This is a genomic window from Kitasatospora sp. NPDC059827 (assembly GCF_042731675.1).
Taxonomy (GTDB): Bacteria; Actinomycetota; Actinomycetes; order Streptomycetales; family Streptomycetaceae; genus Kitasatospora.
This window is the reverse complement of the sequence record NZ_JBHWIV010000009.1, coordinates 1-51,240: the sequence shown is the minus strand read 5'-3', so window position 1 is coordinate 51,240 and position 51,240 is coordinate 1. Positions and strand designations below refer to the sequence as shown.

Annotated in this window: 49 protein-coding genes and 1 pseudogene; 19 read left to right on the top strand and 31 right to left on the bottom strand. The window is 72.3% G+C overall.

Going from position 1 to position 51,240, the window contains the following annotated elements; genetic code table 11:
• The first annotated feature begins 189 nt into the window (after positions 1-189).
• Complete coding sequence (locus tag ACFV8H_RS08230; RefSeq protein ID WP_380397503.1) at positions 190-678, top strand: hypothetical protein; 489 nt, start codon at positions 190-192, stop codon at positions 676-678.
• Positions 679-741: 63 nt separating this feature from the next.
• Here the strand turns inward: ACFV8H_RS08230 and ACFV8H_RS08225 are convergent, their stop codons facing one another.
• The gene (locus ACFV8H_RS08225) at positions 742-1,722 is read right to left on the bottom strand and encodes an oxidoreductase (protein WP_380397501.1); all 981 of its coding nucleotides are present in this window, start codon (positions 1,720-1,722) and stop codon (positions 742-744) included.
• Between the two features lie 146 nt (positions 1,723-1,868).
• Here ACFV8H_RS08225 and ACFV8H_RS08220 point away from each other — a divergent pair.
• From ACFV8H_RS08220 to ACFV8H_RS08210, 3 genes and pseudogenes are all read left to right on the top strand, one after another.
• A pseudogene (locus ACFV8H_RS08220) lies at positions 1,869-2,240 on the top strand (MerR family transcriptional regulator); the annotation flags it as partial.
• 171 nt (positions 2,241-2,411) lie between these two features.
• Positions 2,412-2,969, top strand: coding sequence for a GNAT family N-acetyltransferase (locus ACFV8H_RS08215; RefSeq protein ID WP_380397645.1), 558 nt, complete (start codon positions 2,412-2,414; stop codon positions 2,967-2,969).
• A 92-nt stretch (positions 2,970-3,061) separates the two neighbouring features.
• The gene (locus tag ACFV8H_RS08210) at positions 3,062-3,778 is read left to right on the top strand and encodes a DsbA family oxidoreductase (RefSeq protein ID WP_380397499.1); all 717 of its coding nucleotides are present in this window, start codon (positions 3,062-3,064) and stop codon (positions 3,776-3,778) included.
• 45 nt (positions 3,779-3,823) lie between these two features.
• On the opposite strand, the gene ACFV8H_RS08205 is transcribed toward ACFV8H_RS08210, so the two are convergent.
• The 6 genes from ACFV8H_RS08205 to ACFV8H_RS08180 form a co-directional block, all read right to left on the bottom strand.
• Positions 3,824-4,939 carry an alpha/beta hydrolase gene (locus tag ACFV8H_RS08205; protein WP_380397497.1) on the bottom strand — a complete coding sequence of 372 codons (1,116 nt, stop codon included), beginning with the start codon at positions 4,937-4,939 and terminating at the stop codon, positions 3,824-3,826.
• Between the two features lie 118 nt (positions 4,940-5,057).
• A complete protein-coding gene (locus tag ACFV8H_RS08200) occupies positions 5,058-6,131 on the bottom strand; it encodes a serine hydrolase domain-containing protein (protein ID WP_380397495.1) in 1,074 nt (357 codons plus the stop codon).
• A gap of 252 nt (positions 6,132-6,383) precedes the next feature.
• On the bottom strand, positions 6,384-6,833 hold the full coding sequence (locus ACFV8H_RS08195; RefSeq protein ID WP_380397493.1) for a hypothetical protein: 450 nt from the start codon (positions 6,831-6,833) through the stop codon (positions 6,384-6,386).
• Positions 6,834-6,896: 63 nt separating this feature from the next.
• Positions 6,897-7,022 carry a hypothetical protein gene (locus ACFV8H_RS08190; RefSeq protein WP_380397491.1) on the bottom strand — a complete coding sequence of 42 codons (126 nt, stop codon included), beginning with the start codon at positions 7,020-7,022 and terminating at the stop codon, positions 6,897-6,899.
• A complete protein-coding gene (locus ACFV8H_RS08185) occupies positions 7,019-7,276 on the bottom strand; it encodes a hypothetical protein (protein WP_380397489.1) in 258 nt (85 codons plus the stop codon). The genes ACFV8H_RS08190 and ACFV8H_RS08185 overlap by 4 nt, the downstream gene beginning before the upstream one ends.
• Complete coding sequence (locus ACFV8H_RS08180) at positions 7,273-7,641, bottom strand: ATP-binding protein (protein ID WP_380397487.1); 369 nt, start codon at positions 7,639-7,641, stop codon at positions 7,273-7,275. The genes ACFV8H_RS08185 and ACFV8H_RS08180 overlap by 4 nt, the downstream gene beginning before the upstream one ends.
• A gap of 175 nt (positions 7,642-7,816) precedes the next feature.
• On the opposite strand from ACFV8H_RS08180, the gene ACFV8H_RS08175 reads away from it, so the two are divergent.
• The 4 genes from ACFV8H_RS08175 to ACFV8H_RS08160 all read left to right on the top strand — a co-directional run bounded on the left by ACFV8H_RS08175 (position 7,817) and on the right by ACFV8H_RS08160 (position 11,323).
• Positions 7,817-8,704, top strand: coding sequence for a helix-turn-helix domain-containing protein (locus tag ACFV8H_RS08175; protein ID WP_380397485.1), 888 nt, complete (start codon positions 7,817-7,819; stop codon positions 8,702-8,704).
• Positions 8,705-8,714: 10 nt separating this feature from the next.
• Entirely contained in the window at positions 8,715-8,915 is a 201-nt protein-coding gene (locus tag ACFV8H_RS08170) for a DUF397 domain-containing protein (RefSeq protein ID WP_380397484.1), read from the top strand.
• Between the two features lie 213 nt (positions 8,916-9,128).
• Positions 9,129-9,977 (top strand): helix-turn-helix domain-containing protein, encoded by an 849-nt coding sequence (locus ACFV8H_RS08165; protein WP_380397643.1) that lies wholly within the window; start codon positions 9,129-9,131, stop codon positions 9,975-9,977.
• Positions 9,978-10,192: 215 nt separating this feature from the next.
• Complete coding sequence (locus ACFV8H_RS08160) at positions 10,193-11,323, top strand: methyltransferase domain-containing protein (RefSeq protein WP_380397482.1); 1,131 nt, start codon at positions 10,193-10,195, stop codon at positions 11,321-11,323.
• Between the two features lie 302 nt (positions 11,324-11,625).
• Here the strand turns inward: ACFV8H_RS08160 and ACFV8H_RS08155 are convergent, their stop codons facing one another.
• A complete protein-coding gene (locus ACFV8H_RS08155) occupies positions 11,626-12,297 on the bottom strand; it encodes a hypothetical protein (RefSeq protein WP_380397480.1) in 672 nt (223 codons plus the stop codon).
• Between the two features lie 222 nt (positions 12,298-12,519).
• On the opposite strand from ACFV8H_RS08155, the gene ACFV8H_RS08150 reads away from it, so the two are divergent.
• Positions 12,520-12,999: a hypothetical protein gene (locus tag ACFV8H_RS08150; RefSeq protein WP_380397479.1), complete on the top strand. Its 480-nt coding sequence runs from the start codon at positions 12,520-12,522 to the stop codon at positions 12,997-12,999.
• Between the two features lie 140 nt (positions 13,000-13,139).
• Positions 13,140-13,637, top strand: coding sequence for a hypothetical protein (locus ACFV8H_RS08145; protein ID WP_380397477.1), 498 nt, complete (start codon positions 13,140-13,142; stop codon positions 13,635-13,637).
• Between the two features lie 22 nt (positions 13,638-13,659).
• On the opposite strand, the gene ACFV8H_RS08140 is transcribed toward ACFV8H_RS08145, so the two are convergent.
• Positions 13,660-15,108: a BTAD domain-containing putative transcriptional regulator gene (locus tag ACFV8H_RS08140; protein ID WP_380397475.1), complete on the bottom strand. Its 1,449-nt coding sequence runs from the start codon at positions 15,106-15,108 to the stop codon at positions 13,660-13,662.
• 134 nt (positions 15,109-15,242) lie between these two features.
• Here ACFV8H_RS08140 and ACFV8H_RS08135 point away from each other — a divergent pair, with 134 nt between their 5' ends.
• From ACFV8H_RS08135 to ACFV8H_RS08115, 5 genes are all read left to right on the top strand, one after another.
• Positions 15,243-18,164 (top strand): BTAD domain-containing putative transcriptional regulator, encoded by a 2,922-nt coding sequence (locus ACFV8H_RS08135; RefSeq protein ID WP_380397473.1) that lies wholly within the window; start codon positions 15,243-15,245, stop codon positions 18,162-18,164.
• Positions 18,165-18,295: 131 nt separating this feature from the next.
• The gene (locus ACFV8H_RS08130) at positions 18,296-18,745 is read left to right on the top strand and encodes a CAP domain-containing protein (protein WP_380397472.1); all 450 of its coding nucleotides are present in this window, start codon (positions 18,296-18,298) and stop codon (positions 18,743-18,745) included.
• Positions 18,746-18,825: 80 nt separating this feature from the next.
• Positions 18,826-19,386, top strand: a complete 561-nt coding sequence (locus ACFV8H_RS08125) for an RICIN domain-containing protein (protein WP_380397470.1) — start codon at positions 18,826-18,828, stop codon at positions 19,384-19,386.
• 64 nt (positions 19,387-19,450) lie between these two features.
• On the top strand, positions 19,451-20,233 hold the full coding sequence (locus tag ACFV8H_RS08120) for a GNAT family N-acetyltransferase (protein WP_380397468.1): 783 nt from the start codon (positions 19,451-19,453) through the stop codon (positions 20,231-20,233).
• Positions 20,234-20,436: 203 nt separating this feature from the next.
• Entirely contained in the window at positions 20,437-21,144 is a 708-nt protein-coding gene (locus tag ACFV8H_RS08115) for a hypothetical protein (RefSeq protein WP_380397466.1), read from the top strand.
• A gap of 128 nt (positions 21,145-21,272) precedes the next feature.
• Here ACFV8H_RS08115 and ACFV8H_RS08110 read toward each other — a convergent pair whose 3' ends face one another.
• A complete protein-coding gene (locus tag ACFV8H_RS08110; RefSeq protein ID WP_380397464.1) occupies positions 21,273-21,914 on the bottom strand; it encodes a TetR/AcrR family transcriptional regulator in 642 nt (213 codons plus the stop codon).
• 417 nt (positions 21,915-22,331) lie between these two features.
• Here ACFV8H_RS08110 and ACFV8H_RS08105 point away from each other — a divergent pair, with 417 nt between their 5' ends.
• From ACFV8H_RS08105 to ACFV8H_RS08095, 3 genes are all read left to right on the top strand, one after another.
• A complete protein-coding gene (locus ACFV8H_RS08105; protein ID WP_375889009.1) occupies positions 22,332-22,682 on the top strand; it encodes a DUF6542 domain-containing protein in 351 nt (116 codons plus the stop codon).
• On the top strand, positions 22,675-24,360 hold the full coding sequence (locus ACFV8H_RS08100; protein ID WP_380397462.1) for an LCP family protein: 1,686 nt from the start codon (positions 22,675-22,677) through the stop codon (positions 24,358-24,360). The genes ACFV8H_RS08105 and ACFV8H_RS08100 overlap by 8 nt, the downstream gene beginning before the upstream one ends.
• A 154-nt stretch (positions 24,361-24,514) precedes the next feature.
• Positions 24,515-24,895, top strand: a complete 381-nt coding sequence (locus tag ACFV8H_RS08095; RefSeq protein WP_380397460.1) for a VOC family protein — start codon at positions 24,515-24,517, stop codon at positions 24,893-24,895.
• Positions 24,896-24,981: 86 nt separating this feature from the next.
• Here ACFV8H_RS08095 and ACFV8H_RS08090 read toward each other — a convergent pair whose 3' ends face one another.
• The 20 genes from ACFV8H_RS08090 to ACFV8H_RS07995 form a co-directional block, all read right to left on the bottom strand.
• Positions 24,982-26,037, bottom strand: coding sequence for a 2-oxoacid:ferredoxin oxidoreductase subunit beta (locus tag ACFV8H_RS08090; RefSeq protein WP_380397458.1), 1,056 nt, complete (start codon positions 26,035-26,037; stop codon positions 24,982-24,984).
• The gene (locus ACFV8H_RS08085) at positions 26,034-28,031 is read right to left on the bottom strand and encodes a 2-oxoacid:acceptor oxidoreductase subunit alpha (RefSeq protein ID WP_380397456.1); all 1,998 of its coding nucleotides are present in this window, start codon (positions 28,029-28,031) and stop codon (positions 26,034-26,036) included. The genes ACFV8H_RS08090 and ACFV8H_RS08085 overlap by 4 nt, the downstream gene beginning before the upstream one ends.
• Positions 28,032-28,376: 345 nt before the next feature.
• Positions 28,377-29,039, bottom strand: coding sequence for a response regulator transcription factor (locus ACFV8H_RS08080; RefSeq protein WP_360244863.1), 663 nt, complete (start codon positions 29,037-29,039; stop codon positions 28,377-28,379).
• 94 nt (positions 29,040-29,133) lie between these two features.
• Complete coding sequence (locus ACFV8H_RS08075; protein WP_380397454.1) at positions 29,134-30,144, bottom strand: polyprenyl synthetase family protein; 1,011 nt, start codon at positions 30,142-30,144, stop codon at positions 29,134-29,136.
• 253 nt (positions 30,145-30,397) lie between these two features.
• Positions 30,398-32,035, bottom strand: a complete 1,638-nt coding sequence (gene nuoN, locus ACFV8H_RS08070; RefSeq protein WP_380397452.1) for an NADH-quinone oxidoreductase subunit NuoN — start codon at positions 32,033-32,035, stop codon at positions 30,398-30,400.
• Complete coding sequence (locus ACFV8H_RS08065) at positions 32,032-33,651, bottom strand: NADH-quinone oxidoreductase subunit M (RefSeq protein ID WP_380397450.1); 1,620 nt, start codon at positions 33,649-33,651, stop codon at positions 32,032-32,034. Before ACFV8H_RS08065 ends, nuoN begins: the two co-directional genes overlap by 4 nt.
• 37 nt (positions 33,652-33,688) lie before the next feature.
• Positions 33,689-35,626: an NADH-quinone oxidoreductase subunit L gene (gene nuoL / locus ACFV8H_RS08060; protein ID WP_380397448.1), complete on the bottom strand. Its 1,938-nt coding sequence runs from the start codon at positions 35,624-35,626 to the stop codon at positions 33,689-33,691.
• Positions 35,627-35,640: 14 nt separating this feature from the next.
• Complete coding sequence (nuoK, locus tag ACFV8H_RS08055) at positions 35,641-35,940, bottom strand: NADH-quinone oxidoreductase subunit NuoK (protein ID WP_360244848.1); 300 nt, start codon at positions 35,938-35,940, stop codon at positions 35,641-35,643.
• Positions 35,937-36,833, bottom strand: coding sequence for an NADH-quinone oxidoreductase subunit J (locus tag ACFV8H_RS08050; protein ID WP_380397641.1), 897 nt, complete (start codon positions 36,831-36,833; stop codon positions 35,937-35,939). The genes nuoK and ACFV8H_RS08050 overlap by 4 nt, the downstream gene beginning before the upstream one ends.
• On the bottom strand, positions 36,833-37,435 hold the full coding sequence (gene nuoI, locus ACFV8H_RS08045) for an NADH-quinone oxidoreductase subunit NuoI (RefSeq protein ID WP_375888986.1): 603 nt from the start codon (positions 37,433-37,435) through the stop codon (positions 36,833-36,835). Before nuoI ends, ACFV8H_RS08050 begins: the two co-directional genes overlap by 1 nt.
• Before the next feature lie 6 nt (positions 37,436-37,441).
• A complete protein-coding gene (gene nuoH / locus ACFV8H_RS08040) occupies positions 37,442-38,782 on the bottom strand; it encodes an NADH-quinone oxidoreductase subunit NuoH (RefSeq protein WP_380397446.1) in 1,341 nt (446 codons plus the stop codon).
• Complete coding sequence (locus tag ACFV8H_RS08035; protein WP_380397444.1) at positions 38,779-41,310, bottom strand: NADH-quinone oxidoreductase subunit G; 2,532 nt, start codon at positions 41,308-41,310, stop codon at positions 38,779-38,781. Before ACFV8H_RS08035 ends, nuoH begins: the two co-directional genes overlap by 4 nt.
• Positions 41,307-42,668 (bottom strand): NADH-quinone oxidoreductase subunit NuoF, encoded by a 1,362-nt coding sequence (gene nuoF, locus ACFV8H_RS08030; RefSeq protein WP_380397442.1) that lies wholly within the window; start codon positions 42,666-42,668, stop codon positions 41,307-41,309. Before nuoF ends, ACFV8H_RS08035 begins: the two co-directional genes overlap by 4 nt.
• Positions 42,668-43,489: an NADH-quinone oxidoreductase subunit NuoE gene (nuoE, locus tag ACFV8H_RS08025; RefSeq protein WP_380397440.1), complete on the bottom strand. Its 822-nt coding sequence runs from the start codon at positions 43,487-43,489 to the stop codon at positions 42,668-42,670. The genes nuoF and nuoE overlap by 1 nt, the downstream gene beginning before the upstream one ends.
• Positions 43,486-44,817, bottom strand: coding sequence for an NADH-quinone oxidoreductase subunit D (locus ACFV8H_RS08020; protein ID WP_380397438.1), 1,332 nt, complete (start codon positions 44,815-44,817; stop codon positions 43,486-43,488). The genes nuoE and ACFV8H_RS08020 overlap by 4 nt, the downstream gene beginning before the upstream one ends.
• A complete protein-coding gene (locus ACFV8H_RS08015) occupies positions 44,817-45,530 on the bottom strand; it encodes an NADH-quinone oxidoreductase subunit C (protein WP_380397436.1) in 714 nt (237 codons plus the stop codon). The genes ACFV8H_RS08020 and ACFV8H_RS08015 overlap by 1 nt, the downstream gene beginning before the upstream one ends.
• Positions 45,527-46,081, bottom strand: a complete 555-nt coding sequence (locus ACFV8H_RS08010) for a NuoB/complex I 20 kDa subunit family protein (RefSeq protein WP_375888969.1) — start codon at positions 46,079-46,081, stop codon at positions 45,527-45,529. The genes ACFV8H_RS08015 and ACFV8H_RS08010 overlap by 4 nt, the downstream gene beginning before the upstream one ends.
• Positions 46,082-46,208: 127 nt before the next feature.
• A complete protein-coding gene (locus tag ACFV8H_RS08005; protein WP_360239135.1) occupies positions 46,209-46,568 on the bottom strand; it encodes an NADH-quinone oxidoreductase subunit A in 360 nt (119 codons plus the stop codon).
• Positions 46,569-47,386: 818 nt separating this feature from the next.
• Positions 47,387-48,082 (bottom strand): response regulator, encoded by a 696-nt coding sequence (locus ACFV8H_RS08000; protein ID WP_380397434.1) that lies wholly within the window; start codon positions 48,080-48,082, stop codon positions 47,387-47,389.
• Positions 48,079-49,206, bottom strand: coding sequence for a sensor histidine kinase (locus tag ACFV8H_RS07995; RefSeq protein WP_380397432.1), 1,128 nt, complete (start codon positions 49,204-49,206; stop codon positions 48,079-48,081). Before ACFV8H_RS07995 ends, ACFV8H_RS08000 begins: the two co-directional genes overlap by 4 nt.
• A 195-nt stretch (positions 49,207-49,401) precedes the next feature.
• On the opposite strand from ACFV8H_RS07995, the gene ACFV8H_RS07990 reads away from it, so the two are divergent.
• The gene (locus ACFV8H_RS07990; protein WP_380397430.1) at positions 49,402-49,986 is read left to right on the top strand and encodes a hypothetical protein; all 585 of its coding nucleotides are present in this window, start codon (positions 49,402-49,404) and stop codon (positions 49,984-49,986) included.
• A 13-nt stretch (positions 49,987-49,999) separates the two neighbouring features.
• Here ACFV8H_RS07990 and ACFV8H_RS07985 read toward each other — a convergent pair whose 3' ends face one another.
• A complete protein-coding gene (locus tag ACFV8H_RS07985) occupies positions 50,000-50,971 on the bottom strand; it encodes a DMT family transporter (RefSeq protein ID WP_380397428.1) in 972 nt (323 codons plus the stop codon).
• Positions 50,972-51,240: the final 269 nt, after the last annotated feature.

The window sequence follows — 51,240 nt, the reverse complement described above, 5'->3', positions numbered from 1 at the left end:
GGTCAGGCCGGAGGCCATCGCCAGCAGCAGTGGGTGGTCGGGGTGGCGGTCCACCACGGCCCGCAGGAAGCGCTCGAAGGGAAGTCGGCCCGGCCGACTTCCCACTCCGGGCGTCAGCCGATCGAGTGAACGGTGTCAGTGGCGTCTGCTGGACTGCCCGCAGGAACCGAGACGAGGGGGGCGGCCTGGATGGGCGTGCTGACCGACTACTTCCGCGCACCCGACGCGGAGACCGTGGTGCGGGCGTTGGCGGCGGCCGACGGCTCGATGGCCGCCGTCCGCGCGGACTTCGACGTGCTCGAGGCCAAGCGGATCGACCCGGGCGTGCTGCTGGGGAAGCTCGTCGCGGCGGTCCGGGCGGAGCCGTGGCGGGTCGACCTGGTGGAGGACACACCGGTCTGGCCGGCCACCCCGCAACCCGGCCCGGACGGGCCCTGGGACGAGGACGACCCGTGGTCGACCGGCCCGTGGGCGTTCGAGCTCGGTGACGCCGCCCGGGACGCGCTCGCCGAGGTCCCCGACGACCGGATACCGGAGGCCGTCCGGCAGTGGGCCGAGGCCGAGGAGTGGGGCGGGGCGGATCGGACGGATCTGCTCCCACTGGCCGGGGAGTTGATCGCCCTCGCCCGCCGGGCGCGTGCGGCGGGCGAACGGCTGTACTGCTGGGTCTGCCTGTAGCGGGCGCCTCGGCGTGTTCGGCCGAGCGCGGCGGGCTCGGTGGGCTCAGCGGCCTCAGCGGGCTCAGCGGCCTCGACCACGGGTGATCGGGGCGGCTCCGGTCGCGGCGAGGGAGACGTCCCAGAGGCGGGCCGCCGAACCGGGGTCGAGGGCGTACGCGCGGACGCCGCCGTCGTCCATCGAATCCCCGGGGGCGGCGACGCGGGCGACCTCGCAGTCCTCCAGGTAGAGCCCGCCCCGGCCGTCGAGGAGGGGGGAGGTCGCCGCCCACAGGCCGGTGGCGGCGCCCTGGGAGGGGGACTTGAAGTCCGCCCCGACGACCGCGCCCCGCTCGTCCACCCAGCCGCGCTCGACCTGCTCCCGGAGGGTCAGCTCCCGCTGAAGACCGGTGATGATCTTGCCGGGGTGCAGCGCGAAGGCCCGGACGCCGTCCGCCCGGCCGAGCACGTCGAGGTGCGCGGCGAACAGCACGTTGGCGGTCTTGGACTGGCCGTACGCGAGCCACTTGTCGTACCCGTCGTGGAAGTGCGGGTCGTGCCAGCGGATGTCGGTCAGGGCGTGCCCGGCCGAGCTGTTGACGACCACCCGGGCCCCGCGCGCCGCGAGCAAGGGGTGGAGCGCGCGGGCGAGCGCGAAGTGCCCGAGGTGGTTGGCGGCCAACTGCCCCTCCCAGCCCGGCCCGACGCGCCGCTCCGGGGTGGCCATCACCCCGGCGACGGCGAACAGCAGGTCGACGTGCCGGGCGGCCCCGGCGATCAGCTCGGCGGCGGAGCGGACGCTGTCGAGGTCGGTGAGGTCCGCCGGCACGACCTCGCAGCCGTCGAGGTGGCGCAGCGCGTCGCGGGCGGGCTCCGGCCGGCGGGCCGGGACGATCACCCGGGCGCCGGCCGCGCTCAGGGCCCGTACGGTCTCCAGGCCGAGGCCGGAGGCGCCGCCGGTCACGACGGCGGTCCGGCCGGAGAGGTCGAGGCCGGCCGTGACGGCCTCGGCGGTGCTGGTGGCGGAGAAGGGCGAGCCGAGCGGCCGCTGGTCATCGGTGGTCATGGCGAGGACGGTAGGAGCTGGAGTGCGGTCCAGTTCAAGTCCGTCGCCTCCGAACTAGGCTGGGCGGCATGGTGGGTGACGGGGACGCTGACGGCGGCGGCGACGACGGGGCCGGGGACGGCGGGGCGGTGCTGGGCATCGGCGAGGTGGCGGAGCGGACCGGGCTCAGCGTGGACGCCCTGCGCTTCTACGAGCGCGAGCGCCTGCTGGTCGAGCCGGTCCGGCGCAGCGCGGGCGGCCGTCGGCGCTACGGCGCCTTCGACGTGGAGTGGCTGCGGATCTGCGTCAAGCTGCGCGAGTCCGGCATGCCGCTCGCCGAGCTGCGGCACTTCGCCGAGCTGGTGCGCCGGGGCCCCGGCAACGAGGCCGAGCGGCTGCGCCTGCTCGACGCCCACCAGCGGCGCGTCGACGAGCGGATCCGGGCGCTGGAGGAGTGCCGCTCGGTGATCGCCTGGAAGACCGCCGTCTACGCCGAGCACCTCGCGCGCGGCGAGGCCACCGGCCTCTGGGACCCGACCGTCCGCCCGGGCCGACCGCCCGCACCCGGAGCCCCGGGGCCGCTGGGAGCCCCAGAGGCACCGGAAACCCCCGGACCGCCGGAGGCACCGGAAGAACCGGCGGAGCCGGAACGCTGGACGGCGGGGGATCCCGCATCGGCCTTCGCACCCGAACGGCAGGACGGTAGGACTGTGGCAACGACGAACGCTCCGATCGAGTGGGCCGGCGACCGGGTGTCGTTCCGGCCCGCCACCCCGGCCGACACCGGCGAGGTGCTGGAGGTGCTGGACGAGGCGGCCGGCTGGCTGGGCGGGCGCGGCATCCGCCAGTGGCCGGACCGCTTCCCGCCCACGTGGGTGGCCGCGGCGATCGAACGCGGCGAGACCTGGCTGGTGGACGTCGGCGACAAGACCGCCGGAACCGTCACCCTGGACTGGGCCGACGAACTGTGGGCGGACGTCGGCGGCACGGCCGGCTACGTGCACCGGCTCGCCGTCCGCCGGTCGGCCCGCGGCCTGGGCGGGGTGATCCTCGCCTGGGCCGAGGACCGCGCCCGCGAGCGCGGCGCGGCCGCGCTGCGCCTGGACTGCGTCTCCCACAACCGCTCGCTGCGCGACTACTACGAGCGCCGCGGCTTCACCCACCGCGGCGACGCCCGGTGGCTCGGCCTGCCGGGGCAGCGGCGGGAGGACGTCCCGGTCCTGTGGATGAGCCGCTACGAGCGGGCGGTCGCCGACCCCCGCACCTGAATATTTCAGAACGAGAAATATTCAGGTCCCGGAGCACGTTCCCCCGGATATCGACGCGGGACAGCCCTGCGCGACGAAAGGAGTGCGGCGCCGTGCGCGTGGAGATCTGGAGCGACATCAACTGCCCGTGGTGCTACATCGGCAAGGCCCGGTTCGAAAAGGCCCTGGCGGCGTTCCCGCACCGCGACGAGGTGGAGGTCGTCCACCGCTCCTTCGAACTGGACCCCAACGCGCCGAGCGCGGCCCGCCCGCTCATCCCGCTGCTCGCCGCCAAGTACGGGCTGAGCCTGGAGCAGGCCGAGGCCGCCGAGGCCCGGATCGCCGAGAACGCGCGCGGCGAGGGCCTGCCGTACCTGGACGAGGGCCGGGACGCCGCGAACTCCTTCGACATGCACCGGCTGCTGCACTTCGCCGCCGAGCACGGCCGGCAGGCCGAGCTGCTGGACGCGCTGTACCGGGCCAACTTCGCCGAGGAGCGCTCCGCCTTCGACCCCGGGCGGCTGGTCGAGCTGGCCGTCGGGGCCGGACTGGACGGCGGGGCGGCGGCCGCGGTGCTGGCCGACCCGGAGGCCTACGCCGAGGCGGTGCACGAGGACGAGGCGACGGCGAGCGCCATGGGGGCGACGGGCGTGCCGTTCTTCGTGCTCGACCGGCGGCTCGGGGTGTCCGGCGCCCAGCCCGCCGAGACCTTCGCCATGGCGCTGGAGCAGGCCTGGGAGAGCCGGGTGCCGGCTCCGCTGGTCCAGGTCGGCGCGCCCGGCGACGCCGAGGCCTGCGGGCCGGACGGCTGCGAGCTGCCCCCGCGTTGATCCTCGGCCCTTGATCCTCGGCCGTTGATCCTCGGCCGTTGGTCCTCAGCCCTTCCCGATGGTCTGGGTGAACCAGGTGAACACCGACGGCACCAGCGGCTGCCAGGTGGAGGTCAGGTGCGGGCCGTTGACCTCCACCGGGGTGACGGTGGTCGGCGCCTTGGCGTTCTTCTGGAGCGCCAGGGCGTCCTCGAAGCCGTCGCCCTTCTTGCCCGTCACGTAGAGGGCGACGTCGGGCGGCGTCTGCGCGTGCTGGAGCATGTAGACCGGGTTGGAGACCTCGCGCAGGTGCCCGTCCTTGGCGGTCAGCGAGGCGGGCTCCCCCATCGGGTCGTTGTAGCCGGACATGCTGACGGCCGCGTGGAAGCGGTTCGGGTGCCCCAGGGCGAGCCGGACGGCGCAGTGCGCGCCCGCCGAGTAGCCGGCCACCCCCCAGTGCTCGGGGCCGGGCTCGGCGCGGAAGTTGTCCAGCACCATCTGCGGCACGTCACGCGCGAACCAGGTCTCGGCGTTGACCTTGCCCGGCACGTCCGCGCAGCCGGTGTCGACGTGGCTGCCGAGCAGCACGACGCGCGGCGCGACCAGGATGAACGGCGCGACCTGCCCGGACTTCATCAGCGGCGCCAGCTGCTTGGAGGCGGTCATCGTGCCGAACCAGGCGCTGGAGGAGCCGGGGAAGCCCGCGAGCAGTTCGACCACCGGGAACTTCTTGTCCTTGTAGGCCGGGTCGTCGTACTGCGGCGGCGTCCAGACCAGCACCTCGCCGTCCACCCCGGACACCCGGCCCTTGAGCTGGGTCGTCTTCACGTCCTTCGGCACGGCGTTGTCGTCCACCGGCCCGAACTGCTGCACCACCTTGGGCTGGTCGGGCGCGTTCGCGGCCGCCGTGGCGTCCGCCGGGGGCGGCACGGGCACGGCGCGCACGTGGTTGCCGGTGCCGAGCAGGTCGTCCCAGCTGCCGTACAGCTGGTTGTCGTTGTTCACCAGCACGAACACCAGCGTCACCGCCGTGACCTGGGCGAAGGCCACCATGAGCAGCCGCGACCCGAACCGCAGGGCCTGCGGGCCGCGCACCCGGTTCCACAGGTACATCAGCAGAGCCACGGAGAGCGGGACGAGGAGCATCGCGAGGACGAGGAACGGGGTGCCGGTGAGGTTCACACCTGCTGAAACGGGTGGATACAGGTGTTCGGTTGCAGCTGAGGCGGCAGGGAATTCACGCACCGGAAGTCGGCGGGGCCGACTTCCGGTGAGCGGAGATGGTCCCCGGCCGCGGCGGCTACCTGGCAGCCGGCGCCAGGACGGCTCCCAGCAGGCGGTTGGCCAGCGGGGTCGGGGCCGCGAAGTCGGAGCTGAGGTTCGAGACCGAGTACACGGCCCGGACGGACAGGTCGCGGGTGGCGAACATGCCGTTGGCGTAGCCGTCGTCGTGGCCGGTCTTGCCCCAGAGCACGGCGCCGTTCGGCAGCGGCGTGGACATCAGGCCGGCGCCGAAGCACGCCACCTTGTTGCAGGAGGTGCCGCCGACGAACGGGACGGGCTTGCCCTGGTCGTCCTTGGGCAGGGTGAACAGCTCGTTCTGCTGTGCGGCGGGCAGCAGGCGGCCCTGGAACAGCGCGGTCATGAAGTGGTCCAGGTCGGCCGGGGTGGAGATCATGTTGGACGGGGTGCCGCCCTGCTCGCTGACGTCCACCGCCTCGCCCCGGCTGTCGGTCATGTAGCCGTGCAGGTAGGGCCGGGGCATCTCGGGGTCATCCTCGGGCACCGAGGTCTGGTCGAGGTGCAGCGGCTCCAGGATGCGGTCGGTGACCTCCTCCTTGAACGAGTGGCCGGTGATCCGCTCGATGAGCCTGCCCCCGATCCGGAACGCCAGGGAGTTGTACTCCTGCTCGGTGCCGGGGGCGAAGTGCGGGCCGGGCCACGGGCGGTCGGTGGGGCGCAGGGTGTCCTGGACGACCTCGTCGAAGGTCCGGAAGGTGTAGCGGTTCGCGATCGTGTCGTCGACGCCGGCGTTGGGCTTGCCCTCGTCCACGTCCGGCAGGCCGCTGGTGTAGTTGATCAGCTCGCGGACGGTGATCGGCTGGAAGGTGTCCGGGAGCAGACCGGGCAGGTAGTGCTGGACGGTCTGGTCGAGGTCGAGCCGGCCCTCGGCCGCGAGCTGGAGGGTGACGGTCGTCTGGAAGACCTTGGAGATGCTGCCGGCATGGAAGTGCGCGTTCTCCGGGATCTTGCGGCCGGTCCGGCTGTCGACGGTGGAGCCCTTCCACAACTGGCCCGGCTCGCCGACCCGGACGATCGCACCGGCGGAGCAGGCCAGGGCGAGGGTGGCGGCGCGACGAGCGAGGGGCTTCATGGGTGGGACTCCGTGGGATCGGCTCGGCTTGGCGGGTCCTTGCGACGTCCTTCATCCTGCCGAGCCGCCCGGGCACCGGATATCGGGTTCGACCCTGACCGGCCCCTGAGCCGCCCCGGACCCCGCCTCGGGACTCGCCCCTGACCCTGCGTCGCGATCGCCGGACTCGGCGACTCCCACCGGAACAGGAAGTCGGAAGGGCCGACTTCCTGTTCCGAGACCCCCTTGGCACGTGTGCCGCCAGGGACTCAGTTAGTCATAGAAGAACTGGCGAAGGTCTTCGGCCGAGCCGGGCCCGAAGAGGAAGGCCTCCGCCCTCGCCGCGAGGACCGCCGACGGCGGGCCGTCCTCCTTGAGGCGGATCAGCCAGAGTTCGCCCAGCTCCCCCACGGCGTAGAGGGCGGAGAGCAGTTCGGCCATGCCCGCGGGCCGGGGCGGGTCCACCCCGACGACGGACGTCAGCTCCCAGCCCCCGGCCTTCGCGGCGAGCCGGACGGCCGAGCCCCACATGGCCATGCGGGCCAGCCGACCGCGCCAGGGCAGTTCACCGGACGGCACCGGGCCGCCGACGGTCACGGCGGCGATGTCGTCCACGACCTCCCGTTCGAAGTCGGTGCGGATCCAGTGGCCTTCTTGGGAGTCCTCGATGGCGGCGTGCCACCACTCCCAGGCGCCGCGCAGGCGGCTCGCAACCTCGTCCATGCGACTCAGGGTTCCACACCAGCGATGCGCTGGACGGCGGAGAGGAGGCGGTAGAGGTTCAGGTCAGACATCCTGGGGCTCCTCTTCGTCGGGCCTTGCAACGTTGAGTGGGGTGACCACGCCCAGGGCGACGGTGGCCAGCGCGAGGGCGAGCAGGACGGCGAAGGCGGTGGCGATCAGGAACCTCACGGGCGCTCGCGGTCGCGGTCGGCGTCGAGGAGGAGGGTGAGGAGGTTGAGGAGGGTCGAGGCCGGCGCCGTGTTGAAGCGGACGAGGATGCGGCCGTCGAGGGTCCGGTCGGTGGTCGCGGAGGGGAAGATCAGGCCGAACTTGCGGCCTCGCTCGTGGAGTTCGGCGAGGAGTGTGCGGATGTGGTCGTCGGTGTAGGCCCGGATCCGGGGATCGGTGGGCTGCATCGGCCGGCGGTGGTGGTTCGGGTTCACGCGAGGGGCTCCAGTTCGAACCAGACGGCCTTGCCGTGCTTGCGGGGGTCGGCACCGAAGCGGTGGGTGAGCGCGCGGACGAGGTGGAGGCCCCGACCGGAGAGGGAGAGCGGGTCCGCGGGGAGGTCGGGCGGGGGCGGGAGGACGGGGCTGTCGTCGCACACCTGCACCCGGAGGCGGAGGGGCGAGAGGGAGAAGGTGCAGAGCGGCGCCGGGCTGCCCGCGTGCTCCCAGGCGTTGACGAAGAGCTCGTGGAAGGCGAGTTCGGCGTCGGAGACGAGGGAGGGCGGCCACCCGGCGGCGGAGAGGAGGGAGGAGAGCTCGCTGCGGGCGGCGGAGCAGTCGGGGGGAACGAAGGCACACATGAGTAACCCCTGGGAAGAGGTGGGGGGCCACTGACGTTCCGCCAAGTGACCGGTGCAACACTGAGAGTAGGGCAGGCAGTTTCAAACCTGCAACAGTTTCGCCGAGCATCACCCTTGTGGGTGGCGCCTCGCAGTCCCAGGGAGAGAGACTGCGCCGACACGGAAGGGAAGATCCTTGGCACTCAGGACCGAGATCAGCGAACGTCAGCGCCGCTTCGGCGTCGAGCTGAGGCGCCTGCGCGAGGAGGCCGGTCTCGCCGTGAAGGATGCCGGCGCCCTCATCGAGATGGGAGCGCCCCAGCTCAGCCACATCGAGGCCAGCCGCACAGGCTTGGACTCTGCGCGGCTCACCAAACTGCTGAGCCACTACGGCTGCACAGACCAGACCTACATGGCCGAGCTGGACGATCTCGGAGCCAGCGACGGCAAGGGCTGGTGGACTGCCTTCAAGGGGCAGATCACTCCCAGGGCCCTCGATCTGGCCGAAACCGAGGCCCGGGCATCCATCTTGGACAACTATGAAACCTTCTACATCCCCGGCTATCTACAGCTGCCCGCCTACACCGAGGCGATGTTCGAGGACGCATACCCGGAGCGGAAGCAGACGACCGAGGCAACGGTCCAATTCCGCGCCGAGCGTCAGCGCATCCTGACCGACGAACGGCAGAGGCAGTTCCGATTCGTCATCCATGAGGCCGCCCTGCGCATGCAGTTTCCCGGGAAAGCTGTGATGCGCGCCCAGTTGACACACCTGCTCGCCATTTCAGAGCTGCCCAACGTCACCATCCAAGTACTGCCATTCACGGTCCCGAAGAAGCCCCCACGGGCGAATTCATTCCTGGTCTGCACTCCTAGCTCACCTGCGCTCTCGACAGTCATCCTGGATGGGCCAACCTCTGCCGAGTACCTCGTTGATCAGACCTCGATCGCCAGCTACCGCGATCGCTTCGAGCAGCTGAGCGAGATCGCCCTACCCGCCATCAGCAGCGATAGGTCGATGCAGGATGATTCACGAGACTCCTGGGGGTTGATCCAACACCTTCTGTACCTACTGCAGGAATGAAAGGCGCACGATGTCCGAACTACGCTGGCAGAAGTCGTCGTTCAGCGACACGGACGATGGCAGCCACTGTGTAGAACTAGCTCGCGGCGAGGGCGATCTCCGCTACGTCCGCGAGTCCGATGACCCCTCTCTCATCCTGACCACCTCGGCCACCAAGCTCCGCACACTCCTCCTCGGGGCCAAGGCCGGCGAGTTCGACCACCTCGCCTGAACCACCGCTCCTCCCCGCCCGCTCGTTGGAAGCCAACGAGCGGGCGGGGTTCGTACCTGCGGTTCTTGCGCGAGTGCGACCGGCCCGACACAGGGAGAGGTCATGAGGCTGCGTTTCCTGGGCATCATCCCGAACACCCCCGTTGACGACTCGCCGACGGTCCGTCTGGGAACGGGCCACACCGCACGAGGACTACAAGCTGATCTGACCCCCATGCCCGCTTCCGGACCGTCTCACGTCCAAGCCGCCCGCAGGGTCCTCGCAGATCGCCTTCGGGAGATGCGCCAGGACGCCGGGCTGGACGGCAAGCAGCTTGCAGTGCTGTGCGGTTGGCATCCGTCCAAGGTGTCCCGGATCTCCAGTGCCAGAACCTCGCCGTCCGCCGACGACCTGCGCGCGTGGTGCCGCGCCTGCGGCAGGGAGGACGAGGCGGCGGACCTGGTGGCCTCGCTGCGGACCGTCGAAGGCATGTGGGTGGAGTGGCGCCGCATGGAGCAGGCGGGCCTGCGGAGGGCGCAGGAGGCCGTTCTGCCGCTCTTCGAGCGAACGCACCGGTTCCGGGCCTACTCGTCGTGGCTCGTTCCCGGGCTCCTCCAGACGCGCCGGTACACCGAGGACGTGTTGCGCGCCGTCCAGCTCAGGCGGGTCCCGGTCGATGACGTGGCCGCTGCCGTGGCCGTGCGGATGGAACGGCAACGCGTGCTCCGCCAGGGACAGCGGCGCTTCGCGTTCCTCATCGAGGAGTCCGTGCTGCGCAACGGGCTCGGTGACGCCGACTCCCAGGCGGAGCAGCTCGAGCAGCTAATGGCAGCGAGCACGCTGCCGAATGTCAGTGTGGGAATCGTCCCCGCCCGGCTACACCGCACGAGGATGCCCGTGGAAGGGTTCTGGATCTTCGACGCGACCCAGGTGAACGTGGAGCTGGTCTCCGGGCACCTCACGCTGACCCAGCCCGGCGAAGTGGCCATGTACGCCGACACGTTCACCGCACTGGCGGGCATGGCGGTCCATGGTTCGAAGGCCCGTGCGTTGATCACAGCCGCGATGACCTCGATCGGGTGACGTCGTGCAATCCCATAGAATCCGTTTGTTCCCAACTCACCTGCCTTCCTAGCGTATTGGCATCGATTCCAGCGCCTCCGAGGGAGTGGCCGACATGGGCAAGCACGGCGATGGCAAGGGCGGCGGGTCCGGGGACAAGAAGCAGTCCCCGAAGGAGTCGGACGGGCAGTGGACCAAGCCCGTCACCGACCCGCCCAAGAAGTGAGCCCGAACCGATGGACGAGTACCCGCAGTTGCTCGCCGGCCTCGCGGAGGCCGGCGGGCTGGGCGAGGAGTGGCGGGGCGCCTTCGAGCGCGCCCCGCGCTCTGCCTTCGTGCCTGACGACATCTGGGTCGAGGACGGAGCCGCCCCCACCGGATACCACCTGGTCAACAAGGACGCGGACCCGGCCGAATGGTGGGCCGAGGTCAACTCCGGCCGGCAGGTCGTCACCCAGCTCGACGACGGACGGGCGGACGGACCCGGTATCGCCACGTCGTCGGGATCCATGCCGTTCCTGGTCGCGTCCATGCTCCGCCACCTGGACGTGGCGGACGGGAACACGGCACTCGACATCGGCACCGGCACCGGTTGGACCAGCGCCCTGCTGTGCCACCGGCTCGGCGACCGGGCCGTCACCACGGTCGAAGTCGACCCGGCGGTGGCCGCCACCGCCGGAAAGCACCTGGCGGCACTCGGATTGAAGCCCCGCCGGATCGTCGGCGACGGCCTGCTCGGCCACCCCGCCGGTGGCCCCTACGACCGGATCCACTCGACGGCGGCCGTTCAGCGGGTGCCGCTCGCGTGGATCGAGCAGACCCGCCCCGGCGGAATCATCGTGACCCCCTGGGGCACCCCGTACGCCAACGCCGGACTGCTCCGACTGGAGGTCGGCGAGCGAGGGCGGGACTCGCACGGGCGATTCGTGGGCGACGTGTCGTTCATGTGGATGCGGGCCCAGCGACCCCACACGGTCACGAGCCCGGACCTGCCTCCGGCCCGCCGGGGCCCGTCCCCCATGGACCCGGACCTGGCCGAGGAGAACGTCCACGCGGCGTTCGCCGTCGGGCTGCGGGTGCCGGGCGTCCGGACCCTGCACACCTGGCAGGCGGCCGACCCGGCCGGCACCCACCGCTTCCGGCTCTCGGACGATTCGGGGTCCTGGGCGTCCGTGCGTTTCAGCGACTGGCACGAAGCCGACGCCGTCCACCAGGGCGGGCCTCGGCGACTGTGGGACGAAGTGGTGGCCGCGCGCCGCGCCTGGCTGGAGGACGGCAGACCGGAACTGACCCGCTTCGGCCTGACCGTCACGGCCGACGGTGACCAGCACGTGTGGCTGGACGACCCCGGCAACACTGTGCGCTGACCCCGGGCCGCAGCCCGGGAGGACGCGCCTCGACCACCACCCTCCCGCCCGGATCGTCGGCCTCCGACGATTCGGGCGGATCCGGATCCGTTGACAGGCCACCGTCACTGCCGTTTGACCCGATCCCCACCGTCACACGCTCCAGGGGGACTCCACCATGCGCAAGATGCTGATCGCAGCCGGCAGCGGCCTCGCACTCGCCGCCACGCTGTTCTTCGCCACCGCGCCGGGCAATGCCGCCCCGGCGCCCGCCCGTCGGAGTCCGACGGGCGGGCGCAGTGCGTTGCTCGGCCACGGATCACTCAGCAGGGCTCGCCGGTACGCCCGTTCCGCGTCGACCAGACCGGCTTCCAGTTGTTGTCACCGGCCGCGTGCCCCTTGTACAGCACGAAGTTGCCGTCGGTCTGCATCCGCCCCCACACGTAGTAGCCGCCGCACCCGGAGGTACCGCTGCTCCACGCCGCGTTCCCGTTGCCGTCGTACACGACGAAGTTGCCGTCGTCCTGCATGACGGCCTCGCCCGCGCTCCGGCCCTGGGTACCCGAGTTCCACAGCACGTCGACGACCGTGCTGCCGTCCGAGCAGTCGTGGAACGACACGCACCGCTGGATCATCTCGATGAGCGTGCCCAGGTTGGGCGCTCCGCCGACCTCCGGCGGGATCCAGGTCTTCCAGTGCGAGACGACGAGGTTCCCGTCCTGCTGGTAGCTGAGGACGTTCGCCTCTTCCGTGGCCACGAGGCCCTCACTGCCGTACTGAATGGGCGAGGACATGTGCTCGCCGCCCCGCAGGCACATGCCCTGGGTGAGATGGTCCCAGCCGGACGGCACCCCCTGGCAGTTGGGCGCGGCGCTGCTGGGCGTCGCGGAGATGAGGTTGACCGCGAGCGCGGCGGCCGCCACGGCGGTCGCGGCCAGGGCTCGCAGCGGACGCTTCGTACGGGCGCCCCGGGTTTCGGTGATCGTGTTCTGCATGTCCTCAACCTCCCGCGTCGCGGTTGACATGCGATCAACATGATCGTGGGGCACCGCGCCACGGCATCGTTCGTACGGGTCGGCTCCGCTTCCTCCCTGACCCGCCGCACCCCTCGGCGTGACGTTCATCGCTTGTCTACCGCCGTGCGCCATGATCCTCTTCGACACGGCGCCCCCGGGGGATCACGGGGCGCGGAGCGCAGAGAAGGGGCACACGGGGACATGCAGAAGACCAAGAAGAGCCTGCGTCACATAGCCATGGCAACGGCGACCGGGGCGCTGGCACTGGCCGCGACGATGGTGTCGGCCGGGGCCGCGCACGCCGACCCCGTGGTGGGCATGGACGAGCCCGGGGTGCTCTACCAGGGCAACCGCCTCTCCAGCGACGACACCAGCCTGATCATGCAGGGTGACGGCAACCTGGTCCTCTACAAGAACGCCAACACGGCCTATCCCACCGTGGCGTGGGTCGCCCCAGGCACCCTCGGCTGCGGTTACAAGGCGATCATGCAGGGCGACGGCAACTTCGTCGTCTACGGCGCGAACAACCGGGTCTGCTGGGCCAGCGGCACCTTCAAGCCCAACCCCGCCGGCAAGGCCACCCTGGTGGTCGCCAACAAGGGCGGCCTCGCGATCTCCTTCACCAACCCGCCCGGCCACAGCCTCGACTGGGCGACCCTGCGCAGCTCCGACCTGTACTGAGACCGCCGGGGCGGGCCCACCCCCGCCCCGCGAACCACCGCACCGGGTCGGCCACCGACCACTGCGGGCGGGTTCGTATTCGACACGGCGCCCCGGGGGGAACACCGGGCGCGGAGCATCTGGAAGAGGCACACGGGGACATGAAGACGAAGAAGACCCTCCGGCACGTGGCGATGGCCGCCGCGACCACCGCCCTCGCCCTGGCCGGGACGATGGCCACCACCGGCACCGCCCAGGCGGCGCTCGAAACGGGCAACGGCTACACCGCGATCTACGACGACGAGCCGCTCTACCCGGGCTGGCACGTCGACTCCATGACCGCCCGAGTGATCATGCAGCCCGACGGCAACTTCGTCGTCTACCAGAAGGACGGCAACGGACAGTTCAGCAAGGTCGCCTACGCGAGCGGCACCCTCGGCTGCGGCTACAAGGCCGTCATGCAGTCCGACGGCAACCTCGTGGTCTACTCCGCCAACGGCGGCGCCTGCTGGTCCCTCGGCACGGCCGGCCACCCGCACGCCAAGCTGATGGTCTTCGACGCCGGCCGCTCCGGCGTCCACTGGAACGGCGGCATCATCCCCCGCACCAGCAACGGCAGCGACTCCAACACCGTCGCCCTCTCCTCCGACCTGTACTGAGGCTGAGACCGCTGAGGCGGGCTCACCCCCGCCCCGCGAACCACTGCACCAGGTCGGCCACCGACCACTGCGGGCGGGCCGCCAGCCGGGTCGCCGCCGTCCGCAGCAGGACCGGCAGGTACCCGCAGGCCGCGGCCAGCCCCGCCACCGCGTCCGGCTCGCGGCGGATCCGCTCCGCGCCCACGATCCGGGCCAGCAGCTCGTAGGCGTCGTGCGGCTCCAGCGGTCCCACCGCGAGCCGCACGGCGCGGCCGGGCAGCGCCCCGGGCTCGGCGCCCGCCACCACCACGGCGCAGCCCGGCACCTCCGGGAGCAGCGGCCCGGGGTCGGCCACCCCGTCCAGCACCACCAGCACCCGCCGTCCGGCGAGCAGTTCGTGGTACCGGACCCGCAGCTCCGCGACCTGCGCGCCGTCGCCGGGCCGCTCCCCCAGGGCGCGCAGGAAGCCCGCCAGCACCGCACCGGCCTCCCCGCCGGCCGCGTACAACTGCCCGTCCGGGAAGGCGTCCTGCACCGTGTGCGCGACGTGCACGGCCAGTGCCGAGGCCCCGCTGCCGGACGGCCCCGACAACCCCACCACCGGCGAGGCGCCGGCCGCGAGCGCGCGCAGCGCCCGCTCCGCCTCCCCCACCAACCCCGCCCGGCCGACCAGGTCGGGAATGTCCGGCGGCAGCTGGCACGGCCGGGGCAGTGCCCGCACCGCCGCCACCGCCACCGCCGGCTCCCCGCCCCGGACCCGCTCGGCCAGCTCCGCCACCGCGGCCCCCGGTTCGAGGCCCAGCTCCCGGTCCAGCCGCTCCCGCAGCTCCTCGTACGCCGCCAGCGCCCGCTCGGAACGGCCGCAGCGGTGCAGCGCCAGCAGGTGCAGCCGGTGCACCTCCTCGTCCAGCGGGTACGCCCGCGCGAGTTCGCCCAGCGGCTCCAGCGCCGCCAGTGCCTCCTCGTGCCCGCCGAGCGCGAGGTCCAGGTCGTACCGCACCTTGAGCGCCGCCAGCCGCCCGGCCGCGAGCCGCTCCCGGGCCCGCTCGGCGAGCGGACCGGGCACGCCCTCCAGCGCCCGCGGCCCCTCCCAGGCGTCGAGCGCCCCGACCAGCAACTCCCGGGCCCGCAGCGGCTCCCGGTGACGCAGCGCGACGGCCTCGGCCACCGCGGCCTCGTACCGGAACAGGTCCACCGAGCCGCGCGGCACCGACAACCGGTACCCGCCGGCCGCCGCGACCAGCAGCCCGGGCGCGTCCAGGGCCCGCCGCAACCGGTGCGCGTGGGTGCCGATCTGGCCCACCGGATCCTTCGGCCAGTGCGCGTCGTCCTCCCCCCACACGCCCTCGACCAGCCGGTCCGTCGGCACCAACTCCCCGGGGGCGAGCAGCAGCGCCGCCAGCACCGCACGCTGCTGCGGCCTGCCGAGGTCGGCCTCACGGCCCTCGCACCGGGCGCGCAACGGCCCCAGTACGCGGAAATCGAGCTCCACTCCCCACCCTCTCGGAATTCCGACGTCCAGGGCACAATCTGTGAACAGAGCATAGAAGCCGGGACATGGGGGCGCCGCCGTCCGGACGGAAGTGGCGAGAACCCGGCACGCGACGACTCACGAAACGGGACGACATGGTGGACATCGGGGGGACCGGACTGCGCTTCGCGCTGCTCGGCCCGCTACGGGCCTGGTACGGGACGGAAGAGGTGGAGCTCGGCCGCCCGCAGCAGCGCGCCCTGCTCGCCGTGCTGATCGGCGCCGCCGGGCGGACGGTCGCGACCTCGGTGCTGGTCGAGGGCGTGTGGGGCGGCACCCCGCCCTCCGACCCGCGCAAGGCCGTCCAGCTGGCCGTCTCCCGGCTGCGCGCCGCGTTCAAGCCGCACACCGCCGGCGACCCGGACCAGCTGCCGCTGCACCGCGTCGGCGACGGCTACGCCCTGCGCACCGCCCCCACCGACACCCAGCAGTGGCAGGCCCTGCTCGCCGAGGCCGAGCACCTGCGCCGGGCGGACGCGCCCGGGCAGGACGTCCGGGAGGTGCTGCGCCGCGCCCAGCGGCTGTGGGCCGGCGAAGCCCTCGCCGGGCTCCCCGGACCGCACGCCGAAGCGCTCCGGGCCGGCCTCGCCGAACAGCGCATCTCGGCCAAGGAGACCCAGCTCGAACTGGACGCCGACCTCGGCGACCGCACCGACCTCACCGCCGAGGCCACCGCGCTCGCCCTCGAACACCCCGGCCGGCCCCGGCTCACCGCCGTCCTGATGCGCGCCCTCTACCAGGCCGGACGCAAGGCCGAGGCGCTCGCCGTCTACGAGGACGCCCGCCCCACCCTGCCCCCGCGCGACCGGGCCGCCGCCGAACTCCAGCTGCGCATCCTGCGCGAGGACACCACCCTGCTGCCCGCCCGGGCCTCCGCCGCCGACCCCGAACCCGCCGCCGAGCCCTGGCAGGCGCCCGACCAGCTGCCCTCCGGACTGCCCGACTTCACCGGCCGCACCGAGGAACTGGACGCCCTCACCGACCGGCTGGCCGGGGCCGGCGGGCGCGCCGTCGTGGTCTCCGCCCTGGACGGCATGGGCGGCGTCGGCAAGACCACCCTCGCCGTGCACACCGCCCGGCAGGTCCGCGCCCGCTTCCCCGACGGCCAGCTCTTCGCCGACCTGCGCGGCGCCGACCGCACCCCGCCCGACCCGGGCAGCGTGCTGGCCGGCTTCCTGCGCGCCCTCGGCGTCGCCCCCGGCGAGATCCCCGACGACACCGGCGAACGCAGCGCCCTCTACCGCTCGGCCCTCGCCGGGCGGCGCGTCCTCGTCGTCCTCGACAACGCCGCCACCCTCGACCACGTCGAACCGCTGCTGCCCGGCGCGGCCGGCTGCGCCGTCCTGATCACCAGCCGACGGCGGCTCACCGGCCTCTCCGGCGCCCACCACCTGCGCCTGGACACCCTGCCGCCCGCCGAGGCGCTGGAACTGCTCACCCGGATCGTCGGCGCCGACCGCGTCGCCGCCGAACCGGCGGCCGCCGAGGACGTCGTCCGGGCCTGCGGCCTGCTGCCGCTCGCCGTCCGGATCGCGGCCTCCCGGCTCGCCACCGACCCCGCGCTCACCCTGGCCGGCCTCGCCGAAGGACTGCGCCAGGAGCACCGGCTGGCCGAACTCAGCGACGGCGAGCGGACCGTCGAGGCCACCTTCGCCCTCTCCTACCACCGCCTCGACCCGGAACTCGCCCGCGCCTTCCGCCTGCTCTCCCTGCCCGACGCCCCCGACCTCCCGCTGCCCTGCGCCGCCGCACTGCTCGGCCGCACCGAGGACGAGGCCGACCGGCTGCTGGAGACCCTCGTCGACCTCAACCTGCTGCACTCCCCCCGCTTCGGCCGCTACGGCTTCCACGACCTCGTCCGCGACTACGCCCGCGGCCGGCTCGCCGCCGAGGAACCGACCGCCGAACACACCGCCGCCGCCGACCGGCTCACCGACTTCTGCCTCGCCGCCGCCCGCAACGCCGACCGGGCCGCCCGCAAGGCCGAGGACGCCGAACTCAGCCTGCTCCGCGCCCCCGTGACCTCCCCCGGCGTGCCCATCGCCGACGGCCAGGAGGCCGTGCGCTGGATGCGCGAGCAGGCCGAGGTGCACGCCGCCGCCATCGCGCTCAGCTGCGCCGACCCCTCCCGGCCGCTCGACCGCGCCGCCGAACTCGCCGACCGGATGGGCGCCGTACTCGCCGAACGCACCCAGACCGGCATCATCGTCGACCTCGCCGGACGCCTCGCCGACGAGGCCGGGGCCCGCGGTGAACCCGGCCCGCTCGCCCTCGCCCGCTACCTGCGCGGCGCCATGCTCTGGCACCTCAACCACTACGCCGAGTCGGCGGCGGAGCTGCGCCGCGCCGTCGACCTCTGCACCACGCCCGAGACCGAACGGGTCCTCGCCAAGGCCCTGGTCAACCTCGGCGGCAACGCCCGCGTCCACGGCCGCCACGCCGAGGCCGCCGAACACGCCGGCCGCGCCGCCGAACTCTTCCACCGCCTCGGCGCCGAACGCGCCGAAGGCAGCGCCCTCGGCGAGTTCGCCTTCAACGCCGCCCAGACCGGACGCCTCGCCGAGGCCCGGGAGGCCGCCGAACGCGGCGCCCGGCTGATGACCGCCGGCGGACCGGTCTCCGCCGCCACCGGCCGCTACTACCTGGCCCGGGTCCTGCGGCTGTGCGGGGACGGCCCGGCCGCCCTCACCCACGCGCTCGGCGCCCGGGACGAGTTCGCCGCCCTCCAGGTCACCGTGTTCGAGGCCGCCGCCGGGGAGCTCGCCGCCCGGATCCACGGCGAGGCCCGGCGCTGGCTGCTCGCCGCCGACGTCGCCGAGGCCGCCCTGCCGCAGGCCCGCCGCACCAGCCCCGCCCTGGAGGCCGGACTGCTGCGCACCCTCGGCACCGCCCTCTCCGGCCTCGGCCGCCCGCGCCAGGCCCGGGCCTGCCTCACCGACGCCCTGGACGGCTACCGGCGGCTCGGCCTCGACGAGGACGCGGCCCAGGTCAGCGCCGTCCTGGCCGAGTTGGGGTGACCGGCCCCGGGTGATCGCCCGCTACGCGCGTTGACCGCCTGTCTACCGCGGTCCGGGACCGTACTCCTCATCCGGCCCCGGACCGCGGCACCCGCCGCCCCGGGGCGACACCCCGAGGAGAGGCGCGACCCATGACCACGCTCGTGCAGGGCGGCCGGGTCCTGACCCCCGCGACAGCCGACCCGACCGGACCGGGCGTCGACTTCCGCACCGAGCTGCTGACCTCCGTCAACTTCCGGCGGGTCCACGCCGGCGCCCGGCCGCTCACCCCGGACGGACGGCTGGACGCCGCCGCCCAGCGCCACGCCGCCGACCTCGCCGCGCACGACCTCCTCCAGCAGGACGGCACCGACGGCAGCACGCCCTGGCGCCGGGTCCGGGCGGCCGGCTTCGCGTTCCGCTTCGCCGCCGAGCTGATCGCCCCGGCCGACAGCGTGCCCCGGGCCGTCCAGCTGTGGATGAACAGCCCCCGGCACCGCGACGCCGTGCTCGACCCGCGCTTCAACCACCTCGGCACCGGCTTCGCCCCCGGCCGCTCCGGCGCCCCGGGCCGCTACGTGCTGACCCTCGGCCAGGTCTGACGGCCGACCGCGCACCGCAGTGACGCAATGACGCAGTGACGCAGTAACACCCACCGCACCCCACCCGAAGGAGAACCGCCATGACCACCCCCACCCGCCGCCTGCTCGCCGGACTCGGCGCCGCCGCGGCCCTGGCCACCACCGTCCTGATCGCCGCCCCCGCCGCCCAGGCGGCCACCCCCGGACCCTGCGACCTCGGGCCGTCCGTCAGCGCCACCGTCAACGTCTTCAACGGCTCCGCCGGCGCCCTCGACCTGCCGTCCAACAACGAGACCAACGGCACGCGGGTCGGCACCTACACCGCCAACCAGTCCCCCGCCCAGACCTGGACGTTCTGGGACTACTGCGACGGCACCACCGCCATCTCGCACGGCGGCAACGGCAAGGTGCTCGACCTCGACTCGCACGGCACCGGCGCCGTCCAGCTCTGGGACACCCCCGGCGGCTGGGACGGCCTCAACCAGCAGAACGGCCCCGGGATGGGCGCCAACCAGAAGTGGCGGCTGACCGACGAGGACCGCGGCTGGTACCTGATCCGCAACGTCGCCACCGGGCAGTGCCTCAAGGGCAACGGCATCGCCCAGTACACCTCGGTGACCTCCTGCAACGCCGGCGACCCGGCCCAGCGCTGGCACAAGTAAGCACCCCACGGGGCCCGTTCCGCCGGCCGGAGGCGGCCGGCGGAGCGGGCCTATCCTCGATCACGTGCCCCTCATCAGCCTGCACGACCGCACCGCGCTCGCCGAACGGTTCCGCACCGACCCCGCGCTGCACCTGTTCGAACTCGGCGACCTCGACGACACCCTCTGGCCCAACACCGCCTGGTACACCGCCGATCCCGACCACGGGCCGGTCGCCCTGCTCTACAGCGGCGGCGACACCCCGGTGCTGCTCGCCTTCGCCCGGCCCGCCGCCGCCCCCGCCCTGGAGGACCTGCTCGGCGCGCTGCGCCCCTTCCTGCCGCGCCGCTTCACGGCCGGGCTCCCGGACGGCGCCGAGCGGGCCCTCGCCCCCGACTACACCACCGAGCGGCGCACCCCGCTGCTGCGGATGATCCTCCCGGACCACGGGCTGCTCCCCGCCGAACCCGGCCACCGCACCCGGCCGTTGACCCCGTCCGATCAGGGCGACCTGCGCGCCCTGCTGGCCGAGGGCTACCCCGAGTCCTGGTTCGACCCGCGGCTGCTCGCCGACGGCGGCTACGTCGGCGTCCGCGAGCGGGGGCGGCTGCTGGCCGCCGCCGGGGTGCACGTGCACTCCCCCGCCCACCGGGTCGCCGTGCTCGGCAACGTCGTCACCCACCCCGACGCGCGCGGCCGCGGCCTCGCCCGCGCCTGCGTCACCGCACTGACCCGCCGGCTCGCCCCGACCACCGACCACCTGGGCCTCAACGTCCGCACCGACAACGCCCCGGCGATCCACCTCTACCGGCAGCTCGGCTTCACCACCGTCACCACCTACAACGAACTGGTGCTGACGGCGCGTTGAGCGCCGCCGGCCCGCGACCGAGGTGACAGGCGGTTCGGGTACCACTGATCACGACTCGGCATCCCTTGTCACGAACCCGCGTGGGACTCGTCACGGCGGCGTCAAGACGGCGGCCAGGAATGGCGCCCGGCTTCCCCACTGCGCTATGAACGTCCCTCAGGAGAACCGCCGCCACGGCGGTCCGCACGCACGGGGGACGTCACATGAAGACCATCCGCAACAGTCGCACCATGGCCCTGGCCGGCCTGGCCGTGGTCGGCGCGCTCACCATGACCGCCTGCAACGACGACGCCGCGTCGTCCGACAGCGCCACCACCCCGCCGGCCACCCAGGCCCCGGCCACGCCGTCCGCCGCGCCGACCACCCCGGCGGCCTCCGCCTCGGCGGCCGCGCCGACCGGCGGCACCGGCGGTGCGGCCACCGGCGGGACCACCGGCGGCGCCCCGGCCCAGGCCGGTCCGACGGCGGCGCCCGGCACCACGGTGAAGATCGGCGACGCGGCGACCATCCCGTTCAGCTCGGGCAGCACCAAGGGCACCGTCGCGCTCGCGGTCACCTCGATCGACAAGGGCGACCCGGCCGACCTCACCTCGCTCAAGCTCGGCGACAAGGCCGCGGGCATGGTGCCGTACTACATCCGCTTCAAGGTCACCAACACCGGCAGCACCGACCTGTCCTTCTCCAGCCTGACCCAGGTGAAGGGCACCCTGCCGGACGGCTCGGAGGCCGCCGAGGTGATGCTGATCGGCAGCTTCGACAAGTGCCCGCACCCGTCCTTCCCGAAGGGCTTCACCAACGGGCAGTCGATCACCTCGTGCGTGCTGGCGCTGGCCCCGACGGCCACCAAGGTGTCGGGCGCCGAGTACTGGGGCGAGCCGTACACCCTGGGCAAGGGCGTCAACTGGAAGTGACCGGTCGACGGTGACCGGCGGCGACCGCCGGTGAACCTTCGATGACCCGGTGGGCGGGGCGGCTCCGGGCCGCCCCGCCCACCGGCATTCCTACCGCCCCGCCCACCGGCATTCCCACCGGTACGCGCTCAGCCCGCGGCCGGCCCGCCGTGGATCCGCAGGAAGGCGTCCACCCCGGACTCCGCCGTCCGCCGGACCTCCTCCTCGGCCACCGGCAGGGCGCCCCAGAAGGAGCGCTCGGCCACGCCGTGGAAGGTCAGCAGCGTGAACCGCTCGGCCGCGAGCCCCGGGTCCGGGACCGCCAGCAGCCCGCGCCCGCCGAGCTCCGCCAGGCACTGCGCGAGGGCGCGCTGGGCCGCCGCCGGGCCGGTCTCCAGCCAGGCCTCCAGGACGTCCGCCGGGATGTTGGCCACCTCGGCCCGGATCGCCCGGCCGAGCGCCCCGAGCTCACCCGCGGCCGGCGCCGCGTTCGCCCGTTCCACCGCGAAGGCGGTGAGGGCGCGCCGCACGTCCACCGCCCCGTCCAGGTGCTCCGCCAGCAACTCCCGCATGCGCTCGGCCAGTTCCGCCGAGTTCTGCAGCGCCACCGACAGGAAGAGGGTCTCCTTGTCGGCGAAGTGGTTGTAGACCGTGCGCTTGGACACCCCGGCCTCGGCCGCGATCGCGTCCATGCTGGCCCGGACGTACCCCTCCCGCCCGAACACCGTGGTCGCGGCCCCGGTGATCGCCCTGCGCTTCTCCGGCCGTCCCGCTGCGCCCGTGGTCGCCACGACCTTCTCCTTCTCCGTCGGCGCCCCGCCGACCGTCTCAGAAACTGCCCGGTGTAGTGTCTGCTGGCCCGTTCACGAGCGGACTTGCCACCGAACAGGCGTGCTCTATGCTGCGTACGATCTCTACACCTCTGTAGAGCAAATCCGAAAACGGGCCTGCCCCCGAGCAGCAGCGGGAAACCGAGAACGGGAACCGGCCGGCCGAACACCAGCGTCCCGTACTGGCAGCGCCGCAACCGCTCTACCACGGCAGACCCGGCGCAGCGCCGACGTGGCGCGCGAAGCACGGGAACACCCGGGGGTGAGTGAGTGGCGGGGCAGCGAGGACGTTCGTCCGACCAGGGTTCGCGACGGCGGACGACGAGCCGGCCCGCGGGCCCCACACGTCCCTTCTCCGGCGGGCCCGCACTGCCCGCGGTGGCGGCCCTCGGGCTGCCGCTGGTCGGCGCGGTGGTCGACGAGCTCTCCGGGCCGGGCATGGGCCTGGCCTTCGCGGTGTGCGCGGTGCTCGGCACCGGCGTCGCGGCCGGGCTCAGCACCCGCCGCGGCTGGTGGTGGGTGGTCGCCGCCTCCCCGCTGGTGGTGCTCGGCGTGACGGCCGCGGCCGAACTGGCCGCGAACGGCGACACGTACCGGGGCAAGGCACTGGCCACCGGCGCCGCGAAGTGGGTGGTGCACGGTTTCCCGGTGATGGCGCAGGCCGCCGTGGCGGCCCTGCTGGTGATCGTGGCCCGGGTGGTCCTGGACCGGAGGAGGCAGCATGGCTGACGAGCGCGAGCGCGAGCGGGAACGGGAAGGGGAACGGCCGGGGGGCCGGGCCGCCGACCGCAGGGCCGCGGGGGCCCCGGCGGCGGGCCGCCGCAACTCCCCGCTGCTGATCGCCGGCCGGGTGGTCGCCACCACGGTGGGCTTCACGGTGTTCGCGGCCAGCGGGGTGGTCTGGTACGAGTACACGTCGCTGACCGACGGGATGACCACGTCCAACGCGATCGCGGAGACCAAGAAGGACGCCCCCAAGCACCTGGACAACTCGGTCAACCTGCTGCTGATCGGCCTGGACAGCCGCAAGGCCATGGACGGCTCCGACCTGCCCCCGCAGTTCGTCCAGGACGAACTGCACGCCGGGCACAGCTCGGACATCGGCGGCTACAACACCAACTCCCTGATCCTGCTGCACATACCGGCCGGCGGCGGCAAGGTGCAGGCGGTCTCCATCCCGCGCGACGACTACGTCATGACCTACAACGGCGACGGCTCCCAGCAGGGCATGCACAAGATCAAGGAGGCGTACGGCAACGCCAAGGACGCCTTCGACCGGAGCCCGAAGGCCAAGGGCCTCAAGGGCGCCGACCTGGAGAAGGCCGGCCGCGACGCCGGCCGCGCGGCCACCATCCGCACCGTCCAGACCTTCGTGAACCAGCCGGTGGACCACATCGCCGAGGTCAACCTGATGGGCTTCTACGACATCGCCAAGGCCGTGGAGCCGATCCAGGTCTGCCTGACCCACGACACCAAGGACCCGGCGATGGAGGGCCAGGGCTCCGGCGCCGACTTCAAGAAGGGCATCAACACCCTCAACGCCTCCCAGGCGCTGGCCTTCGTCCGCCAGCGCCACAACCTGGACGACGGCAAGGGCAACACCGGCGACTTCGCCCGCACCCACCGCCAGCAGGCCTTCATCTCCTCCGTCGTGCACAAGCTCAAGCAGGACGGCATCATCAGCGACCTCGGCAAGCTCAAGGACCTGTTCGGCGTCGTCCAGAAGGACCTGGTGATCGACAACGAGTGGAACGTCCTGGACTTCGCCCAGCAGGCCCCGGCGCTGACCGGCGGCAACGTCGAGTTCAACACCCTGACCTTCGACGGCTTCGGCACCAGGAACGGCCAGGACGTCAACCTGGTCACCCCCTCGAAGATCCAGAAGGTGGTCAAGCAGCTGTTCGGCTACGCCGACGCGGCCGCACCCGCCGCCCCGGCGGGCGGCGCCAGCGACGCCCCCACCACCGAGGCCCCGGCCAGCCCCTCGCCGAGCGCGACCGCCCCGGCCAAGGCGGCCTCCCCGGCCACCGTCGACGTGTACAACGCCTCCACCGCCGCCGGGGTCTCCTCCTCCGCCGAGGCCAAGGCCCTGGTCGCGATGGGCTTCAAGGAGGGCACCACCGGCCCGGCCCGCAGCAAGCCGAAGACCACCACGGTGACCTACGGCAAGGGCGCCAAGGAGGCCGCCGACCAGGTCGCCGCCCGCTACGGCGTCACCGCCACCGAATCCGCCACCGCCGCCGCCGACCACGTGGTGGTCACCCTCGGCACCGCCTTCACCGGCGCCGACGACAAGTCCGCCACCCCCGGCGGCCCCGCCCCCACCGGCGACCCGGCCGCCAACCTGCCGATGCAGGGCCCCGGCGTCGACGCCACGTCCGACGGCGGCATCCCCTGCGTCTTCTGACGCGAACCGCGGCACCGCACGAGGGAGGTCCCCGCCGGGGCCTCCCTCGGCGCTTTCCCTGGCCGACCCTTGGCCGACTCCTGGCGTAATTCTCCGTACTATGTATAGTGTACTGCGTACGGGATAACCGTGCGCAGTGACGAGAGGGCTCCGCATGCAGATCACCAGCACCGTCGTCTCCCTGACCGTCGAGGACACCGGCGCCTCCGCCGCCTTCCTCCAGCGGCACTTCGGCTACACCGAGCTGATGTCCGCCGACGGCTTCGTCTCGCTCGGCCACCCCGGCGGCGGGGTGGACGTCGTCTACCTGCGGCGCGGGCTGGAGGTGCTGCCCGAGGAGCAGCGGCACCGGACCGCGGACGGGGTGATCCTGGCGTTCACCGTCGAGGACATCGCGGCGGAGGAGGCGCGGCTGCGCGGCGAGGGGGTCGAGATCACCCTGCCGCTGCGCGAGGAGCCGTGGGGCGAAAGGCTCTTCCAGGTCACCGACCCGAACGGGGTCCCGATCGAGCTGGTGGAGTGGGCCCGGCCGTAGCCGTGAACGCGTGGGCGCCCCCGTCCCGGAAGGGGACGGGGGCGCCCACGCGTCGCGTCGCGGCGGGACGGGACCGGGCGGGGTGGTCAGTCCACCGTCCAGGCGTCGCCGCCCGCCAGCAGGGCCGCCAGGTCGCCCGGCCCGCGGTGGGCGACGGCGGTGGCCAGCTGGCTGTCCATCAGGTCGTCGTAGACCGGGCGCCGGACGTCGCGCAGCACGCCGATCGGCGTGTGGTGCAGGGTGTCCGCGTCGGCGATCCGGGAGAGCGCGAAGGCGCCGGTCGGGCCGGCCGCGTGGGCGTCGTGCACCAGCACCCGTGCCTCGTTCTCCGGCGTCACCGGGGCGGTGGACAACTCGCCGTCCGCGCCCCGGAAGACGCCGTTGGCCCCGTCCGCGCCGAAGCGGATCGGCTGCCCGTGCTCCAGCCGGATCAGCGCCTCGTCCCGGGTGCCGGCGTCCTTGAGCACCTCGAAGGCGCCGTCGTTGAAGATGTTGCAGTTCTGGTAGATCTCCACCAGTGCCGTGCCCTCGTGCTCGGCCGCCGCCCGCAGCACCGACTGCAGGTGCTGGCGGTCCGAGTCGATGGTGCGGGCGACGAAGGAGGCCTCGGCGCCGATCGCCAGCGACAGCGGGTTGAACGGCGCGTCCAGCGAGCCCATCGGGGTCGACTTGGTGATCTTGCCGAGCTCGCTGGTCGGCGAGTACTGGCCCTTGGTGAGGCCGTAGATCCGGTTGTTGAACAGCAGGATCTTGAGGTTGACGTTGCGCCGCAGGGCGTGGATCAGGTGGTTGCCGCCGATCGACAGCGCGTCGCCGTCCCCGGTCACCACCCACACGCTGAGGTCCCGCCGGGAGGAGGCCAGCCCGGTCGCGATCGCCGGCGCCCGGCCGTGGATCGAGTGCACCCCGTAGGTGTTCATGTAGTACGGGAAGCGCGAGGAGCAGCCGATGCCGGAGACGAAGACCGTGTTCTCCCGCCTGATGCCGAGCTCCGGCATGAAGGACTGCACCGCGGCCAGGACCGCGTAGTCCCCGCAGCCCGGGCACCAGCGCACCTCCTGGTCGGTCTTGAAGTCCCGGGCGCTCTGCGGCCCGTCGGCCTTGGGCACCAGCTGCAAGGACGGGAACGCGTGCTCGCTCATCGGTGGTCCTCCTCGTCCAGGGTGCCGATCGCCGCCCACAGCACGTCCGCCAACTGCGCCGCCTTGAAGGGCAGTCCGCGCACCTGGTTGTAGGACTCGGCGTCCACCAGGTACTTCGCCCGCAGCAGCAGCGCGAGCTGGCCCAGGTTCATCTCGGGCACGATGACCTTCTCGTAACTGCGCAGCACCGAGCCCAGGTTGGCCGGGAACGGGTTGAGGTTGCGCAGGTGCGCCTGGGCGACCTCGCCGCCGTCCGCGCGCACCCGGCGCACCGCCGCGGTGATCGGGCCGTAGGTCGAGCCCCAGCCGAGCACCAGCACCCGGGCGTCGCCGGTCGGGTCGTCGACCTCCACCGGCTTGACGGTGATCCCGTCGACCTTGGCCTGCCGGGTGCGGACCATCAGGTCGTGGTTGGCCGGGTCGTAGGAGATGTTCCCGGTGCCGTCCTGCTTCTCGATGCCGCCGATCCGGTGCTCCAGGCCGGCCGTGCCGGGTACCGCCCAGGGGCGGGCCAGGGTGTGCTGGTCCCGCAGGTACGGCCAGAAGGCGCCGTCCTCGCGGTTCGGGCCGGTCGCGAACTTCGGGTCGATCTCCGGCAGTTCGTCGACCTCCGGGATCCGCCAGGGCTCCGAGCCGTTCGCCAGGTAGCCGTCCGAGAGCAGGAACACCGGGGTGCGGTAGGTCACCGCGATCCGGGCCGCCTCCAGCGCCGCGTCGAAGCACTCGGCGGGCGTGGCCGGGGCGACGATCGGCACCGGCGCCTCGCCGTTGCGGCCGAACATCGCCTGCAGCAGGTCCGCCTGCTCGGTCTTGGTCGGCAGGCCGGTGGACGGCCCGCCGCGCTGGATGTCCACCACCAGCAGCGGCAGTTCCAGCGAGACCGCCAGGCCGATCGTCTCCGACTTGAGCGCCACGCCCGGCCCGGAGGTGGTGGTCACGCCGAGCGCCCCGCCGAAGGCCGCGCCGAGCGCGGCGCCGATGCCGGCGATCTCGTCCTCGGCCTGGAAGGTGCGCACCCCGAAGTTCTTGTGCCGGCTCAGCTCGTGCAGGATGTCCGAGGCCGGGGTGATCGGGTACGAGCCCAGGTAGAGCGGCAGCCCGGAGCGCTGCCCGGCGGCGATCAGCCCGTAGGACAGCGCCAGGTTGCCGGAGATGTTGCGGTAGCGCCCGGCCGGGAGCTTGGCCGGCGGCACCTCGTAGGAGACCGCGAAGGACTCGGTGGTCTCGCCGAAGTTCCAGCCCGCCCGGAAGGCGCTGATGTTGGCCTCGGCGATCTGCGGCTTCTTGGCGAACTTGGCGCGCAGGAAGGACTCGGTGCCGTGGGTGGGCCGGTGGTACATCCAGGACAGCAGGCCCAGGGCGAACATGTTCTTCGCCCGCTCGGCGTCCTTGCGGGCCAGCCCGCTCTCCTTGAGTGCCTCCAGGGTCAGCGTGGTGAGCGGGACCCGGTGCAGGTGGAAGGCGTCCAGCGAGTCGTCGCCGAGCGGGTCCGCGGCGTAACCGACCTTGGCCAGCGCGCGCTTGGTGAACTCGTCGGTGTTGACGATGATCTCCGCGCCGCGCGGCAGGTCCGGCAGGTTCGCCTTCAAGGCCGCCGGGTTCATCGCCACCAGCACGTTCGGGGCGTCGCCCGGGGTGAGGATGTCGTGGTCGGCGAAGTGCAGTTGGAAGGACGAGACGCCCGGCAGGGTGCCGGCGGGGGCCCGGATCTCGGCCGGGAAGTTCGGCAGCGTGGAGAGGTCGTTGCCGAACGCGGCCGTCTCCGAGGTGAACCGGTCACCGGTGAGCTGCATGCCGTCCCCGGAGTCCCCCGCGAACCGGATGATCACCCGGTCGAGTCTGCGAACGGGCTTGGGGCGCCTCTCCGGTGGACCGCCCGGGGCGTGCGGGCCGGCTGGTCCGGCCGCGCCGGGGCGTCCGTCACCACTGCCGGTACGACCCTCGTCGCCGCCCGATCCGTCCACTGCCTCCGACTGATCGACCTGACTGGTCACTGCCGCGGACCTCCTCGTGGACGCACCACCGCGGGCGCGGCCCCGTGCCCCGTCCGCTTGGTGCACCGCTCGCATCCTATGCGCGCGACCTCGGGCCCGGTTGGAACTCCCGCAGGAATTTCCCCCGCCCACGCCGGTACCGCACCCAAGGACAACGCCCGGCCGCCGGAGATCATTCCGGGTACGGAGCAGCCGCCCCGCGGCGGGCGCCCCGAACAGTCCCCGAACAAACCCCGGACGGCCCGAACAGCCTGGCGGCCCCCGCACAAACCCCGGACGGCCCGAACAGCCTGGCGGCCCCCGCACAAACCCCGGACGGCCCGAACAGTCCCGGGCGGCCCCCGGCTAGGAGTTGAGGTAGGTCAGCACCGCGAGCACCCGGCGGTGGTCCTCCGCGCTCTGCGCCAGCCCCAGCTTGAGGAAGATGTTGCTGACGTGCTTCTCCACGGCCCCGTCGGACACCACCAGCTGCTTGGCCACGGCGGCGTTGGTGCGCCCCTCGGCCATCAGACCGAGCACCTCGCGCTCGCGCGGCGTGAGATTGGCCAGGACGTCGCCCTTGCGGCTGCGGCTGAGCAGCTGCTGCACCACCTCCGGGTCCAGCGCGGTTCCGCCCTCGGCGACCCGCACCACCGCGTCCGCGAACTCGCGCACCTCGGCGACCCGGTCCTTCAACAGGTAGCCGACGCCCCGGGTCGACCCGGCCAGCAGCTCGGAGGCGTAGCGCTCCTCCACGAACTGCGACAGCACCAGCACGCCCAGCTGCGGGTAGCGCCCGCGCAGCTCCACGCAGGCGCGCAGGCCCTCGTCGGTGTGGGTCGGGGGCATCCGCACGTCCGAGACCACCACGTCCGGCAGGGCGTCGGCCGCCGCCAGGTCGTGGATCGTCTTCACCAGGGCGGCGCCGTCCCCGACCCCCGCCACGACCTCCAGGCCGCGGTCGGTGAGCAGCCTGGTCAGGCCTTCCCGGAGCAGTACGGAGTCCTCGGCGATGACGACGCGGCGCATGGCGACCTTCCGGGCAGGCGTGAGCTGACGGGTGTCAGTCTCCCCCATCCGCCCGCGCCCGCACGGGCTCGGGGTCGGATCCGCCCGGGGACGGTCACATGGTGCGGATCGCCACCGCGTCGCACAGCCCGTCCAGGGCGGCCTTCGCCGCGCAGTCCGGCAGCGGGGCCAGCAGCGCCCGGGCCTCCTCGGAGTGCCGCAGGGTCTCCCGGCGGGCGCGCTCCAGGGCGGGGTGGGCGCGCAGCAGGCGCAGCGCCTCGGCGTGCAGGTCGTCGTCCGAGAGGTCCCCGTCGAGCAGTTCGCGCAGCCGGGTGTCGGCCGGGTCGTCCGGGTCGGCCGGCATCTGCTCCAGCAGCAGGGTCGGCAGGGTCGGCACGCCCTCGCGCAGGTCGGTGCCGGGGGTCTTGCCGGACTCGTGGCCGTCGCTGGCGACGTCCAGGACGTCGTCGGCCAGCTGGAAGGCGATGCCGATCCGCTCGCCGAACTCGCCGAGGGTGTCCACCAGTGCGGGCGGGGCGCCGGCCATCAGCGCTCCTATCCGGCAGGAGACGGCGATCAGCGATCCGGTCTTGCCGGCCAGCACGTCCAGGTAGTGCAGCAGCCGGTCGGACTCCGGGCCGGGGCCGCGGGTCTCCAGGATCTGGCCGGTCACCAGCCGCTCGAAGGCCTCGGCCTGCATCCGCACCGCCTCCGGGCCGAGGTCGGCCAGCACCTGGGAGGCGCGGGAGAACAGGAAGTCGCCGGTGAGGATGGCCACCGAGTTGTCCCAGCGGGAGTTGGCGCTCTCCGCGCCGCGGCGCACCGGGGCCTCGTCCATCACGTCGTCGTGGTACAGCGTGGCCAGGTGGGTCAGCTCGACGACCACCGCGGCCGGCACCACGCCGGGCGCCCCCGGGTCGCCGAACTGGGCGGCCAGCAGCAGGAGCAGCGGGCGGAAGCGCTTGCCGCCGGCCTCGATCAGGTGGGAGGCGGTGACGGTGATGAAGGGGACGTCGCTCTTGACGGCCTCGGAGAGCGCCGCCTCCACCGCGTCCAGTCCGGCCTGGACGTCCCGGGTCAGGTCGCGGTCCTGCACGCTGAGCCCGAAGGGTCCCACGACGGTCACGAAGACCACTCCTCTGTCCCTGGTCGATCTAGCGGCCTGGTCCCTGAGTGCCGCCGCTGGCCATACAGGCAGGGTATCCGGTCGCGAGTGGATCACTGCACGGGCGTGCGGATCCCGTCATGACCGCGCCGGAAGCCCTGGTCAGGAGGCCTGTGCGGACGCAGCGGCGGTGGGGGCGAATTCACCGGGAAACGAAGACCGGAGATCGGCCCGCGGATCCGGGCCGATCTCCGAACAAACCGACCGGCTACGGTCAGTACGCGAACAGCGAGGCCTTGGACGCGAGGTCCAGGAAGTACTGCGGCAGCAGTCCCAGACCCAGCGTGACCAGCACCCCCACCCCGATCGCGGTCGCCGTGAAGGCGCTCGGGATCGCCACCGTCGGACCGCCCGGCTGCGGGTCGGAGAAGAACATCAGCACGATCACCCGGATGTAGAAGAACGCGGCCACCGCCGAACTCAGCACACCCACGATCACCAGTGGCGTCGCCCCGCCGGCCGCCGCCGCCTGGAACACCGCGAACTTCCCGGTGAAACCGGAGGTCAGCGGGATCCCGGCGAAGGCCAGCAGGAACAGCGCGAAGACCGCCGCCACCAGCGGCGAGCGCCGCCCCAGCCCCGCCCAGCTGGACAGGTGGGTCGCCTCCCCCTTGGAGTCGCGCACCAGGGTGACCACGGCGAAGGCCCCGAGCGTCACGAAGGAGTACGCCGCCAGGTAGAACAGCACCGAGGACAGGCCCTGCTTGTTGACCGCGATCACCCCGGTCAGGATGAACCCGGCGTGCGCGATCGAGGAGTACGCCAGCAGCCGCTTGACGTCCTGCTGGGTCACCGCCAGCACCGCGCCGACCACCATGGTCAGGATCGCCACGCCCCACAGCACCGGCCGCCAGTCCAGCCGCAGGCCCGGGAAGGCCACGTAGAACAGCCGCAGGAACGCCCCGAACGCGGCGACCTTGGTGGCCGCGGCCATGAAGCCGGTCACCGGGGTCGGCGCGCCCTGGTAGACGTCCGGGATCCAGGAGTGGAACGGCACCGCGCCCACCTTGAACAGCAGACCCACCGCCAGCAGCGCCAGGCCGGTCAGCAGCAGCGCGTCGCTCTGGGTGCTGCTCAGCTGCGCCGGGGTCGTCATCGCCTTGCCGGAGATGACGTCCGCGATGTCGCCGAGCTTGACGCTGCCCGCGTAGCCGTACAGCAACGCGGTGCCGAACAGGAAGAACGCCGAGGCGAAGGCGCCCAGCAGGAAGTACTTGACCGCCGCCTCCTGGGACAGCAGCCGGCGGCGCCGGGCCAGCGCGCACAGCAGGTACAGCGGGAGGGAGAAGACCTCCAGCGCCACGAACATGGTCAGCAGGTCGTTGGCGGCCGGGAAGAGCAGCATGCCGCCGACCGCGAACAGGGTCAGCGGGAAGACCTCGGTGGTCGCGAAGCCGGCCCGGACCGCGTCCCGCTCCTGCTCCCCGCCCGGGGTGGCGGACGCCTGGGCGGCGAAGGCGTCGGCGGGCAGGCCGCCGGCCTTGGGCTCCAGCCTGCGCTCCGCGTAGGTGAGCACCGCGACGACGGCGACCAGCAGGATCACGCCCTGGAGGAACAGCGCCGGGCCGTCCAGGGCGACCGACTCCATGGCCAGCAGGTCGACCCGCGGCGCGCCGTGGCCCTGCGTCGCCAGCACCACCACGGCGGCGAACGCGCCGGCCAGCGCGACCAGCGCCAGCGACACCTGGGTCCAGTGCCGCAGCCGGCGCGGGACGAAGGCCTCGACCAGGACGCCCGCCACGGCGGCCCCGAAGACCACCAGCATCGGGGAGAGTTGGCCGTACTCGATGTGCGGCGCCGGGATGCCGGGGGTGTTGCCGCCGACGGCGGCGAGCACTGCGGTGGCACTCACTTCTGCTCACCTCCTGAGGTGGCGGCGACCGGGTGGGCCGGCGCCGGATCGGTCCGGTGGACCTGCGAGAGCGTCGCGTCCACCGAGGGGTTCACCAGGTCGGTGAGCGGCTTCGGGTACACCCCGAGCAGGATCGTCAGCGCCACCAGCGGTGCCACCACGGCCAGTTCCCGGACCTTGAGGTCGGGCATCGCGCGCACGCCCTCCTTCACCGGGCCGGTCATGGTGCGCTGGTACAGCAGCAGCGCGTACAGCGCGGCCAGCACGATGCCGAGGGTGGCGACGACGCCGATCGCCGGGTAGCGGGTGAAGGTGCCCACCAGCACCAGGAACTCGCTGACGAACGGGGCCAGCCCCGGCAGCGACAGGGTCGCCAGGCTGCCGATCAGGAAGGTCCCGGCGAGCACCGGGGCGACCTTCTGCACGCCGCCGTAGTCGGCGATCAGCCGCGAGCCGCGGCGCGAGATCAGGAAGCCGGCCACCAGCATCCACGCGGCGGTGGAGAGGCCGTGGTTGACCATGTAGAGGGTCGCGCCGCTCTGCCCCTGGCTGGTCATCGCGAAGACACCCATGATGATGAAGCCGAAGTGCGAGATCGAGGCGTAGGCGACCAGCCGCTTGATGTCCTTCTGGCCGACCGCCAGCAGCGCGCCGTAGACGATCCCGATCAGCGACAGCACCAGGATCGCCGGGGCGAAGGTCTTCGAGGCGTCCGGGAACAGCCCGAGGCAGAAGCGCAGCATCGCGAAGGTGCCGACCTTGTCCACCACCGCGGTGATCAGCACCGCGGTGCCGGCCGTCGCCTCGCCCATCGCGTTCGGCAGCCAGGTGTGCAGCGGCCACAGCGGGGCCTTCACCGCGAAGGCGAAGAAGAAGCCGAGGAACAGCGCGTTCTGCGCCGTCCCGGACAGCTTGAGGCTGCCGTCGGCGATCGCCCCGGTGAGGGTCGGCAGGTCGAAGGTGCCGAAGCCCTGCTCCTGGGCGATCACGTACAGCCCGATCACCGCGGCCAGCATCACCAGGCCGCCGAGCAGGTTGTACAGCAGGAACTTGACGGCCGCGTAGGAGCGCTGGCGCGCCGAGTCCGGGCCGCCGGCCCGGTCGCCGAAGCCGCCGATCAGGAAGTACATCGGGATCAGCATGGCTTCGAAGAACACGTAGAACAGGAAGACGTCGGTGGCGTAGAAGGACACCACCACCATCGCCTCCACCGCCAGGATCAGGGCGAAGAAGGCCTGGGTGCGCCGTTTGTTCTCGAAGCTGCCGTCGGGGCCCGGGGCGGCCGGGTCCGCGTCGTGCCAGGAGGCCAGCATCACCATCGGCACCAGGACGGCCGTCAGCAGGGCCAGCACCGCGCCGATGCCGTCCACGCCGAGCGAGAAGGTGATGCCGAAGGAGCGGATCCAGCTGTACGACTCGGTCAGCTGGAACCGGGCGCCGTGCGGGTCGAAGCGCAGCGCCACCAGGGCGGCCAGCACCAGGGTCACCCCCGACACGGCCAGCGCGACGGTCTTGATGGTGCGCCGCCGGGCCGCGTTCGACCCGGCGGGCAGGGCGGCGGTCAGCACCGCGCCGGCCGCCGGGACGGCACAGGTGGTGGTCAGTAGCACGCTCATGCCGCACCTCCCCTGCGGATTGTGGGTTCCTTGTCCATCACACGGACCTCATCAGGAGAGTCGAGGCGACCAGCACCAGCGTGCCGCCGAACATGGAGAGCGCGTACGAGCGGACGAAGCCGTTCTGGACCCGCCGCAGCCGGCCGGACAGGCCCCCGATGAGGGCGGCCAGGCCGTTGACGAAGCCGTCCAGGCCGCGGCTGTCGAAGTAGACCAGGGTCGCCGCCAGCGCGGAGCCCGGCCGTACCAGCACCGCGTGGTTGAAGTCGTCCTGCAGCAGGTCGCGGCGGGCCGCCCGGGTGAGCGGGGAGCCGACCGGCGGCACCACCGGGACGGGCGAGCGCCCGTACATCAGGTACGCCAGCCCCACGCCGGCCAGCATGCAGGCCGTGGTGAGCCCGGTGACCGTCCAGGAGCCGAGCGGCGGGTTGCCCTCGCTGTGGCCGGTGACCGGCTCCAGCCACTTCAGGAAGGAGCCGTGGTAGACGAACAGCCCGCCGGCGAAGACCGAGCCGAAGGCCAGCAGGACCATCGGCACGACCATGGTCCGCGGCGACTCGTGCGGGTGCGGGAGGTCGCCCTCGCCCGCGGCGGAGCCGCTGGTGTCCGCCTTCGGCTGCCAGCGCTTCTCGCCGAAGAAGGTCAGCAGCATCACCCGGGTCATGTAGAACGCGGTGACGGCCGCGCCGACCAGCGCGCACAGGCCGAGGATCCAGCCCTCGGTGCCGCCCTTGGCGAAGGCCGCCTCGATGATCTTGTCCTTGGAGAAGAAGCCGGACAGCCCGGGGAAGCCGATGATGGCCAGGTAGCCCAGGCCGAACGTGGCGAAGGTCCACGGCATGTGCCGCCACAGGCCGCCGTAGCGGCGCATGTTCACCTCGTCGTCCATGCCGTGCATGACCGACCCGGCGCCGAGGAACAGCCCGGCCTTGAAGAAGCCGTGGGTCACCAGGTGCATGATCGCGAAGACGTAGCCGATCGGGCCCAGCCCGGCCGCCAGGATCATGTAACCGATCTGCGACATGGTCGAACCGGCCAGCGCCTTCTTGATGTCGTCCTTGGCGCAACCGACGATCGCACCGAACAGCAGCGTCACCACACCGACCACCACCACGGCGGTCTGGGCGTCCGGCGCCAGGTCGAAGATCGCCGAGGACCGGGTGATCAGGTAGACCCCGGCGGTCACCATGGTGGCCGCGTGGATCAGGGCCGAGACCGGGGTCGGGCCCTCCATCGCGTCCCCCAGCCAGGACTGCAGCGGCACCTGCGCCGACTTGCCGCACGCGGCCAGCAGCAGCATCAGGCCGATCGCCGTCAGCCTGCCCTCGCTCGCCCCGTGCACCGCCCCGACCACGCCCTCCGAACCGAGGACCGGCGTGAAGGCGAAGGAGCCGAACTCGGCGAACATCAGCATGATCGCGATCGACAGGCCCATGTCGCCGACCCGGTTGACCAGGAACGCCTTCTTCGCCGCGGTCGCCGCACTCGGCTTGTGCTGCCAGAAGCCGATCAGCAGGTACGAGGCCAGGCCCACGCCCTCCCAACCGAAGTACAGCAGGAGGTAGTTGTCCGCCAGCACCAGCAGCAGCATGGCGGCCAGGAACAGGTTCAGGTACGCGAAGAAGCGGCGCCGGCGCTCGTCGTGCGCCATGTAGCCCACCGAGTACAGGTGGATCAGCGTGCCCACCCCGGTGATCAACAGCACGAAGGTCATCGACAACTGGTCGAGCCGGAACGAGACGTCGGCCTGGAAGGCGTTCACCGGCACCCAGCTGAACAGGTGCTTCGTCACCGCCCGGTGCTCGACGTCCCGGCCCAGCATGTCCGAGAACAGGGCCAGGCCGAAGCCGAACGAGAGCGCGGCGAGCGCGGTGGCCAGCCAGTGGCCGAAGCGGTCGAATGCCCGACCGCCCAGGAGCAGCAGGGCGGCACCGGCCAGCGGAGCCGCCACCAGCAGCGGAATGAGAGAGTTCACCGAAGGTCCTCCGCCTACAGCTTCATCAGATTGCTGTCGTCGACCGAAGCGGAGTGCCTGGTCCGGAAGATGGAGACGATGATGGCGAGGCCGACCACGACCTCGGCCGCCGCCACCACCATCGTGAAGAACGCGATGATCTGACCGTCCAGGGTCCCGTGCAGCCGGGAGAACGTCACCAGCGCCAGGTTCGAGGCGTTCAGCATCAGCTCGACGCACATGAACAGCACGACCGCGTTGCGCCGGATCAACACCCCGGACGCGCCGATGGTGAACAACAGGGCGGACAGATAGAGGTAGTTGACCGGATTCACCGCTCCCCCTCCCCGGCCTCGCGCGGCTCGGCCCCGGGGCCCGGGACCGGCTCCAAGGGCCCGCGCGGAGCCGCCACCACCGGCCGCTCCGAGGACGGCCGGCCCAGCCAGTCCGCCGTGCTGTTCTCCAGCTCCGCCATCCGCCGCAGCATCTCCCGGCTGACGTCCCGGACCTGGCCGCGCTCGCGCAGCGTCGCCATCACCGAGTCCTCCGCGATCGTGCCGTCCGGCAGCAGCGCCGGCACGTCCACCGCGTTGTGCCGCGCGTACACGCCCGGCGCCGGCAGCGGCGGCAGCTGGATGTTGTCCCGCACCCGCTGCTCCGCCAGCTCCCGCTGGGTCTTCGGCGCCTTCACGTGCTCCCGGTGGGTCAGCACCATCGCGCCGACCGCCGCGGTGATCAGCAGCGCGCCGGTGACCTCGAAGGCCCACACGTAGCGGGTGAAGATCAGCCGGGCCAGGCCCGGCACGTTGCCCTCGGCGTTCGCCTCGGCCAGCCCGGTGAAGTGGTCCAGCCGCGCGTTCGCGATGCCCGCGATCAGCAGCACCCCGAAGCCCAGCCCGCACAGCACCGCCGCGAACCGCTGGCCCTTCAACTGCTCCTTGAGGGAGTCCTCGCTGGTCACGCCGACCAGCATCACCACGAACAGGAACAGCATCATGATCGCGCCGGTGTACACCACGATCTGCACCACGCCCAGGAACACCGCGCCCTGGGCCATGTAACAGACCGCCAGGGCCAGCATGGTCGCCGCCAGGCACAGCGCGCTGTGCACCGCCTTGCGCATCAGCAGCATCCCCAGCGCGCCACCGACCGCGATCACCGCGAGCACCCAGAACTGGACGGCCTCACCCGTGGAGGTCGTCCCGCTCGCCGCCGCCAGCTGTGCGATCACTGCCGCACCTCCTTCTCCCGGTCGGTGCGCTCCTGCTGGACCGTCCCCGGCGCCGCCCCCGTGATCTCGCCCCGGTAGTACGCACCCTCGTCGGTGCCCGGGAAGATCGCGTGCGGGGTGTCGACCATGTCCTCCGACAGGCCCACCAGCAGCTGCTCCTTGGTGAAGATCAGGTCCTTGCGGGAGGAGTCCGCCAGCTCGTACTCGTTGGTCATCGTCAGCGCCCGGGTGGGACAGGCCTCGATGCACAGCCCGCACAGGATGCAGCGGGCGTAGTTGATCTGGTACACCGCGCCGTAGCGCTCACCCGGCGAGTAGCGCTCCTCGTCCCGGTTGTCCGCGCCCTCCACGTAGATCGCGTCGGCCGGACAGGCCCACGCGCACAGCTCGCAGCCGACGCACTTCTCCAGCCCGTCCGGATGCCGGTTCAGCTGGTGGCGGCCGTGGAAGCGCGGAGCCGTGGGCTTCTTCTGCTCCGGGTACTGCTCGGTCAGCCGCTTCTTGAACATGGCCTTGAAGGTCACGCCGAAACCGGCGGCCGGACCGAGCACCGACGGCCGGTCGGCCCGCTCGGGCCGGCCCGTCTGGTCGGACGACATCGCGGATCAGCTCCCTTCGGAATGGTCGGCCCCGTTGAGGGCGTCCTGGAGTTGCTTCGGGGCCCGGCCCGGCCGGCGCGGCACCGGCGGCAGCACCTGCCCGGGCAGCGGCGGCACCGGGTACCCGCCCGCCATCGGATCGAACTCGCCCTTCCCCGGGGCCTCCTGCTCCGGCCCGGGCTCCTTCTCCTTGCGCAGGAAGTCCCGGACCAGCGCCAGCAGCAGGATCGCGCCGACCGGCGCGCCCACGTACAGCACCACCTCGCCGAAGCCGTACCCCTCGTTGCGCAGCGCCCGCACGCTCGCGATCAGCACCAGCCACACCAGCGAGACCGGGATCAGCACCTTCCAGCCCAGCTTCATGAACTGGTCGTAGCGCAACCGCGGCAGCGTGCCGCGCAGCCAGATGAAGAAGAACACCAGCAGCTGGATCTTCAAGGTGATCCACAGCATCGGCCACCAGCCGTGGTTGGCGCCCTCCCAGAAGGCCGACACCGGCCACGGGGCCCGCCAGCCGCCCAGGAACAGGGTCGACGCCACCGCCGAGACCGTCACCATGTTGACGTACTCGGCCAGCATGAACATCGCGAACTTCAACGAGGAGTACTCGGTGTTGAAACCGCCCACCAGCTCGCCCTCGGCCTCCGGGAGGTCGAACGGCGCCCGGTTGGTCTCCCCGACCATCGCGATGACGTAGACGATGAACGACACCGGCAGCAGCACCGCGAACCACTTCGGCTGCTGGTGCGCCACGATCTCCGAGGTCGACATCGACCCCGAGTAGACGAACACCGCCGCGAAGGACAGGCCCATCGCGATCTCGTAGCTGATCATCTGCGCGGCCGACCGCAGGCCGCCCAGCAGCGGGTACGTCGAACCCGAGGACCAACCGGCCAGCACGATCCCGTAGATGCCGATCGAGGCGGTGGCCAGGATGTAGAGCAGCGCCACCGGGAAGTCGGTCAGCTGCAGCGGCGTCCGGGTGCCGAAGATCGACACCTCCTCGCCGGCCGGGCCGAACGGGATCACCGCGAAGGCCATGAACGCCGGGATCGCACAGACGATCGGGGCCAGGACGTAGACCACCTTGTCCGCGCCCTTGACGACCAGGTCCTCCTTGAGCGCCAGCTTCACGCCGTCCGCCAGCGACTGCAGCAGGCCCCACGGCCCGTGCCGGTTCGGCCCGATGCGCAACTGCATCCAGGCCACCACCTTGCGCTCCCAGACGATCGTCACCAGCACCGTCAGCACCAGGAAGGCGAAGCAGAACACCGCCTTCAACAGCACCAGCCACCACGGGTCCTGGCCGAAGAAGTGGAGCGTCTCGTACGGCTGCGGAGTCGTCATCGGACCTCCCCTTCCCGGGACCCGCCCTCGACGGCGACCGGCGCGAGCTCGGCCGCGGCGATCGTCACCAGATGGCCGACGGTGGTGCCGAGCGCGCGGTGCGCGCCGCCCGGCGTGGAGTTGAGCGGGATCCAGACCGTACGGTCCGGGACCGAGTCGGTCACCTCCAGCGGCAGGACCAGCGAACCCGCCGGACCGGTCAGCCGCAGCGCACCGGCGGCCTCCGCGCCGACCTCCGCGCCGGTCTCCTTGGCGCCGATCTCCTTCGCGGTGGCCGACGACACCCGGGCCACCGCCCGGTGCCGCGTCCCCGCCAGGTGCGGATCGCCGTCCTGCAACGAGCCCTCGTCCAGCAGCAGCCGCCAACCCGCCAGCACCGCCTGGCCGGTGGCCGGCCGCGGCAGCACACCCGGGTGCGCCGCCGGATCCGCCGCGCGGTCACCCCGCCACGGCCCGAAGCGGTCCAGCTCCAACCGGGCCGCCCGCACGTCCGCCAGGCCCAGCCGGTGCCCCAGCGCGTCCGCCAGCATCGCCAGCACCCGCAGGTCCGACTGGAGATGACGGCCCATCTGCTGGTCCGGCTTGAGCGCGGCCTCGAACATCCGCACCCGGCCCTCCCAGTCCAGGAAGGTCCCCGCCTTCTCCGCCACCGCCGCCACCGGCAGCACCACGTCGGCCCGGCCCGTCACCGCCGACGGCCGCAGCTCCAGCGACACCACGAACGGCACCGCCGCCAGCGCCTCCCCGGCCAGCGCCGGATCCGGCAGATCGTCCGGATCCACCCCGCCGACCAGCAGCGCGTCCAGATCGCCCCGCGCCGCCGCGGTCAGGATCTGGCCGGTGTCCCGGCCCGGACGCGACGGCAGCTCCGCCACCCCCCACACCGCGGCCGCCTGGGCCCGCGCCGCCGCGTCCGCCACCGGACGGCCGCCCGGCAGCAGACCCGGCAGCGCGCCGGCCTCCACCGCCCCGCGCTCCCCGGCCCGGCGCGGCACCCAGGCCAGCGCCGCCCCGGTCGCGTGCGCCAACCGCAGCACCGCCGTCAACGCGCCCGGCACCGACGCCAGCCGCTCACCCGCCAGGATCACCGCACCCGGCCGGCGCAACAGCTCGGCCGCCCGCCCGGCCTCGTCGTTCAACGGCTCGTCCGCCGCCAGCGCCGCGAACCACTCCGGCTCCGTCCCCGGCGCCGCCGGCAGCAGCGCACCGCGCAGCTTCGCCAGCCCCCGGGAGGCGAACGACGCCACCGAGAACACCCTGACGCCGTTGCCCCGGGACGCCTTGCGCAGCCGCAGGAAGACGATCGGCGACTCCTCCTCCGGCTCGAACCCCGCCAGCAGCACCACCGGAGCCTGCTCCAGCCGCGCGTAGTCGACGCCCGAACCGTCCACGTCCACCCCGCGCCCGGCGACCGCCGCGGCCAGGAAGTCCGCCTCCTCACCACTGTGCGGGCGGGCCCGGAAGTCCACGTCGTTGGTGCCCAGCACCACCCGGGCGAACTTCGCGTACGCGTACGCGTCCTCCACCGTCACCCGGCCACCCGCCAGCACACCCGTACGGGCCCCGCGCAGACCCTCGGCGGCCCGCCGCAACGCCTCCGGCCAGGAGACCGGCACCAACGCGCCGTCCACCCGCACCAGCGGGGTCGTCAGCCGGTCCCGCTGCTGGGCGTAGCGGAACGCGAACCGCCCCTTGTCGCAGTTCCACTCCTCGTTCACCGCCGGGTCCTCGCCCGCCAGCCGACGCAGCACCTTGCCCCGCCGGTGATCGGTGCGCTGCGCGCAACCCGCCGAGCAGTGCTCGCACACGCTCGGCGAGGACACCAGGTCGAAGGGGCGCGAGCGGAAACGATAAGCCGCCGAGGTCAGCGCGCCCACCGGACAGATCTGGATGGTGTTCCCGGAGAAGTACGACTCGAAGTCGTCCCCCTCCCCCGTGCCCACCTGCTGCAGCGCCCCGCGCTCCACCAGGTCGATGAACGGGTCCCCGGCGATCTGCTGCGAGAAGCGGGTGCAGCGCGCGCACAGCACGCAGCGCTCCCGGTCCAGCAGCACCTGGCTGCTGATCGGCAGCGGCTTCGCGTAGGTGCGCTTCATCCCCTCGAACCGGGAGTCCGCCGCGCCGCTGCTCATCGCCTGGTTCTGCAACGGGCACTCGCCGCCCTTGTCGCAGACCGGGCAGTCCAGCGGGTGGTTGATCAGCAGCAGCTCCATCACGCCGCGCTGTGCCTTCTCCGCCACCGGCGAACTCAGCTGGGTGCGCACCACCATGCCCTCGGCGACCGGGATGGTGCAGGAGGCGACCGGCTTGCGCTGGCCCTCGACCTCCACGATGCACTGCCGGCAGGCGCCGGCCGGATCCAGCAGCGGATGGTCGCAGAAGCGCGGGATCTGGGTGCCGATGGTCTCGGCGGCCCGGATCACCAAGGTGCCCTTGGGGACCTTCACTTCGACGCCGTCGATGGTGAGCGTGACCAGTTCGACCGCTGCTCCGTCGTTCGTGGAGGCGGCCGGCTCGGTGATCGTCACGCGTGCACCTCCCTCTCGGTGGCGGACTGGTGGCCGGGGCGGGGGCCGTCGGCCCAGACGGTGGACGCGGCCGGGTCGAACGGGCAGCGGCGCTCGGCCAGGTGCTGCTCGTACTCGGCCCGGAAGTGCTGGAGCGAGGAGACGATCGGACTCGCCGCGCCGTCGCCCAGCGCGCAGAAGGACTTGCCGTTGATGTTGTCGGCGATGTCGAGGAGCTTCTCCAGGTCCCCGTCGACGCCCTCGCCCGCCTCGATCCGCTTCAACAGCTGGACCAGCCAGTAGGTGCCCTCCCGGCAGGGGGTGCACTTGCCGCAGGACTCGTGGGCGTAGAACTCCGTCCAGCGGGTCACCGCCCGCACGACGCAGGTGGTCTCGTCGAAGACCTGCAGCGCCTTGGTGCCGAGCATCGAACCCGCCGCGCCGACGCCCTCGTAGTCCAGCGGGACGTCGAGGTGCTCGTCGGTGAACATCGGGGTGGAGGAGCCGCCCGGGGTCCAGAACTTCAACCGGTGCCCGGCCCGGACGCCGCCGGAGAGGTCCAGCAGCTGGCGCAGCGTGATGCCGAGCGGGGCCTCGTACTGGCCGGGGTTGGTGACGTGGCCGGACAGCGAGTACAGCGTGAAGCCCGGGGACTTCTCGGTGCCCAGGCTCTTGAACCACTCCTTGCCGCGGGCCAGGATCGGCGGCACCGAGGCGATCGACTCGACGTTGTTGACCACCGTCGGGCAGGCGTACAGGCCGGCGATCGCCGGGAACGGCGGGCGCAGCCTCGGCTGGCCGCGGCGGCCCTCCAGCGAGTCCAGCAGCGCCGTCTCCTCGCCGCAGATGTAGGCGCCGGCGCCGGCGTGGACGGTGATGTCCAGGTTCACGCCCGAGCCGAGGATGTCCCGGCCGAGCAGGCCCGCCGCGTACGCCTCGGCGACCGCGGCGTGCAGGCGGCGCAGCACCGGGACGACCTCGCCGCGCAGGTAGATGAACGCGTGGTCGCAGCGGATCGCGTAGGAGGCGATGACCATGCCCTCGATGAGGGAGTGCGGGTTGGCGAACAGCAGCGGGATGTCCTTGCAGGTGCCCGGCTCGGACTCGTCCGCGTTGACCACCAGGTAGTGCGGCTTGCCGTCGTTCTGCGGGATGAACTGCCACTTCATCCCGGTGGGGAAGCCGGCGCCGCCGCGGCCGCGCAGACCGGAGTCCTTGACCAGGGCGATCACGTCGTCCGGGGGCATCGCGAGGGCCGCCTTGAGGCCCTCGTAGCCGTGGTGGCGGCGGTAGGTGGCGAGGGTCCAGGGGCGGCTGTCGTCCCAGGGGTCGGACAGGACGGGGGTGAGCAGCTTCTCGGCCGGCTCGGCGGAGGTCATCACGCTTCGGTCCCTTCCTGGCCGTCGGCCTTGCCTTCGTGGCCCGGCTCCCCGTGGCCCGGATCCCCGTGGCCCGGGTCCCCGGCGCGGGGCGCCTCGTGGCGGGGGGAGACCACCTTGGTGCCGGCGGTACCGGGCAGGGCCTCGCCGCGCGCCAGCCGCAGCCCGGCCAGCGAGGGGGCGCCGCCGGCACCCGACTCGTCGTTGGCGCCCGGGCGCTCGTCCGGGAAGCCGGCCAGGATCCGGGCGGTCTCCTTGAAGCCGCACAGCCGGGCGCCGCGGGTGGGCCGCACCTCCCGGCCGGCCCGCAGGTCGTCGACCAGCCGGCGGGCGCTCTGCGGGGTCTGGTCGTCGAAGAACTCCCAGTTGACCATCACCACGGGGGCGTAGTCGCAGGCGGCGTTGCACTCGATGTGCTCGATCGAGATCTCGCCGTCCTCGGTGGTCTCGTTGTTGCCGATGCCCAGGTGCTCCTGGAGGTCGGCGAAGATCCGGTCCCCGCCGAGCACCGCGCACAGGGTGTTGGTGCAGACCCCGACGTGGTACTTCCCGGCCGGGCGCCGCCGGTACATCGTGTAGAAGGTGGCGACGGCGGTGACCTCGGCCGTGGTGAGCCCCAACTGCTCGGCGCAGAAGCGGATCCCGGTCCGGCTGACGAAGCCCTCCTCGGCCTGCACCAGGTGCAGCAGCGGCAGCAGCGCCGAGCGGGCCTGCGGGTAGCGGCCGATCAGCTCGGCGGCGTCGGCGGCCAGCCGGGTGCGCACCTCCTCCGGGTACGGCGGGGCCGGCATCGCCGGCAGTCCCAGTTCGACGTCCGTCACCGGTCCACGCCTCCCATCACCGGGTCGATCCCGGCCACCGCGACGATCACGTCGGCCACCTGGCCGCCCTCGCACATCGCCGCCATCGACTGCAGATTGGTGAACGACGGGTCCCGGAAGTGCACCCGGTACGGGCGCGTCCCGCCGTCGCTGACCACGTGCACGCCCAGCTCGCCCTTGGACGACTCGACCGCCGCGTACGCCTGGCCGACCGGGACCCGGAAGCCCTCGGTGACCAGCTTGAAGTGGTGGATCAGGGCCTCCATCGAGGTGCCCATGATCTTGCGGATGTGGTCGAGCGAGTTGCCCATCCCGTCCGGGCCGACGGCCAGTTGGGCCGGCCAGGCGATCTTCTTGTCGGCCACCATGACCGGGCCCGGGCGCAGCCGGTCCAGGCACTGCTCGACGATCCGCAGGGACTGCTTCATCTCCTCCAGCCGGATCAGGAACCGGCCGTAGGAGTCGGCGGTGTCGGCGACCGCGACCTCGAAGTCGTAGTCCTGGTAGCCGCAGTACGGATCGGTCTTGCGCAGGTCGTGCGGCAGGCCGGTGGCCCGCAGGATCGGACCGGTGGCGCCCAGGGCCAGGCAGCCGGCCAGGTCCAGGTAGCCGACGTCGACCAGCCGGGCCTTGAACACCGGGTTGCCGGTGGCGAGTTTGTCGTACTCGTGCATCCGGGAGCGGAGGGTGCGGACCGCCTCGCGGATCTGGTCGACGGCGCCGGGCGGCAGGTCCTGGGCCAGGCCGCCGGGGCGGACGTACGCGTGGTTCATGCGCAGGCCGGTGACCAGTTCGAAGACGTCCAGGATCAGCTCGCGGTCCCGGAACCCGTAGACCATCAGGGTGGTGGCGCCGATCTCCATGCCGCCGGTGGCCAGGCAGACCAGGTGCGAGGCGATCCGGTTGAGCTCCATCATCATCACCCGGATGACGCTGGCCCGCTCCGGGATGTCGTCGGTGATGCCGAGCAGCTTCTCGACCGCCAGGCAGTAGGCGGTCTCGTTGAACAGCGGGATCACGTAGTCCATGCGGGTCACGAAGGTGGTGCCCTGGACCCAGTTGCGGAACTCCATGTTCTTCTCGATGCCGGTGTGGAGGTAGCCGATGCCGCAGCGGGCCTCCTTCACCGTCTCGCCGTCGATCTCCAGGATCAGCCGCAGCACGCCGTGGGTGGACGGGTGCTGGGGGCCCATGTTGACGATGATGCGCTCGTCGTCGGCCCGGCCGGCCGCCTCGACCACCTCGCCCCAGTCGCCGCCGGTGACGGTGAAGACCCGGCCCTCGGTGGTGTCGCGGGCATCTGCTTCCTCGTAGTGCTGAGTACTCATCAGCTGTACGACCTCCGCTGGTCGGGAGCCGGGATCTGGGCGCCCTTGTACTCGACGGGGATGCCGCCGAGCGGGTAGTCCTTGCGCTGCGGGTGGCCCAGCCAGTCGTCCGGCATCATGATCCGGGTGAGCGCCGGGTGGCCGTCGAAGACCAGGCCGAAGAAGTCGTAGACCTCGCGCTCGTGCCAGTTGTTGGTCGGGTAGACGCTCACCACGGAGGGGATCCGCGGGTCGGCGTCCGGCGCGGTGACCTCCAGCCTGATCAGCCGGCCGTGGGTGATCGAACGCAGGTGGTAGACCGCGTGCAGCTCGCGGCCCCGGTCGCCCGGGTAGTGCACCCCGCTCACGCCCAGGCACAGTTCGAAGCGCAGCGCCGGGTCGTCGCGCAGGATGCGCACCGCCTTCAACAGGTGGGTGCGATCCAGGTGGAAGGTGAGCTCGCCGCGGTCGACCACGGTCTTCTCGACCACCTCGGCCGGGTCCAGGCCCTGCTCCTCCAACGCGCCCTCGAACTCGTCGGCGACCTCGTCGAACCAGCCGCCGTACGGGCGTTCGCTCGGGCCGGGCAGCACGATCGGGGCAGCCAGACCGCCGAAGCCGGAGGTGTCGCCGGTGCCGTCGGCACCGAACATGCCCTGCCGGCGGCCGACCACCTCGACCGGGATCTCCCGGGGCGGCTGCTCGCGGCGGGACTCGGGTACCTGCTCGCTCATCGCAGCTGCCCCCGCATCTCGCTGATCGGGGTCGCCTTGAGGGCCAGGGCCTCGCCCAACTCCTCGGCGCGGCGCCGGTTCACGCCCAGCGGCTCGTGCTGGATCTTGTCGTGCAGCTTCAAGATGGCGTCCAGGAGCATCTCCGGGCGGGGCGGGCAACCGGGCAGGTAGATGTCCACCGGGACGATGTGGTCGACGCCCTGCACGATCGCGTAGTTGTTGAACATCCCGCCGGAAGAGGCGCAGACGCCCATCGAGATGACCCACTTCGGGTTGGGCATCTGGTCGTACACCTGGCGCAGCACCGGGGCCATCTTCTGACTCACCCGGCCCGCCACGATCATCAGATCGGCCTGCCGGGGGGAGCCCCGGAAGACCTCCATCCCGAACCGGGCCAGGTCGTAGCGGCCGGCACCGGTGGTCATCATCTCGATCGCGCAGCAGGCCAGACCGAAGGTGGCCGGGAAGAGTGACGCCTTGCGCACCCAGCCGGCGGCCGTCTCCACGGTCGTGAGCAGAAAGCCGCTCGGCAGCTTCTCCTCGATTCCCATCAGATCCCTCTCAATGCCCTCAAGTCCTCTGGTACGTCCGGCGATGCGCCCGCGGAGCGTCCGGGGGAACGTCCGGCCCGTCCGAGCTTGTCCGCTCGTTCACAAGGGCGGCGGCGCCACCCCTGCCTCAGTCCCACTCCAGGCCGCCGCGACGCCAGACGTAGGCGTACGCGACGAAGACGGTGGCGATGAACAGGAGCATCTCGACCAACCCGAAGAGCCCCAGGGAGTCGAAGGTCACCGCCCAGGGGTAGAGGAAGACGATCTCGATGTCGAAGACGATGAAGAGCATCGCCGTCAGGTAGTACTTGATCGGGAACCGACCGCCGCCCACGGGCTGCGGGGTCGGCTCGATGCCGCACTCGTACGCCTCCAACTTGGCCCGGTTGTAGCGCTTGGGGCCGGTGAGTGAGGCCATCACGACGGAACCGACCGCGAACGCCGCCGCGATGGCACCGAGTACGAGGATCGGCGCGTAGGCATTCATAGCCCCCGCTCCCTCCGTCCAGTCGTCCTTGACTGCAGATCGGAACCGGCGGGTCACGCTGAGGTGAACCCGCGTTCCAGTTCCCGAGATCCACCTCATGTGAGGCAGTTCACAAAGCCTGGAACGAGCGCATCCTATGCCCGGTGGCTTGTGATCTGCGACACGCAGTTCATCGTCATCTTTGTGATCTACGCCACCATGTGAATGGTGGTGAATGTGAACATGCCCAGAGTTGTCAACGCAAAGGAGTCAAATGGTCACAAGCAGTCGCATTTACCTGGGAAGCGGCTGGTCAGGGGCGTATTCCTATATCAACTATGCTCCGGGGATAGCAAATTTCGGGGCGTCATGTTGACGTGTTATAGCGGCTCACTCGGAGGGGTGGTGGGGGGAGGAACGCTTGCTTGACCCTTTGTTCACAAGCGCGCGATGTTGCCGTGGGGGTCTCCCCCTCCCCTCCCCCCGCCCCCCGCCCGCCGCCCGCCGCCCGCCGCCCGCCGCCCGCCGCCCGCGCCAGGGTTGCCCACCTGCTGCCGGTGTCACCTGCGCTGGACCGGCCGGTCCCAGCGCGGGGCTGCTGCGCGCTCGCAGCCCTGGCAGCCTGTGGACCCCTGGGGGGCCTGCCCTCCTCCTCCGCCTCCGCTTCACCCGCCGCCCTCGCGGCTCCGCCTCCCGTGTAGGCAGGCCCAACTTCCCACTGCGGCCCTCGAATCCCTCGGCCCGCCGCCTCCTCTGCCCTGCCTCCCTCTCGCTCTCGGGCCCCGTCTGGCGCAGGCCGCCTCCGTCGTTCCGCTCCCGCCCTTCGGGCCAGGGGCCGGCTACCGGTTGCCGACCGCCTGTTCCCACACCCAGGCCGCGATGCCCACCCGGTTACGGGCACCGAGCTTGCGCTGGATGTTGGCGAGGTGGTTCTTCACCGTTCCCGGTGAGATGAAGAGCCCGGCGCCGATCTCGGCGTTGGTCGCTCCATCGGCCACCAGCTCAGCGATCTCCTTTTCCCTCTCGGTCAGTTCCTCCACCGGGCCGGCTATCAACGGGCCCGGCACGCCTGCCCCGCCCGCGGACCCAGGCTTCGGGGCGGCACCCGGCAGTGCCATGTGCTGCAACAGCCGAACGGTGACCTGCGGACTGATCAACGCGTCCCCGGCCATCGCCGCCCTGACCGCCTCGATCAACAAGACCGGCCCCGAGCGCTTGAGCAGGAAGCCCGCCGCACCGTGCCGCAAGGCCGTGTGCACGTACTCGTCCAGGTCGAAGGTCGTCACCACGATCACCTTGCACTGACCGGCGAGTTGCCGCGTGACCTCCAGGCCGTCGAGCTTCGGCATCCGGATGTCCGCGAGCACCACGTCCGGCCGCAGCCGGTTCGCCTCCTGTACCGCCGCGGCACCGTCCGCCGCCTCCGCCACCACCGTCATGTCCGGCTGGACGTCCAGGATCATCCGGAACGCACTACGGATGTCCGCCTGGTCATCGGCGACCAGGATCCGGATCGGCTTTGCGCTGCTGCTCATCCGCTCTTCTCCCCTGCACCCGCACTCGTCCTCATCGGGGTCTCCGGCCGCTCCGGTTCCTCCCGACCCGCCAGCGGCAGCCTCGCCGTCACACGCCAGGCCTCCCGCTCATGCACTCCCGCCTCGAAGGTGCCGCCGAGCGCCTCCACCCGCGCGGCCAGACCAGGCAGTCCGCTGCCACCGCCACGCCGGGGCCGACTGGCCACCCCCGCCGGCCGACCGTCGTTCGTCACGGTCAGCTCCAGCCACTCGCCGACGCAGCGCGCCCAGACGTCGACCCGTCCGGCGCCCTGGGCGTGCCGTCGGACATTCGTCAGCGCCTCGACGACGATCCGGTGGACCGTCCCTCCCAGCTCCCTCGGAACCGGCTGATCCGGCAGCTCCAGCCGGACTTCGGGGCCGCCCGCGGCGGTGAACCGCTCGGCCACCTCCGCGAGTTCCGACAGCCCCGGCTGTGGGCCGCGCCCGGTCCCCTCCTCCGTGCGCAGTAGCTGGACCGTCCGGTCCAGTGATGCCAGGGCCCGCTGCCCGGCCTGCTCTATCCGTTCGAACATGGCGACCGCTCGGACCGGGTCGACCGAGGCCAGGAAGGCGCCGGCCTGGGCCTGGGCCACCATGCCGCTGACGTCATGCGCCACGAAGTCGTGCAGATCGTGGGCCAGTTCGAGCCGCTGGGCCCGCCTTGCCTCGACCACCGCCTTGGTGCGTCCCTCGTCCAGGCCCCTCAGGTAGAGCCCGATCAGGACGGCCGGCAGGGAGAGCGCCGAGCCGAAGCCGAAGATCGTGAGGACGTCCCCGGGCCCTTCGACGAACGCGAACCTGGTCAGCCAGAGGGCGACCGCTGCGCAGGCCGTCCAGGCCGCCAGTGCGCACCGCGGGCCGTCCTCGGTGCGCAGGGTGATGACCACCGACAGCAGCAGGACGGCCAGTTCGACCAGTCCGAGCAGCCCGGCCCAGCGGTCGCCCTCCAGCCAGCGGCCGAGGATCCAGACGGCGGCCGTGACCACCGCCGAGGACACCCCGAGCGCCAAGGTCACGGCTGCCGCGCCACGGCGGCCCCGCGCCGACCAGGCGGGCAGTGCCAGGACCAGGACGACCCCGGACAGGATCTGAGTCATCGTCATCACCTCTCCTCGACTCTTCGACTGCCGTCACATTACGGCGCGGGAGGGGCGGCACACCTGTGCCGATCGGCACATTTCAAAGGGCAGTTGAGCAGGAGGAACAGCCCGATCGGCATCTGCCGCCGGCCCTTTCCGGCCGCCAGTCTTGAGTCATCGCACCGGCCACGGGGCCGGAGCCGAAGGGAGTGCACCGCCATGTCGAAGCTCATGATCAATGCCCGCGTGTCCGACCACCGGATCGGGGTGGTCGACGCGGTCGTGCCGGACGTCCCGCCCGCCCCGCGCTGGGCCCGGATCGCCGCCACGGCCGCCGCGCTCAGCACGGTTCCCTCGGGGCTGTGGCGGATCGTCTTCGGCTTCGGCGTCCCGCTCGGTTTCAGCGGGGCGACGGCTGCGGCGTACGCGGCGCACCAGCCGGGCTGGGGCACGGTCTACTGCGTGGCGCTGAGTGCGCTGGCGGAGGGACTGGCGTTCCTGACCGTGGGCCTGGTCCGGCCCTGGGGGCAGGTGGTTCCGCGCTGGGTCCCGCTGATAGGCGGCCGACGGGTGCGCCCCCTGTTCGCCGTCGTTCCGGCCTTGTTGGGCGCACTCGTGCTGACCGGGCTGGGGCTGTTCGCCCTGTTCGGCGGCTGGGCCGGGAACCTGGCCGAGGCGGATTCGCCGCACGGCCTCAGCGCCCTGGTGATGACTCTCGCCTACCTGCCCCTGGCCGCCTGGGGCCCGCTGCTGGGCGCGGTCACGGTCGACTACGCCCGCCGGACTCTGTGGCGGCGCCGATAACGAGGGCCGCGGGTCAGACCGGGGCCGGCTCCGGGCTCGGCTGCTCCGCCTCGCCCGCACTCTCGCCCGCGTTCTCGGCCGGGAGCGGCGCAGGGGCGGTCCGCCGCCCCCACTCGGTCGCGATCAACACCAGGGCTGCGCCGAGCAGGGCGAGCGGGCCCATCCGGTTCCCGGCCACGGTGAGGCCGAAGACGGCGGCCCACAGCGGTTCGGTGCCGAGCAGCAGACTCACCCGGGACGGCGAGGTGGCCCGGACGGCCCACATCTGGACGAAGAAGGCGAACAGGGTGCAGAACAGGGACAGATGCAGCAGCCAGGCCCACTGGCCGGCCCCGTACGAGCGGGCGATGGTCCAGGGAGCAGGCCCGACGGACAGCGCGACGACGGCGAACACCGTGGTGGCCGAGGCGAGTTGGACCCAGGTGACGGCCAGCATGTCGGTGTGGCGGACGGCCCGGGTACGGGCCGTCGCCAGGACGTACGCCGAGCGGACGAGGGCGGCGCCCAGCACCAGCAGGTCACCGAGGGTCGGAGGGCGCAGCCCGCCGTCGCCGGTGAGCAGGGCTACGCCGAGGACGGCCAGCCCGGCGGCCGCGAGGAAGGCCCGCGGCGGTGCGGTCCGGGTGAGGGCGCTTTCGCCGAGCGGGGTGAGCACCATCGCGAGGCTGATGATCAGCCCGGCATTGGTCGCGGAGGTGTGGACGGCGCCGTAGGTCTCCAGCAGGAAGATCCCGCTGAGGACCAGGCCCAGCGTGGCGCCGCCGAGCCATTCGGCGCGGCTCAGCCTCCGCAGGGAGCGCCAGGCGACCAGCCCGAGCAGCGGCAGCACCAGCCCGAAGCGCAGGACGAGCATCGCCACGACCGTCTCCGGGTCGGCCACCCGCTGGACGGCGAGGAAGCTCGACCCCCACACCACTGCCACGAGCAGGACCGGTAGATCGCGAAGGACCGATGAGGACGAGAACGAGGACAGGGAGGCGCGCATGAGGAGGATCCCTCCGTACGAACGGAACCGGCGGGTGCGAGGACCGTACGGCGTCGGACGGACCCGGGAGCTGGGCGTGTGGCTCAGCGGGGGACGGGGCGAGGGGTGGAGCACGGGGGCGCCATCTTCGCGCACCGGGCCGCCGGTGATCAATGCCCCTGCCGGGCGCCGGCGGGATGCTCTTATGGATGTCAAGCAGCGGTGGTGAGCTGCTCGGCGGTGACGTGTGAGGTGCCGGGCGTGGTCAGGACCTGGTAAATCTCGCGGGC

What these genes read in the sequence shown, in the direction of transcription:
- ACFV8H_RS08230 (WP_380397503.1), top strand. Translation starts at nt 190, where the DNA reads ATGGGCGTGCTGACCGACTACTTCCGCGCACCCGACGCGGAGACCGTG.
- ACFV8H_RS08225 (WP_380397501.1), bottom strand. Translation starts at nt 1,722, where the DNA reads ATGACCACCGATGACCAGCGGCCGCTCGGCTCGCCCTTCTCCGCCACC.
- ACFV8H_RS08200 (WP_380397495.1), bottom strand. Translation starts at nt 6,131, where the DNA reads ATGAAGCCCCTCGCTCGTCGCGCCGCCACCCTCGCCCTGGCCTGCTCC.
- ACFV8H_RS08195 (WP_380397493.1), bottom strand. Translation starts at nt 6,833, where the DNA reads ATGGACGAGGTTGCGAGCCGCCTGCGCGGCGCCTGGGAGTGGTGGCAC.
- ACFV8H_RS08180 (WP_380397487.1), bottom strand. Translation starts at nt 7,641, where the DNA reads ATGTGTGCCTTCGTTCCCCCCGACTGCTCCGCCGCCCGCAGCGAGCTC.
- ACFV8H_RS08170 (WP_380397484.1), top strand. Translation starts at nt 8,715, where the DNA reads ATGTCCGAACTACGCTGGCAGAAGTCGTCGTTCAGCGACACGGACGAT.
- ACFV8H_RS08165 (WP_380397643.1), top strand. Translation starts at nt 9,129, where the DNA reads ATGCCCGCTTCCGGACCGTCTCACGTCCAAGCCGCCCGCAGGGTCCTC.
- ACFV8H_RS08160 (WP_380397482.1), top strand. Translation starts at nt 10,193, where the DNA reads ATGGACGAGTACCCGCAGTTGCTCGCCGGCCTCGCGGAGGCCGGCGGG.
- ACFV8H_RS08155 (WP_380397480.1), bottom strand. Translation starts at nt 12,297, where the DNA reads ATGCAGAACACGATCACCGAAACCCGGGGCGCCCGTACGAAGCGTCCG.
- ACFV8H_RS08150 (WP_380397479.1), top strand. Translation starts at nt 12,520, where the DNA reads ATGCAGAAGACCAAGAAGAGCCTGCGTCACATAGCCATGGCAACGGCG.
- ACFV8H_RS08145 (WP_380397477.1), top strand. Translation starts at nt 13,140, where the DNA reads ATGAAGACGAAGAAGACCCTCCGGCACGTGGCGATGGCCGCCGCGACC.
- ACFV8H_RS08135 (WP_380397473.1), top strand. Translation starts at nt 15,243, where the DNA reads ATGGTGGACATCGGGGGGACCGGACTGCGCTTCGCGCTGCTCGGCCCG.
- ACFV8H_RS08130 (WP_380397472.1), top strand. Translation starts at nt 18,296, where the DNA reads ATGACCACGCTCGTGCAGGGCGGCCGGGTCCTGACCCCCGCGACAGCC.
- ACFV8H_RS08125 (WP_380397470.1), top strand. Translation starts at nt 18,826, where the DNA reads ATGACCACCCCCACCCGCCGCCTGCTCGCCGGACTCGGCGCCGCCGCG.
- ACFV8H_RS08115 (WP_380397466.1), top strand. Translation starts at nt 20,437, where the DNA reads ATGAAGACCATCCGCAACAGTCGCACCATGGCCCTGGCCGGCCTGGCC.
- ACFV8H_RS08100 (WP_380397462.1), top strand. Translation starts at nt 22,675, where the DNA reads ATGGCTGACGAGCGCGAGCGCGAGCGGGAACGGGAAGGGGAACGGCCG.
- ACFV8H_RS08095 (WP_380397460.1), top strand. Translation starts at nt 24,515, where the DNA reads ATGCAGATCACCAGCACCGTCGTCTCCCTGACCGTCGAGGACACCGGC.
- ACFV8H_RS08090 (WP_380397458.1), bottom strand. Translation starts at nt 26,037, where the DNA reads ATGAGCGAGCACGCGTTCCCGTCCTTGCAGCTGGTGCCCAAGGCCGAC.
- ACFV8H_RS08080 (WP_360244863.1), bottom strand. Translation starts at nt 29,039, where the DNA reads ATGCGCCGCGTCGTCATCGCCGAGGACTCCGTACTGCTCCGGGAAGGC.
- ACFV8H_RS08065 (WP_380397450.1), bottom strand. Translation starts at nt 33,651, where the DNA reads ATGAGCGTGCTACTGACCACCACCTGTGCCGTCCCGGCGGCCGGCGCG.
- nuoI (WP_375888986.1), bottom strand. Translation starts at nt 37,435, where the DNA reads ATGTCGTCCGACCAGACGGGCCGGCCCGAGCGGGCCGACCGGCCGTCG.
- nuoH (WP_380397446.1), bottom strand. Translation starts at nt 38,782, where the DNA reads ATGACGACTCCGCAGCCGTACGAGACGCTCCACTTCTTCGGCCAGGAC.
- nuoF (WP_380397442.1), bottom strand. Translation starts at nt 42,668, where the DNA reads ATGACCTCCGCCGAGCCGGCCGAGAAGCTGCTCACCCCCGTCCTGTCC.
- ACFV8H_RS08020 (WP_380397438.1), bottom strand. Translation starts at nt 44,817, where the DNA reads ATGAGTACTCAGCACTACGAGGAAGCAGATGCCCGCGACACCACCGAG.
- ACFV8H_RS08015 (WP_380397436.1), bottom strand. Translation starts at nt 45,530, where the DNA reads ATGAGCGAGCAGGTACCCGAGTCCCGCCGCGAGCAGCCGCCCCGGGAG.
- ACFV8H_RS08010 (WP_375888969.1), bottom strand. Translation starts at nt 46,081, where the DNA reads ATGGGAATCGAGGAGAAGCTGCCGAGCGGCTTTCTGCTCACGACCGTG.
- ACFV8H_RS08005 (WP_360239135.1), bottom strand. Translation starts at nt 46,568, where the DNA reads ATGAATGCCTACGCGCCGATCCTCGTACTCGGTGCCATCGCGGCGGCG.
- ACFV8H_RS08000 (WP_380397434.1), bottom strand. Translation starts at nt 48,082, where the DNA reads ATGAGCAGCAGCGCAAAGCCGATCCGGATCCTGGTCGCCGATGACCAG.
- ACFV8H_RS07995 (WP_380397432.1), bottom strand. Translation starts at nt 49,206, where the DNA reads ATGACGATGACTCAGATCCTGTCCGGGGTCGTCCTGGTCCTGGCACTG.
- ACFV8H_RS07990 (WP_380397430.1), top strand. Translation starts at nt 49,402, where the DNA reads ATGTCGAAGCTCATGATCAATGCCCGCGTGTCCGACCACCGGATCGGG.
- ACFV8H_RS07985 (WP_380397428.1), bottom strand. Translation starts at nt 50,971, where the DNA reads ATGCGCGCCTCCCTGTCCTCGTTCTCGTCCTCATCGGTCCTTCGCGAT.